Source organism: Roseofilum sp. Guam (assembly GCF_017746735.1).
In the GTDB taxonomy this organism is placed as follows: domain Bacteria; phylum Cyanobacteriota; class Cyanobacteriia; order Cyanobacteriales; family Desertifilaceae; genus Roseofilum; species Roseofilum reptotaenium.
Genome location: NZ_JAGHZN010000061.1, coordinates 57,672 through 99,072 on the forward strand (window position 1 = coordinate 57,672; position 41,401 = coordinate 99,072).

The window sequence follows — 41,401 nt, forward strand, 5'->3', positions numbered from 1 at the left end:
TATCAAATATTGTTCGAGTAAAAATTCTGGAATTTTAGTCAGAATTTCAGGATCTTGATGTTGAATAACCCGATCGGATTGACAGGAGATTTGGAGCTTATCCGGTGTATCTAAAGATTGGGGTACATATTCAAAGGAACAGGAAATTTGTCGTTGTTGACAACTATCCAAAACTGCCGCAATAATCATGCCATGACTACCGGGATAATCAGCAACAGAGTACCAATCTCCTTGATAGATCACTTCAAAACTGCGGCTATTGCGCTGGCGACAACGTTGGGGTTCGAGTTTCGCCCATTGAGATAGGTATTGACAAAGGGGGGATTGAGTCATTATCCCTTAAAGATTGACAGGACAAGGTTGGATCGGAGCAATACCTGTATTGTATCAATCTACAGAGAAGTTGAGCGTTCAATTTGTTCGATTAGATTCCAGAATTTGAGAATGCCGAGGCTAAACAGCACTAAGGAGGTAATACCGGAGGTAAAAAATTCTAGGCTATTACCTTCTAGGAGGCTGATTAAACTACTGCATCCTATCCAAGCGGCAATGCCCGTGAATACTGAGGCTGAGGTTCCTTCATCTCCTCTGGTGATTAACAAGAGGGCAATTCCCGATCCCAAAACACTGACTAATCCGGAAACGGTTCCAGTACAGGTAATGGCGATCGCCACTACACCATAGCGCAAAATTAAACCCCAGGTTCGCACACGAGGGGATCGCGATCGATAGTTTACTCTTATCATCCCATTGACTCCCGAAATCCTTCCCTCTCTTATCAGCCTAAACCTTGATCCTACGGCAATCTGTTACATTTATTTAATCTGAGTAACGATTGAATGTGTCGAATACACATGACTTTAAATCATCATCGGAACCAATCATGAAACACGCAAGCCTTTCAGAGACTCAATATTATACCTGGAAAACTTATCGCTGTGCCTATGAAGTCAGTTCTTCACCGCAATCCGATCCCCAAACTACTCCTCTGCTCCTTCTCCATCCGATTGGCGTGGGATTATCCCGTAGGTTTTGGGATCGCTTTATTACTCAGTGGCGAGATCGAGGCTATAGCCAACCGATTTATAATCCGGATTTGCTCGGATGCGGTGAAGGTGATATGCCGCGAGTTGCCTATACTCCCGAAGATTGGGCGGAGCAACTTAACTATTTTATCGAAACGGTGATTCAACAACCGGTAATTTTGGTGGTTCAGGGGGCCTTATTTCCTGTGGCAATTGCTTTAACACAACAGCAAAATAGTCACTCCTGGCTTAAAGCACTTGTCTTATCTACTCCACCGGCTTGGCCAGTCATAACACAAACGAGTCCTGATTGGCAAAATCGTCTCCTCTGGAATGGCTTTGATTCCCCCCTGGGTAGAGCGTTTTATCGTTATGCTCGTCGTCGTCAGTTTTTAGAATCCTTTTCCATACGTCAACTCTTTGGCGAACCTAAGCACGTGGATGATGAATGGTTAGATACCCTCCAAGTTGGCGCTCAAAACCCCGCTAGTCGCCATGCTGTGTTTTCTTTTTTGGCTGGATTTTGGCGCAGAGATTATCAAGAAGCCATTAGGAAAATTTCCCAACCCACTCTCGTAGCCGTGGGTGAAAAAGCCTCCAGCATTAGCAAAGAAGGAAAGCAAGAAAAAGCCGATCAATGGCTGACTAAATATCTCGCCCATCTGCCCAATGGAGAAGGAAAAAAAATCCCAGGACGCAATGTTTTACCCTACGAATCTACAGAGATTTTTGTTTCTTTGGTTGCCCAACAGTTGAGTCAATGGGAATTATAAGGTAACAGAGAATCGGGGAATACTGTTTAACTGGACATGCTATAGCAGTGAAAGAGTTGATTAGGACAGTGAAGTTATGGTTTGAGGCACTCTAGCAATAGGCTTGCTTTGCAATAGCTTGTATGGCTTAGGTTCTAAGGCTTCAAGCTATTCCCTATTCCCTATTCCCTAGCGCGAAGCGCTATAGAGTTTTCATCGCTTTAACTAACTCCTGGAATTACGATGTTATTTCAAACCATAAGCTTGCCCTCTCCCTATATGTCTTTCCCGTGGGAGAGGGAATTTTCCCCATTTTTAATTTTTAATGGATAAGGGAAAGCCTAACTTCTCCCGTTGCTCCAGATACAGATGGGCTATCTTGCGGGCTAAACTACGGATTCTGCCAATATAGCGCGTTCGTTCCGTTACAGCGATTACGCCCCTGGCATCGAGTAAATTAAAGCTATGGGAGCATTTAAGTACATAGTCTAAACCGGGAGTAACTAAGCCTTTGTCAATCAGTTGAGTGGCTTCTTGTTCATAGAGTTCAAATAACTTAAAGAGTAATTCTGGATTAGAGGCTTCAAAATTGTAGGTGCATTGCTCGATCTCCCCTTGCAGGTGAACATCGCCATAGGTGAGGCGATCGCTCCATTGAATTTCGGTGAGCGCTTCCACATTTTGCAGATACATAGCCAAACGCTCTAAACCATAGGTGATTTCAATGGCAACGGGATGACAATCAATGCCTCCACATTGCTGAAAATAGGTAAATTGGGTGACTTCCATGCCATCGAGCCAAACTTCCCAACCGACTCCCCAAGCGCCTAGGGTGGGAGATTCCCAATTATCTTCGACAAAGCGAATATCGTGATCTTCAGGCTGAATACCGAGAACCCGTAAGGAGTCCAGATAAAGATCCTGAATGTTATTGGGAGAAGGTTTCATCAGCACTTGATACTGATAATAGTGCTGGTAACGGTTAGGATTTTCTCCATAGCGTCCGTCGGTGGGACGACGACAGGGTTCGACATAAGCGACAGACCAAGGTTCTGGCCCGATCGCCCTCAGAAACGTATGGGGACTCATCGTACCTGCCCCTTTCTCCGTATCATAGGGCTGGACAACCAAACACCCGCGATCGGCCCAAAACTGATTTAAGGTAGCGATGACTGACTGAAAATTCACCCGGAAATTGTCCTCGATCGAATACAACAATTTCTATTTTCCCTTAAAAGTGTGAGGGGGCGTAACGAGTAATGAACAATGATATACTCCGGATGAAGTTGTCAATGGAGCATACTACCCATGTATGAAACCTACGGACCAGCCCCTTGGATTAAAACCGATCGCTACGGAATTACCAAAACTCTTCCCCCTGAGACTTCTGTAATTTGGTACAAAGCACTGCTACTGTGTGCCAATGGAGATGGAGAACTCTCACAACCCGAACGGGATTGGGTCATTGGTCATGCCACAACCTACCACCCTGAGATGAGTGAGAGCCAAATTGATGAACTGAGAAATTTCAACGGAACTGGCACAACGGATGATATCGAAAAACTCGTATTCAGCGATCCCCTAGCCAAAAAGGGACGTTATGTTCTCGTTTATGAGGCAATTCAGGCTTCGGCTGCAGATGGGGACTACAGTGACGGAGAAAAAGCGACGATTCGTAAAATGGCGGGCAAGCTCGGAATTGGTGAAGCCAAAGTAGCAGAACTTGAGAGTTTGTTTGAAGAAGAGAAGGCGTTAAAAGAGAAGCGGATTCGGATCTGGCATCCTGAAGGGATTCCGGGAGAAGACTAGGGATACACCGCTACAATTGCGTTGATCGATGACAAGGGTTGAATGTTAACCAGTTCAAAGCCTGCGCTCTCGAGTAAAGAGGCAAACTCGGATTGAGTCCGTTCTCCGGGGCCTCCACTTGCTCCTGGTGCGCCATGTACCAACAACATCTGCAAGTTTTTGATGCCAATATAGGGGTTGCGGACTTGGTCATCTTCAATTAGTTCAAAAATGTATAGCTTGTTGCCAGCGTGCATGGCCTGCCTGACATGGGTGAGAATCGTGAGTGCCTGTTCATCAGAATAGGAATGCAAAATGCGTTTTAGGATGCCATCCCCCGGAATATCGGGCAATGTAACCTGCATATCAACTCCGATCGCCTGCAAGCGCGGTCGAACAGATACGCGAGCGATCGTGTCTGGAACATCAAACAGTTGCCCCTGAATACCTTTGTACTTTTCTAAAATTCCGGTAATGAGCGCCCCATTTCCCCCGGCAATTTCAGCAATCTGTTGGGATTGAGAAAAGTCAAACCCTTGCAAAATATCCCGAATTTCGACCCGCGACATCGATTCCATCGCGCGATCGAAAGCGGCGGCTAAATCCTGATGTTCTCGGAGGTAATCGTAGAAGAGGCGATCGCGCCCAAGCTGATAAATACTTTTGCCCGTTTGTAATAGTTCTTTCCACAGAGTACGTCGTTGTTCATGTTTTCTGGACTGGGCTAACTGACAGAAGTGATGCCATGGTCTAAGGGAAAATTCTGAGTTCAGGACTAAATGTTGTGAAACGTCGGTCAGAGAAACCATAGACCGAGAAGGATTAGCATCCGGTTCGAGCGCGAATAAGTCAAAATGAGCGAGTCCCCGCAAACAACGATGGAGCGATCGCTGATGAGTGCCGCTTCGCTCGGCTAACTCTGATACAGATAAAGAATGGGTGGCAAGATGATCGAATACCCCAAGGCTAATACAGGCCTCCGTAAAGTGGGAGACAATGCGATAGTCTAAAAGGCAAAACATTTGTTGATAAGGAATCATAAATTATAGCGCTGCGCGCTAGGGAATAGGGAATAGGTTATGTTCTGTCTGACAATTGAGACAGGCATAGATCCTGTACAGCTAAATAATGTCCGATCGCATCTTCATAAGACGTGGCAAAAGATTCACCGAGGAGTCTACGGGTATTTTGTAGGACTTGAGGGTGAATGGGCATCAACGCCTGCTGAACCTCTTCAATGGTCTGTTCCAATGCAGTCGTTTCACAGGCGCGATCGACGATTCCCAGTGCGATCGCCTCTTCAACAGAAAATTGAGTACCAGTAAACAACAAGCGACGAGCAACGCCAATTCCGGTATATTTTGCCAATCGGAACACTCCCATTCCCGGTAAATACCCTTCTTTAACTTCTGGCATTTGAAAGAGCGATCGCGCCGTCGAGACTCGATAATCGCAAGCAAGAGCAAGTTGAAAGTAAAACCGGGTACAATAGCCATCGATCGCCGCAATGGATGCCCCCGCAAATCCTTCTAGTCGCCGGAGAACTTTTTCCCATTTGCTACAATCGTCAAATGCAGGTGGTATGGCGATCTGAGATTGCTGAGTATTCAATCCCCAAAATATGATGAGTTTGCAAGTCTCGTCATCTTCGAGATCGTTCATTAATACGATCAATTCTGACAAGCAGACTGCATTCAATTGACTTGGATCTGACCATTGCAAGTTGATATGGGCGATCGTTTCCAGTTTAGTGAGTTTTAATGTGGTGTATTGTATCATTCCTTAGAATTCCCCCAAGCAGCATTCAATGGTTGAACCGGGTCCCATCGTCATCATCAAGACAGATTCTCCCACTTGAGCAACTCCTTCCTGCAATAGTCGTTCGTGAGAGAAGAGAAAAGAAGCTGACGATAAATTACCATAATTTTCCAGGATATGGGTGGTATGGCGCACATCATGCTCGGTAATATTTAAAGCATATTTGATCGAATCGATCACCTTTCGCCCCCCGGAATGAATCACCCAATGCTGAATATCTCGACGTTTGCGATCAAAGCGATCGAGCAAGCGATCTACGGGGATTTTAACATTGCGTCCCAAAAGATAAGGAATTTGTCGATCCAAATATAAGGCATAGTGAGTTGCTTGCCAATCAAGCCGTATTGCATCGATCGCCTCAGTAATCAGGTGAGAACTGAAGCCGAGAATTTTGGGCCCAGTGGATAACTCCAGAAAAGCTCGGCCAGAAACGATCGCCGCACCTGCACCATCTCCAAATAACGAATTGACCACTGCTGCATTTAATGTATCATCGATTGCATACATAGCAGAACACACTTCAACACAAAGGAGGAGACCGATTGCCTCTGGATTGAGGGCACAAAAATTGACGACTGGTTGAAGACCATTTAATCCTGCGTTGCAACCCATGCCAACAATATCAATCCGTTGAACATTCCGACGCATCCCCATCTCTTTAATGTAAAGTGCGCTCAGGCTTGGACAGAGCAAACCTGTAGTTGATACGACACTAATATAGTCAATATCTTCAGGATTGAGTCCCGCTTTTTCTAAGGCTTTTTTGATAGCTGACTGTCCGATCTCGAGCGCAATCTGTTTGTGTTTCTCTAATAAATCACCTTGGCTTTCTTGCAGCCTCTGACCCTCTGGATTGGGTTTGGGTAAACAAAGGTGACGGGATTTAATATGAGAATTACTGAAAATTTTGCGAGTTTTTGGATTAGTGATGTTGAAAATTTTTAAGATCTCAGTCTGGGTGTATTTTTGTGGAGGAGTTGCAGTCCCGATCGCAATAAGTCGGGGAGATTTGGAAGGAATTACGGAAGATTGCATGAGTGATTTGGGCGCGACCATAATGCTTATTCTGTCTCTATTTTTCGCTGGTAGAGCAGTGCTTGAGCAACTGCTTCGACAGTTTTATCTCCCAAACTACCATGAACGGATTGTATTGCCAGTTTAGCGAGGTGCATTGCCAGGGGGTCTCGTTGAGCTACAGTTTCGGCAAGCTCAAGGGCATCCTCCCCTACGCGATCGCTAATTTGAGAAACCAGTCCCCACTGTAGCGCGGTGGCACTATCGACTTTTTGTCCAAAGAGAACGATCGCTTTTGCCCTCGCTTCGTTTACCAATTTGGTCAGCCGACGAACGCCTCCAGCAGCGGGAATTAAGCCTAAATCAACTTCAGGTAGAGAGAACCAACTCGAAGGGCTACAGATGCGAAAATCACAAGCCAGGGCCAATTCTAAACCCCCAGCAATGGCAGGCCCTTGAATCGCTGCGATCGTTGGCCAGGGAGCATTAGCCCAATCATCAAAAAGCTGCCGGCTCTGTAGATTTAATCCCTCAGCATAGGAGCGATCGCCTAAACTGGAAATATCGGCACCAGCACAAAAAACTTTCTCTCCGGCTCCCGTCACAATAGCCGCGCGAATGGTGCGATCGCTCGCCGCCTCAGCATACTGTTCTGCGAACTGGCAAATCATCCCATCATGATAAGCATTCGCTTTTTCTGGGCGATCGAGGACGAAGAGAGCGATGTTGTTTCCTTCTCCCACTCGTTTCATTTGCACCGTACCGGAAAGCGTTGTCATGAGTTTAAGCCTCTCGGGAAGATGCTTGCGCGATCGCCTCTGCCATATCTGGTAGAGCAACAGTCGAGTCTGCGGGATAAGCCGCACGAGACCACTGTACTAAGTATTGAGGGCCGATATTATCATCCACTGAACTGCCTCCGAAAAATCCCGTACCAATCACTGGTCCTCTAGTCAAATTTGTGGACACGCCACTAGAGCCTTCAACGCCTTGGGTATTGACTGCAATTCGGCAGACGGGTAACGCCGCCGCATAACGAGCAACGATCGCCGGATCTTGGCTGTGAATCACCGCCGAGTGACCTTTACCGATCGTCTCCAACATGGCAACAGCTCTCTCAATTGCCCCCTCTATGCCCTCCACTCGAATGTACCCCATCACGGGAAACATTTTCTCTTGGCTGAGGGGTTCGCGATCGCCCACTGCATCAATTTCGACGAGCAAACTTTTAGTATCCTTCGGGACAGAAAACCCAATTTGTTGAGCAATCCAAAGGGCACTTTTCCCAATCGCTTCAGGATTTAATCCGGTCTCCAAAAACAGATAGTTGCGTAGTTTTTGGGCGGACTTATCGGTTACAAAATACCCTCCCGATCGCCCTAAAGCCTCTTTGAGTTGGGAGTCAATAGTGCAATCGGCCAACACCACCGATTCACAAACACAGGGTAGCGCGTGGTCGAAACTGTTACTGGCAATAATTTGTGCAGCAGCCCTCTCAATATCAGCCGACTCATGTACAAAACAGGGCACATTCCCCGGTCCCATACCCATCGCAGGATTCCCTGAACGATAAGCCGCACGGACTCGTTTAGGGCCCCCTGTTGCCAGAATCGTGCTAATTTGGGGGGATTCCATTAAAGAATTGAGTGCTAGAAGGCTCGGTTGACGAATGGTCTGAATTGCACCAGAGGGTGCCCCTGCTCGTTCAGCAACTTCTGCCATCCAATCTACAACGTGAATCGAGCAATGTTGTGCCGCAGGATGGGGAGAAAAAATAATCGCATTGCGGGTCATCATACTGATAATGGCCTTGTAATAGACTGTCATCACGGGATTGGTACTGGGGATTAAGCCAGCTATGACTCCTGCGGGTTTTGGAAAACTAATGATTTTCTTGTCTTCATCGATCTTAGGCTCGATGAAATCAGCAATGCGATATCGGTTCAGCAATCCGACTGAACAATCTAGATTTTTTTTTACATTATCCTCAACGTTACCGTAGCCTGTTTCGCGAACCAACCATTGAGCATAAAATTCAGCCTTTTCCTTGCCGGCTTGAACCATTGCCTCAACAATTTGTTGGACTTGCTCTGTTGTATAACAACTAAAAATATGCGCTGCCCTTTCTGCCCTATCTAATAACCGATTAACTTCCCGTTGAACTCGATCTAATTCTGGCTGATAATTCGTACTGCTCACTCCCTTATCTCCGGTCTTACCTGAGTGTTCTCCCTCAATTTTTTTCTTTTGTACCTCAGTAGGGTAACACGATCTCCGGTTTAAGCTATTAACTTCAACAACTCTGGTCCTGCCTACCCAACAATGATTGGCTGCTGAATTATAGACCCTTAAAAATTGTTTGCACAATGCTAAATTAAGACATTGGTTTTAATTTAAGGGAGATGGCAGGGCAACCTTTTGCTTATGCGTATTTATGGTAATCGTGTAATTAAAACCCTTCCTGGTTCTCTGACTCGCCCAACGGTGGGACGGGTACGGGAGGCGGTATTTAATATTTGGCAAGGTTCGATCGCTCGCTGTCGCTGGCTAGATTTGTGTGCTGGCAGTGGTTCAATGGGAGCCGAAGCGCTCTGTCGAGGAGCGAGTTGGGTGGTGGGGATTGAGCAGTCTTCTCGTGCTTGTGGGGTGATTCGCCAAAATTGGCAACAGATGGCATCGCCAGACCGATTTCAGGTGCTTTGTGGGGATGTGCTGAAGCGGGTACAGCGCTTAGAGGCAGAGAGCTTCGATCGCATTTATTTCGATCCACCTTACCAAAGTTCATTGTATCAGCCTGTGTTGGAGGCGATCGCCGATCTGCATCTGCTCTGTGATATGGGAGAACTTGCCGTCGAACATTCCCCCCAATTGCCTCCTCCAGATAAGCTGGATGGCTTAGAAATTCTTCGCCAAAAGATTTATGGCAATAGTGCGGTGACCTTTTATCAAGTCCATTAATCCGGTTAAGGAGCTAAAAATGGGTAAATAGGACATAATGTGAATGAGGGGTAAAACCCCTCATTCTAGTTTTTGCGGAAAATAAAGTATTCTAGGTGACAGTTTGTCGGGACAGAGAGTTATGACACCAGCACAGCAGATGGCGACCTCAAAACTGAATCGACAGGGTAAATCTCAGCGTCATCTTCGCCTATCTGATAGAGTATCAACAACTCCGGTTGTCGAATCTGTGGTTTCTATTGGAGAATCTAATCGGCATCTGTACGTGAACCGCTCTCAGACTTCGTCCGAGAGGATTATCTATCCCTTTGATCGCTTAAGTGAACAACCAACGGCCGTGTCTAATCCTGCGGATATCACAGAATCTGGGTTACCGTCCTCTGCTGAGGAGGAAAAGGGAATTTATTTGGATTTAGAAACCTTGCAAGGGTTTGAAGTGGCTAACCACCAGTTTGAACACTGGGGTATCCAGTTTCGCAATGCGATCGCCCTTCAACCCTCGAATCCTGCCTATCCTCCGAAGTCAGGAAGCATGGTACTCATTGCTGGCCCCAAAAGTGGTTGGATGGAAGTTCTATTTACTCAGCCTATTCGGGCTGTAAGTTGTTATGTAACTAGCTCGCGACGGATTACGTTGACAGGATTTAATAGAGAGAATGAGGCGATCGCCTATACGGAGTTATCAGAAGCAAATTTGGCTACTTTGAACGGTTCAATTGCTCCTAATACCCTGTTGACGTTAATAACAGAGACACCTGATATTTACCGGATTAATTTTTCGGCATTTGATGGACAATTTAGTGTGGATGATTTTTATTTTTATTGGGATTAGCAATCCATCTTAAGATCGTAAGGTGTTGTTGCCTATTGTTTATGGATGTCTTCTAAACTTTTGAAGCAGTTTAGCGATCGCCTCTGGAGCGATCCACAATTGCGCGATCGGTTTATCCAAGCGTTCGATCAGCCACCTCCTTTACATCCCTGTATTCTCTGGTGTGAAGACCCTCCTTCAGAGCGTCCGTTTACCGTGGAACCGCCTCAACCCTGGCAACCGGATCGGGTGGATCGACTCAGTTTAGGAGCGCAACCGGGAAAACATCCGGCCCACGATCGCGGAGCCTATTATTGTCTAGACTTTTCTTCTGTGTTTGCAGCATCTCCTCTGTTGCAACTTTCCGATATTAAAACGGCGATCGATGTTTGTGCCGCTCCAGGAGGTAAAAGTTTATTCACCTGGCATAATCTGCAACCGGATTTACTGCTGTGCAATGAAGTTGTGGGTAAGCGCCTGGGAACTCTGATGGCTAACTTAAGGCGGTGTCAAGTTGCTAACCTTTCAGAGCAGCAGGTGAGGACAAGCATTATCGCCACCCAACTCGACCCCCAACTGCTTGCCCAAGACTTTTCCCAAGCCTTCCAACTCGTCCTCGTCGATGCCCCCTGTAGCGGTCAATCCCTACTTTTGAAACAGAAAAAAGTCCCCGGATGTTTCCATAAAGTCACCCTGAACCGCAACGCAAACCGGCAAAAACGCATCATCGGCAATGCCGCCCAATTGGTCGCTCCCCAAGGCTATCTTCTCTACATGACTTGCACCTATTCCCTCGAAGAAAACGAGCAAATTTGTCAGTGGTTACTGAAAAAATATCCCCACTTTCAACCCGTCCCCGTTCCCCATCTTCTCGATTACCAATCCCATCTCACCCACCTTCCTTGCTATCGACTCTGGCCTCACCAAGGGCTAGGCGCAGGTGCATTTACTGCCCTTTTTCAAAACCAGAATTCAGGGGAAATTACAGCGATTTCCAGAGAAGATTTAGCCGCGATTAATCGATTATAGTTGTGTCAATTCTTGCCCATCATAAATCAAGTTTTTGGTTCATAGGGGCCGAAGTCTAGTGGATTGTTTCACCTAAAATAGTGCTTTGTTTGTAGTAAGCACGAAGAGTGCTTAAAAGCCTAGCTGGAGATTGCTCAATCCCTCACTACAATCTAATGAATCAAATTAGATGAAACAGTCCACTAGAATGCGATCGCACCTCTCCACTTCAAATCCATTTAATAGTGTTGTTGGACTAAACTGAGATTGAGTTTAGCTAAATTAGATACGAGATGACCGGGAATCCGATTAGGGGGTGGTGGGATGGTTAAACCACACCACTGAGCTACGTCTACAGATAGGGTAACGCAATCAGGGCCTCTACCAATGCAGTAGATTAATTTTCGGTATTTGCTGAAAATTTGGTTAATCGTTTGCTCTAAGTCGGAGTCAGAAATTTCAAATTTGACTAAGTGTTTGATGTAGCGAGTTCTATTGGAGCGATCGATATACCCAGGACAGAGGGGGAATTTGGGGATTTTGGGTTTGAAGGCATACCATTCCGATCTACTGTTGTACTCAAACCAACACACAGAATGAGGAAAACCGGTTTCGCTAATGATGGTGAGATATCCCATAACCGCCTTATCGATCGCTAACCTGCAAGCACAATTTAGGTTGATTATAGCTTTACTCAAGGAGGAAAAGGGGCGATCGCCGATTTTTGCTAGAAATGGAATATTATTGAGTTTTGTCTGTTGTCTAAATTCTATCAGTTTGCCAACCAGGATTCTAAGGGTAGTGCTTTTACTACTTGCATCCGTTGGAAATCCCTGTCTCCTCAAACAAGGGTTAATCCGTTGCGTAAGGCGATCGCAGCAATCCATAAGTCATTTTCGCCAATTCCCAAGTTTTCGATCCTGATTTTTCTACGCTTATTTCTCTCTTTGGGGCCAAAATACTCTAAAATTTCTGCCTTAAACTCAGCATAAATATTGGCAGTCACGTCATCAATGCGATAAATGCGAATATCTTCGAGAAACAGGTTTATCTGCGCCAGATTTCTAGCTTTTTGTTCCGACTTATAGGCCATGTAGAGCAATTCACCCTGAACGATGACACAGGTGGCAACTTGTGATTCCCCCACCTCAATAATGCGGTTGATTACGGCCCTATCTCCCTGAATAATGCGGCTACAATGATTGGTGTCGAGTAGATACATGATTAAAATTCTAGAGGGCTGCGGGTTTTGTACACGCTCTCTAAGCACTCTTCCAAGTCATTACCGGCCCAGGTTCCTGCATGTCTTAATAAGGAATGGCCGGAAGCTGGACGAAATGAGGAGGGTTTTTCTGAAGATGGGGTTTGAGGTGGATGGGAAAGTACCGTCACGTACACGCTACATCCAGCGAGTTGGGCTGAATGGGCCATAATTTCTTCCCAAGTTCCTTCTATTTCTATGGGTTGTTGTGTCATCGCTAACCTGCAAGTACGATTAGCTTGATTATAGCTTTATTGGAGGAGGACTTCTGGAAGTTATAATATCTATGGTCTGCCAATATTGTAGGAGAGAAGGTTATGACCCAAATTTTTCAAGCACAAGATGTTGCAATCGGTCGAATTTCTGCGATCGTCGATCGCCTATTTCAAGAAAACGAGAAGTTCAGAGAGCGATTAGAAAAAGATGAAATAATGAGCATCTTTTCTAACCTATTAGCACAAGTGGATACCCAGGAGCTTTGTGCTGTGGATGAGTCGGAGTTGACAGAGCGAGTCGAGCGGGTAATGGTGACAGAGGCTGTTGCCGGAACGTTGAACGACCTAACGCCAGAACAGATGGCTATTTTTGATGCCGCCGTGGAAGGTCGATGGTAAGTCACCATGGGTTATCTACTAGATACGAATATTGTCACGGCAATTTTGAAGAATAATAGAAAAGTCCTGGAAAAGTTGAGAAATATCGGTATTTTAGGTGAAAACGTTTTCCTCTCCGGAATGACTTACTATGAAATCAAACGAGGATTGATTGCTAATGGGGCAACTCGTCAGCTTAAGGATTTTCAGGACTTATGTCACAAATATCAGGTAATTGTGGGCGATCTGGCGATTTTCGAGAGAGCAGCGCAAATTCATGCCAACTTAAAACGGAAAGGAGAGCCGATGGAAGATGCCGATATTTTAATTGCAGCAACGGCGATCGCCCATAATCTGATTCTGGTGTCCCATGATTCGGATATGCGGAGGGTTGAGGATTTGATGTTGGAAGATTGGCTTTAGCGTAGGCTGGAGGTGTAAGGATGTGGCAGTCTAATCTTGAGGTGTCGTTAGAGGCGATCGCCCATCTTACTTCTGGGAGTTATAATATCTCTACCAGTTCACCCCATTGAGAGAGCAACTTATACAATCCGAAGCCTTATATCAGAAATGCCTGAAATAAACCTCAGAAGATGAAGCTACAAATTAGGTTACCAGAACCAGAAATCGCGCAATTTTGTCAGCGCTGGCGAATTGTTGAATTATCAGTGTTTGGCTCTATTTTGCGCGATGATTTTAACTCTAATAGCGATATTGATTTTTTATTTACCTTCTCTCCCGATGCTCGTTGGGGATTATTTAAAGTGATGGAGATGCAGCAAGAACTAGAGAATTTGGTGTGCAGGCCGATTGATTTTGTCAGTAAAAGGGCGATAGAACACAGTGAGAATTGGCTGCGACGGGAAGAAATTTTAGGAAATGCAGAGATTATTTATGAAGCCCGATAGTCAAACTTTACTCGATATTGTGAAAGCGGCTCGCTTTATTATTCAGTTTCAAGAAGGGATCGACAAACCAGTATTTTTAAGGAATCCAGAGAAACAGTCAGCAATTATTTACCAAGTTATGATTATTGGAGAAGCTGTCAAAAGGCTTTCAGGGCAATTTCGGGCACAATATCCAGAAATCCCTTGGTCGGCGATCGCCGGAATGCGAGATAAGTTGATTCATGATTATGATGAAGTGGATTTAGATCTGGTTTGGATGACTGCTACTGAAGAGATTCCTGGTTTTTTGAGCTTAATTCAGGGGTTGAACGATAGAGACATTCAGGAGAATCGGGATACTTGAGAAAAAGACCGCATCCTGATGGGTTCGGAATGCGATCGCATCTCTCCAATTCAAATTCTGCTGCTAGACTCAAGTCGATTGGCGATCATCTCTTCATTCAATCCAATCAACCTCTACATCAAAGTTAACCGTATAACATCCATCGGGGCAACTACTTTCGGGGTTATAGCTGCCCTTTCCCCAATTATCACTTCCCACAAATGTTCTTTTGACTTCCCCTAATGGATCGTCTTCATCAAGCCATCCTGCATCTCTATCAACACCATTAACATAGATACTCAAATTCTCATCTTTTGATAAAGTGGTCTGGAACTGCCTATTAACAGAATAGGTGTTTCCAGCATCAGCATCAGAATGGCTCCAAGTTTGTGTCTGACCGTTCACTCGAAAGGTAAAGTCAACCTCTGCTGAACCTGCTGGATCGGCATCATTTTCAATATAAACCGATCGGAAGTTGACGGTGACTCTAGCCTGAGTGGGTTCCGCACGGGTATGAATGACATGGATGCTATAGATGTCTTGGTTATTATTCTTGAGAATAATGCGATCGATGACCTTTAGTAAATTTCCTGGAATTCCATTCTGACCTAAATTAATCGATACATCAAACTGGCCTCCGGCTAGTTCCCGATTAATCACTTTCAGAGAATTAGGATTATCTATGTTAGCCTCTCTAGCAGCATTAACATTCAGCTCTGCAATAATTTGTAAACGGTTAGGATCGAGATAATAGCCATAAAATTCAATAGAAGAAGTTTGGGGCTGGTTTCCCTTTAATTCGATTTCTCCCGGTACGGCATTGCAAATCACTGGTGTTGGTGCGGGAATAGTACGAGCAGACACTCCCAGAGATTGGGCTAACTCATTTCTTTTTTGGAGAATTTTTTTCTGAACTTCATATCCAGTATACTCATTAATAAATGTCGCATTACAGCGCATTTCTGCACCCGCAGCATTAATTGTATTTTCTGCAAAATCGGTCAGCTCGCCACTAATCGTTTCTTGAGTTGATGCTTGTAAATCTTGCACAACTTTACGCCAATTAGCCGATTCATTTTCGAGGCTGTTAATGGCGCGATCGAATTCCGCTAGGGTGTTGTTGATTGGATTGCTGACTCCCATACAAGAAGAAATCAGCACAGGGAGGATACAAATTGTACTTGCTCTTGAGATTAATCGCAACAACTTTAGTGTTCTCATGATTTTGGGAAGCGAACTAAATCTTGAATTTTAATGAGTTGCCTTTTTAACATCTAAACACAAATCCTTGATAAATTTGTTAATATCTTCTGGAGTTTTGAAGCGATCGCCCTCCGGACACCCAGAAAGGCGATCGCGTGTCTCCAATTCAATTTAACGGGCTTTTTGTAGGATTTGCTAAATCTGAGGATTGGAAGTGCAGTTCAACAAAAAATCACATAATGCAATATTTTATTCAGCATAAATAGCAAAATCAAAATCGCCTTGTTGGAATTCTACAACCCTTCCTCCAAATCCAATTTTACAAATAAGACGAGATCTAGAGCCAGATTTCATTTGCGTTAATTCCCCTACATGATAGCCATTTAAGTGATAAGCACCACATGCACCTTTACCATCATGAATAGCCAAAAATCTTAGTTTTCTATTACCAACTTGATTTTGAACTTGCCTTACTCCTGCTGTATCACGCCGCCAAAAAACTTGCTGGTCTTCATCAATTGCAACACGATAACGGGATGCTCGCTCTTCTGAGCCACGCCATGGATAATTGCAATATCCATCATGTAGCTTTCCGACAAAATATATCTCTGTGAAAATTGTAGGTAATCCGGATGGCGTACCCATGTGAGTACGCTGACCAAAACAGAGTTTTACGCCGTAGTAGTTGACGAGATTACCAGAAGGTAAATTGTTGACAGAAGCATCTCTTGCCTGTAATTTAGCTTGAGCAGGTTTCAGTAGCAAGAATGAACTTAGTAGCAAGGGTAAAGCAATCAATGATTTGTGCAAAAAATTTAGCTTTTTCATGAGTTGATAATGTGGCTTATTGTGTACAAAAAATTATTTGGGTTGTGGCGATCGCCTCCTCGACACCCAGAAATGCGATCGCATTTCTTCAGTTCTTTCACTGAGATCGGCTACTTGAAGTCCTAGGAGCTTTGGCGAACAGCAAACTGCTTCTTTTTAGAGAACTTTTGGTATTCAATGAAGCCGAAGGTCGTGAAGAGTTGCTTGAACCCGAAGATCTTTAACGAGAAACAAATTCCCAACGGTGATCGGTGCGAGTTCTATCATGATTATTGCCAGATAATTCACAGTTAGTTAGTTGAACATTTGCACCATTATTGACTCCAGGCGATCCAGCCACATCAATACATCTGCCTGATGTCTTGTTTCGGAGATAACCTCCTGGTAAAAGTTCCCAGCGTTGATCTGTCTGAGCGCCACCAGCATAACCAGAAAACTCACAGAGACCTAATGCAATATTAGCTCCGTTGTGAGTTCCTGGTGCGCCAACTACATCTAGGCAGTGCCCTGAATTTTTTTCAATTAAGTATCCTCGTGAGTTTAATACCCAAACATGATCGTCTTGTTGAGGATTATCGTATGAACAATCCCATATTTGGGCATTACTACCAGCATTACCACCAAGTCTTGCTGGACCAGCATCTCCTGGACGACCTGCGATATCCAAACATCTACCGGATAATTTATTGCGCAGAAATCCTTCAGTGGATTGAGAAGATCTACTAGAACGTTGAGAGCGCTCTACTCGTTCTGCTATGGGTTCAATAAAGCGACGATTAGCCCTAACAAAACAAGGAGAACCATCTCGCGCCTCAACCAGTAGCCAAGGTAATCCTCTTCCATCGTTACGAATAGAAGGAGAACCAATTGTTCTCCTAAGAACAGCGCCTGGCCGTTTAACCTCTAGAACAACAAACCTAGTTCCCGGACGAGATCGGCAGTTTAGACCCTCTGAATCTACAACCCGCCAGCGATCTGCTTCTCTTACATAGGTATAGTCACCATTTTTATCGGGTCTAGGCATTGAAGGAGCAGCGAGTACAATGCTAGAAGAAATAGCAATTGTAGAAAACAAACTTATGCCTAGTAATTGCTTCAACATCTTAAAGATCGCCTCTAGAAAAAATTAACGTCTGAAATTACCGTCCTTGTAAGACTTGCTGAATCTGCTGGTAGGCTTCAGTATTGCCTTGTTTTTGGAATAAACTGGCGGCAGTTTGCATATCGGAAACAGCACCGGATTTATCGCCCAATTGAGCGCGAGCTACACCTCGACCCACATAAGCTTCAGCATATTCCGAGTACATTTCAATCGCCCGATTAAAGTTGTCGATCGCTCCTTGAAAATCTTGTTCCTCTAGAGCAGATTCTCCGGCAGTGTAAGACGTTTCTGCCAGCATTTTCATCATATCTCCCATTAGCTGCTGAAGCTCTGGTTCCTCCTCCAATTGAGTGAAGTCCAGTTCCTTGGTTGAGGTTTGTGCTACTTGGTAATTTCCTGTCGCCAAAGAGCTATCAGCGCGAACGATTTCAGGAATAATTCCAGTTACAGAGAATAGAGCAACTGCTCCAGCGAGCATGGGCAGGATTTTGGGGAAACGAAGGAAATTGAACATTGTCAGTTAGGATAGTTGTACAAAAGATGAATGGTCGGCGGTAGATTGGGTTATGTATTCCAGCCCAATCTACGGAATACACTGAATTAATTGCGGATGGGGGACTCCGATCCGGGGTTGTTAACCAAATCGATAAATTGCTCTTGAATCTGCCAGTTACTGGGTCTAGAGGCTCGTGTCAGAGTAAAGATAATATTTTCGCTGTTGCATCGACCGCGATTGGGTACGCAAACCACCGTAATTTTCTTGCGATCGACCTCGATCTCATCGACCTTAAATGTTTGAGCTACATCTTTAACAACACTACGTTCCAGATTGTTTAAACGTGCTGAAACAGCGTTACAGCGAGCTTCAGTTGAGTAGTCCTTTAAATCGCTCCAAAGAATCAGAGGATAAGTTTGAGAATCCCGATTGATAATTGTCTCCCATTGACCGTTAGTTTGACGACAGTCAAATGTTTTTGCCACTTCAGAAACTTGGCCAATTGCCCGATATGCAAAAAAGTAATTTCCTTGTTGCAGTAGTGTAGTAGCCTCGTCTTGCAGCTTTGCTTTTTGCTCTTGCTGGTAATCAGTCAGAGATACTACCGAATCTTGACCTGTAGGGTTGAAACCTACTTGAGTTGAACCGGGTGGATCTAGTCTAGAATCGCTAAATCTATTAGCGTGATTCTCAGTGGTAACTGCTCTTTCATGCTGAATTTCTGCTTGTGGCTGGTCATTTTTCCAGGTTAGAGCTTCTCCCATATCTTCAAAAAGAACGGCTGTCGATCGAAGCTCACTTCCTATAAAAATACACCGTCCCCCATTTCTTTCTCCGCAAAATATTCCAGGATCGGTCAGCAATCGTTCCTGGATTTGTTCAATGTTTCTCAAAAGTCCTTCGATGATGCGGTTATCGGAAGCAATGTTACTTTCCGCGCTGTTTCCTTGTGCAGCATCAGGAAGCATGATTCCCAAAGTTGCCAGAAGTGTAGTTCCCACCAACACGCGAGAGAACCAGTTGGAGCGATTCAAATTAAATTTCATGATTTTGATTGGGTTAACGTCAGAAATCTTGGTAGATAAGGAATCTCAAGTTCGTTCCTTTCCCCGATTTATTTAGAGACACAATACCCCTCACACCCGGATGGATTAGATAAGAATTTGTTGTTGGAACTCAAGCAATATCATTCCATCCCAAGCGATCAAGTCGTTCTGAAGCGAGGACTTTAGAATGTCTTAACAATTTGAGCAAAAAAATAATATTTGCTTGTTTTTTTGGCATTTCCTAGATTAAAACAGGTTGTTCCCAGGTTGTCTATGGACAACTGAATGTTCTTTTATCGGCGAACTGGGCAGAAAAAGTAAACATCCGAATGTTCTTTTGGGCAAGTGATGGGCAAACCGGCTTAGAGAGGGACTAGAGATCGCTACCCGACCAAAAAGTTAAAACAATACATTACTTCTCTCTGTATTTTTCTCATAAACTGGGAAAAAATGACTAAGACTCTTGCCCTCTTCCACTCCGAGAGGGACTTATCCCTCCTTCCCCTGAAGAAAAAAGGGGTAGGAAATGGCGGTCAATACAAGTATAAAATAAGTTAATGATTGCTCCCCTATCGATTACAAGCGGCAAAGATACGGAATTATACTCAATCCTAGACAGTAAACATCCGGATGATTCATGGGCTAACGGTCTGTAAAAAATAAAAGAGATTGTGTAATATATGGTTGTTCCGCGAAAACTCAAAGCTCAGACTTCAACCACACAGAACAGTTGAATGTTGAGACCTGAGTGCATCAGTTCCCCTATCATCCATTGAGAGCCATGAATGAAAAGCAGTTCGATCGCATACTCGAAGGACTCAACTCTATAGAGCAGCAAGTATTGCACGAATTGCTAAATGGTCAGGAAATCGCTACAACTGTCGCCAGTAACAAATCGGATGTACAGAAAATTAGGCGGGATATCTGTAAACACTTTGGCGTAAACCAAGATGATGGGCGTAGAAGAGGGCGTTTTTTTCTGATTGCTCTATTCTTCAAATATAAACCGGAGTTGGTGAATCTTCCCTATCTGAAGAATTTCCAGAGGATGAGTGCAGAGAACTTTGGGCAACAATGCGATCGCCTCTCCTCCAAGGAAAAACCTGTCTTAGAGCAGTTCCTCCAGAACAAAACGGATGAACAAATTGCTGCTTCCCTGAACAAGAAACCCGGAACCATTCGCAAACAGATCCGTAGTATCTATAACAAATTCGGCATTCGCGATGATGGCACAACTCAACGATATTATCTGATCCCTATCTTTTTTAAATACAAACTGGAATTAGTCAATATTCCCCCCTTAACCCAGGCAGATGTAGGAGTGGATTCTGTAAGAGCAGTTTTACAAGGATCTCGAGGGGAAAACGAAAATCGTGGTGAACCCGCCCCTACCTGGAAAACCGAAAATATCGGTCAAATTGCCCCTACAGAACCCAAAACTAACAAACGAGATTGGGGAGAAGCACCAGATGTGTCCATATTCCATGGACGAAATGATGAATTGGAGACTCTGAAACAATGGATGATTCAAGATCGCTGTCGGGTGGTTGTCCTCTTGGGAATTGGTGGAATTGGCAAAACGGCGCTCTCGGTAAAACTCGCACAGGAAGTCGCAGGAGACTTTGAGGCGATTATTTGGCGCTCCTTGCGAGAAGCTCCACCCCTGAGCGAGATGCTCGACGAGATTAACCAGGTATTAAGCCATGAAGCCAAAAACCCAGGGGAAATACCCACCCATCGCCGCATTACCCAACTGATTAACTATCTAAAAGAACATCGCTGTTTGATCGTCTTCGATAATATGGAAGCCATTCTGCAACCGCAGACAACATCGGGACACTATCGCCCAGGGTATGAGGATTATGGTGACTTCCTGAATCGGTTGGCAGAAACCTACCATCAAGGGTGCTTGATACTTACCAGTCGGGAAAAACCAAAGACAATCAACGCCCTGCAAGGAACCCAATTGCCGCTGAGAGTGTGGAAAGTGCAGGGGTTAGATGAGGAGGCTGTTTCCCAGATTCTGAAGGACAAAGGTTTGGAAGCAAGCGCAGAACTCGATCGCGGCAGCGATGGATCGTATTATCGCCAACTTACCGAGTCCTGCAATGGGAATCCCCTGGTGTTGAAACTGATTGCCACTCGCATTCAAGAGCTGTATGGGGGAAATATGGCGGACTACTTAAACCGTCGCGAGGCGATCGCCATTGGAGATGTCTGCGAAGTCCTCGATCGCCAATGGCAGCGCCTATCCCTCGCAGAACAGCATATCCTCTATTGGTTAGCCATCAACCGGGAACCCGTCACCCCAGAAACCCTGCAAGAAGACATGATGGCGCAACCCCTACAGCCCAATCGCCAGCAGATCGTTGAGATTCTATACTCTTTAGTGGGGCGATCGCTCATTGAATCCATTTCCAGCAGTCTTACCCCCATCACCACCACCCTACAAAACGTGGTCATGGAATACCTCACCAACCGCTTCATCCAAGAAATCTGCACCGAACTTTCTACCGGCAATCTCAACCTTTTCAACAGCCACGCCCTAATCAAAGCCACCGCCAAAGACTACGTCCGCGAAAGTCAAATCCGCCTGATTCTGCAACCCATTGCTGACTCCCTCATGAACCTCATCGATCCCCAAAATCCCCGCCCTTGGGTCGAACACTTTTTACACAAATTGCGAAATTCCGCCCCATCCCCCAACCCCAAATTCCTCGGATACGCCGCTGGCAACCTGATCAACCTCCTCTGTCAACTGAAAATCAACCTCTCCCATACCAACTTTTCCCAACTCCCCATCCGCCAAGCCTACCTCAAAGGACGCAGCCTCAACCACACCGACTTTAGCCGATGTTACTTTATCGGTTCCGTATTTACCGATATCTTCGGCCCCGTCTTCTGTCTCGCTGTTAGCCCCAAGGAACGATTAGTCGCCATTGGAGATGGATATGGTGCAATTCGCCTCTGGGGATTCGATGACAGTCAGCCCTTTTTAACCCTTCAAGCTCATCAAGGTTGGGTGCGCTCCATTGCCTTTAGTCCCGATGGTAACCTTTTAGCCAGTGGGAGCGCTGACCAAACCGTAAAACTCTGGAATCTGGCCAATGGAAACTGTTTAGCCACCTTACAAGAGCATGAGGAAACCGTGCGCTCCGTCGTCTTTAGTCCCGACGGTCAAAATCTAGCCACGGGAGCAGCCGATCGCCTGGTGAAAATCTGGAGCCTCTCGAATCCAGAAGCTCCCCAATGTCTGCATACGTTAACCGGTCATACAGAAGGGGTGTATTGCGTCGCCTTTAGTCCCGATGGCGAACGGATTGCCAGTAGCAGTAATGACATGACTATCCGCCTATGGGATCTAGAAACCGGTGAAGTGCAAGTATTGCTCGGTCACGAGAATTGGGTGTGGTCAGTAGCCTTTAGTCCCCACGGTAATCTTTTAGCCAGTAGCAGTGACGATTGCACCGTCAAACTTTGGGACGCGGACACCGGGGACTGTCTGGAAACGCTACACCGACATCAGAATGGAGTGCATTCCGTAGCCTTCAGTCCTGATGGTAATCTTTTAGCCAGTGGCAGTGATGATAAGACCATCGTCGTGTGGGATGTGGGTACGGGGGAAATGTTGAATGTTTTATACGGTCATAACAATTGGATTTGGGACGTGGCCTTTAATCCCCACGATGGGGGGAAAACCCTAGCGAGTAGCAGCGTAAATAATTTTGTGAAATTATGGGATGTGAGGACAGGAAAGTGTCAAAAAACGTGGCAGGGATATACCAATTGGATGTGGGGAGTCGCCTTGAGTCCCGACGGGAAACAATTAGCGAGTGGCAGTCTCGATCGCCGGGTGCGCCTCTGGTCCGTGGAAACCGGAAAATGCCTGAAAACGTTGGAAGGTCACACTTCTACGGTACAGTCGGTTGATTTTAGTCCAGATGGTCGGGTTGTCGCCAGTTCGAGCGGCGATCGCACGGTAAAGTTATGGGAGGCAAGTACTGGGGAGATACTCCGGACGCTCACCGGTCATGAAGATGCCATTTGGTGCGTTCGCTTTAGTCCAGATGGCACCTTGGTCGCCACAGGAAGCGGCGACCAAACGGCTAAGGTTTGGAGTGTTAGTACGGGTGAGTGTTTGTATACGTTTACAGACCATACTCGTCCGACTCGCACAGTGGCGTTCAGTGGTAATGGGGAACTCCTGGCGACGGGAAGCGACGATATGAGCATTTGTCTCTGGAATCTGCAAACGGGGGAATGCGTGAGAATTTTAACGGGTCATCAGGATTGGGTGGGTTCGCTAGCTACGAGTTTGCAAGGCTCAATTTTAGCCAGTGGGAGTGATGATACTACGGTACGGCTCTGGAATATGGAAACGGGAGAGTGTTTGCACACTATACCGGCTCATTATCATTGGGTTCATGCGTTGACCATGAGCCACAACGGGGAGATTGTAGCCAGTGGAAGTAGCGATCGCACCATCAAAATCTGGAATACGAATACGGGGGACTGCTTGCATACCTTAACTGGACATAACGAAGGGGTGCGATCGATTTCCTTAAGTGCCGATGATCAAATCTTAGCCAGTGGGAGCGAAGATGAAACCATTAAACTCTGGGATGTTTACCAGGGAGCATTGATCAAAACCCTGCGGGTCGAACCTCCCTATGCAGAGATGAATATTTCTGAAATTGAAGGCTTAACTCAAGCAGCGAGCTCTACACTCAAAGCTAATGGCGCTATCGTAATATAGCGCTGCGCGCTGGGTAATCGGTAATCGGTAATAGAGGATCTCCATCTCCCCATCTCCCTCTATCGTCCCAGATCTTGGGAACGCTCATAGGACGCTAAAACGGCCTCCATTAAAGCCGATCGCAGGCCGCCTAACTCCAGTTGCCGGACTCCGGCGATCGTGGTTCCTCCAGGACTGGTCACCCGATCCTTAAGTTCTCCGGGATGTAAATTGGTTTCTTGGAGCATCCGTGCTGTCCCGAAAACCGTTTGTACAGCTAGTTTCGTCGCGATCGCCCTTGGCAGTCCGGCGGCTACTCCACCATCTGATAACGCCTCAATAGTCAAGGCCACAAAGGCGGGCCCGGAACCCGAAAGTCCAGTTACTGCATCCATCAGGGTTTCCGGCACTTCTACCACTTCCCCTACGGCTGATAATAGGATTTTGGTCTGCTCTAACTGAGCGGGGGTGATGTGGGAACCCGAGGCGATCGCACTCATCCCCGCACCTACGGTTGCCGGAGCATTAGGCATAACACGAATTATACCTCGATCGGGAAATGCCGCTTCCAGGCGACTGATGGGAACTCCAGCCAAAATAGAAACCAACAACGGCATTTTTACCCCGGACAACTCCGTAGCGATTTTGTCAAACACTTGGGGTTTAATGGCTAACAGCACCATCTCCGTTGCTTCTGTCACCGCCCGATTATTATCCGTCACCTGCACTCCATAACGCTCTACTAACTCCTGACGGCGATCGGATCTCGGTTCACTCACCAATACCTGACTTCCTAAATAAATCTTCTCCGCTAAAATACGGGATAAAATAGCCTCCGCCATTACCCCGCCCCCAATAATACCCAGTTGCACCATAATTCCTAATTTATCTATTGTCCATTATTTTTATCAACGGAGTGGGGAGTCGGCAGTCGGCAGTCGGCAGTCGGAAAAACCCGTTTTGTCTCTTGCCTTTTGCCTCTTGCCGCTTGCCTCTTGCCTCTTACTCCTAAGCCATTTGAGCTGGGTTATCCGTCCAATTCGGAGAAGGCGATGATGCGGTCGGACGAACGGGACGGACTTGAGACTGGGGGTTGTTTTGCATCCCACCAATTTGCGTTTTTACACTCACACAGCTTGGTGTGAATAAGAAAATGCTCTCACCAATTCGTTCTTGGTGACCATCGATCGCATAGGTTCCACCCGCCACAAAATCCACGGCACGTTGGGCCTGATCCGGGTCCATCATCGTTAAATTCAAGACCACTGATTTTCTTTCCCGCAAAGCTTGGATCGCTTGAGGCATTTCTTCAAATGAGCGGGGTTCCATAACCACCACTTCGGACATAGAATTGGCTGCTCCAGGCATCCCAATCACATTATTCATCGGTGCTGCTCCTGGTATTTGTGGATCGATGCCCATTTCTGGGCGTTCCCGCAACCGTCTTCTCGGTTGAGGTACTTCCTCGACTTCGGGTTGGGGATTGTCTTCTTTATAGATGTTCTGATACTCTTGAGCATCTAACTCATCATCATACCCGTAATCATATACAGGCTCATTCAGACCTACAAAGTCTCTGAGTTTGGAAAATAAATTCATGGTTAATAGAACCTCCTTAGCCTGGTACTGAGATCTTCAATTACCCACCCTGCAGTCTAGCAAGAAAGCTTCCATTTTCTTGCATCAATTGCAAATTGATGGATCTAGTCTGCTTCTTTCCACAGAATTGGGCGACTTTTCCACAGCCAGCGATCGCTCCAACGTTACCCCCTAGAGTCTTAGTCACTCTAAACTTCCTTGCATCCACAGTCTGAGCAAAGATCGAGTATTCGGAGGTTAGAGCGCTTTCCATGAAGGTGAGGGAATACTGACAATGGGTTGAATGGGGGCGACTTTTAAGGGGAAAACGGTTTTCCTAATGACCAATGACCGATTACCGCGCGGAGCGCTATATTGAGATTTTCTAGGGATTTCGTTGCCCAAAGAGGGTCGTTCCCAGACGGATTAGGGTTGCTCCTGCTTGGATCGCCAGAGGATAATCTGCTGACATGCCCATGGATAGGTGGTGCATTTGAAGATTCGACCAATCTTGCTGCTTAATTTTATCAGCTAATTCTGCGGTTTGTTGGAAAACTTCATAAGTCTGTTCTGAATTGAGTCCCAAGGGAGGAATACACATTAGTCCTTGAATATCCAAGCGATCGCACCGATCAAGAACTGGTAAGTCGTTGAGCAGTTCTGGGACACTCCAACCAAATTTTTGCGGATCGGGGACAATTTTCACTTGTAGACAAATTTTCGGTTTCGTCTCTAAGTTCTCAGCTAACTCGTTAAGCTGTTGGGCGAGTTTTAGGGAACCTACCGAATGAATCCAGGGAAAATTGGCGATCGCCTTTTTCGCCTTGTTACTTTGTAAATGGCCAATCAAGTGCCACGTAATATCTGTTAAATCCTTCAGTTCTTCCTGTTTCTGAAGACTTTCTGGGATGCGACTTTCACCAAAATCACGGATTCCTGCTCTGTACGCTTCCCGAATTCGTTCACTCCCAACCGTTTTGCTCACCGCAATTAGACGCACCCGATCCGGAAGAGTTGAGCGAATTTGATCGATCCGATTCGCCATGGAGTTCTGTAAATCAGTCATTGGAATGTTCGCTTATGAACCACCATTAACTCATCATAAAGGGAAAGTTTACCTTCCCGCCGCAGCGATCGCAGACGATTCTCTAACACGATCCGAGCTTCTCCTCGCGTTACCGACTCAAATTTGAGTCCCTCTGGACTGGCGATCACGATAAAAAATAATCGTTGGGCATACAGGGTGGTAAAGAGTTCTTTACGATCCTCTATTACACAAACCCTAAACAACAAACCAAATGTAGGATGACTCAGATAAATTTCGCCAGACATTCACATTAACACTGGGATAAAAAATTTGGGGATAACTGCTCAAACCGTTCGCCTTGAACAAAAGAATAGCAATTTTCAACTACTTTACCAGAAAATTGGGTTTAAAGCCCCGTCCTTTGAGGACGGCTTTTTGATAGAATAGTGGAAACAGGCAGGGCATTGTCTGTTGGGCTAGATAGTGTAAGACGGGCTATGCCTGCATCTGTTGCTTGAATCCAGAATCCCCTCGCCTTTAGGCACGGGAGTATGTCAATCTACCAAAAGATGGTCACTTATAGCGCTTTGCTTCCTTTATGAGGCAGGACTTACGCATTCGGGCTATATCTGTAGAGGGGATTCATGAATCCCCCCTATACCCACCCTAACTGCTACTCCCCACTCCCCATGCTTTAGCCCATTTGTCCCCAGACTAGACGAGCTACCCATAACCCTACCAAACTGATTAGGGCAACTCCATCCCATACATGCCATTGGAACTGATACCATTCTACTTTATGCTCATTGGGTTGGGTAAAGCCTCGCACTTCCATCGCGCTGGCAATTTGAGCTGCTCTGAGCAGCAGGTTTTCTAGCAATCGTTCTACCACCATTAACCAGACTTGCGAAGATCGCTTTAATCCCAATTTCTTCCAATTAATGGCGCGAGTATTAATAGAGCGGATTAAATTTTGCACTTCTTCCAGGACTAAGGCGATAAACCGCAGGGAAAGCGTCAGGGTTAGAGTGATTTCCGTTACCGGAACTCCCCAGCGTTTAAGGGGAGACATCCAGGTTTCCAGGGCAGCCGTCACCTCTTCTGGCGCGGTAGTGAGCAGAAAAAGACCCGTACTATAAATAACGGTAAAGATTAATGTTCCTAAGCGTAATCCCAGATCGAGAGATAAACGGGTGATGATTAACTGGCTAAATCCCAGATTAAGGGTAAGCAGAGTATAGCGATAGGAGGTCGGTTGTGCGAAAGAGTCCTCAATAGCAGGTAACCGGGGTTGATGGACAACGGTTAATCCATCAGGCGCAACAATGGTAATTAAGACGATCAGAGTCCCCAGCATCAGTAACCATCCCAGTTGTTGCTTCAGTACGCGCAGGGGAATCGAGGTCGTGAGGGTAATGGCAATCAGAAAACCCACCAGAATGAGACGAAAGGGGGTACTTGCAAGGACTGGGATCGCCAAAAAACTCAACAACCAGATCAGTTTAATCCTGGGATCGAGGCGATGGAGCCAAGTCGTGGGGTTTTCGAGATAGAGACCAATAGGGAGCGATCGCAGTAAATCCATGTTGGCATACAGTGATGAATAGCGAGTAGGATGCGTTGATAGCTTATCCTACTATGGTTTGATCGATTGCCTCAGTAAGTCTTCAGTAAGTCTTCAGTCGCCGATCGTCGCAGACTGCCAATTTTACCATTCGCGATCGCGATTCATAAATTACCTGATAATGGTTGAGAATTTCTCGACGACCAAGCCAATTGCGATCGCCTTCAACTGCTTTTCAGAGATTAACGGCCAACCGTACCTTGCCAACTCTGCGATATCTTTTTAGGGTAGCGATCGCCAAAGAAGCCTACAAATGGTGTACAATAAACCTAAAAAATATGAATCTAGAACTATATCAAGAAATGGCTTTAATCCAAGACATTCCAGAATATGAAATGTATCAAGGAGATATTGCCACCCCGATCGATTTTATTCCCCACTCTACCCTTCCTAACGATAGGGGAACACTATGACTATTACTCTTCTACAAGTCAAGAATTTATCTGGATTTCTCAAGTGCCCGGAAACCAAACCTGCGAGCGAATATATCAATGGAGAGATTATCCAAAAACCGATGCCAAAAGGGAAACATAGTCGATTACAACTGAGGTTGTGCAACGCAATTAATGAACAAGCAGAACCGGACAAAATTGCTTATGCTTTTCCTGAATTGCGGTGTTCGTTTAGAGATCGCTCTATTGTCCCGGATCTCGCGGTGTTTCGCTGGTCGAACATTCCGTTTGAGGAGGATGGAGAAGTTCCCAATGATTTTCTTTTACCTCCAGATTGGATTATTGAAATCCTCTCCCCAGAACAAAGTGCAAATCAAGTGATGGGGAAAATTCTGTATAGTTTGCGATCGGGGAGTGAACTGGGTTGGTTAGTCGATCCGCAAGACCGCTCCATCGTCGTCTTTGAGCCGAATAAACAACCCGAATGGCTCACAGGTAGCGATCGCCCCCAAACCCTAGCCGGACTTGAGTTAGACTTAACCATAGAGCAGATTTTCGGCTGGTTGAAACTCAATTAAAAAGGCGATCGCCGCCAACAAAGAAACCGGGTTTCTGGCTACCTTGAGAACATCAACCAAGATCCTGAGAGAAACCCGGTTTCTAATCTCCAGGCGATCGCCAAGGAAGATATTACCGATGAATACGGTACATATTATCAAGTTATCGGTGAACTAGAAGGAGTAAATTATTGTAAATTACTGGTGGTTACTATTGGGTTAAAACGAGCCATCGATAGTCACTTTTATTTTGTCACTCTAAAACCTTATCGAGAATAAAGCCATGAATCTAGAACTCTATCAAGAAATTGCCTTAATCCAAGACGTTCCCAAATATGAAATGTATCAAGGAGATATCGCCACCCTGATCGATTTTATTCCCCACCCCGACGGCGGAGAAACCGGTTGTATCCTGGAAGTTTTCAACGCAGTTGGTGAATCGATAAAAGTGGTCACAGTTCCTATCTCTGCGATAAAATCCTTAACCAGAAACGATATTTTAAACACTCGTTCACTACTCACAGCATCATGATTCAGTATAGCGATCGCCTCAACTCTACGATAGGCAAGGCGATCTCCCCCAACAAAGAAACCGGGTTTCTGGCTACCTCCATAAGATCGCCCAAAATTCCCATAGAAACCCGGTTTCTAACCGCACTTATCTCCTTCATTTATTAGCCATGGAAAAGTGCAATACCATGAACTGTTCCGGACGTAACCCCAAAGACTCATAGGTTTGTCCGGTATGGCGATCGCTAAACTCAACCTCAAAGGCCGCGCCGTCAGCTAAAATTTCTACTACCGTTCCCACTTGTCCCTGGAATAAATCATATTCAGGTAGGTCAACAGTCAGGGCAACCACATCTAATAATTCAATCATTTGAGGTTTCATAAGTTCTTTCCTCCATTAGGTGAGAGGGTAACAGGTGGTTAATTTTGGGATTTGCGAACCCTTTTCAACAATCCAACCGCTACGGAGTCTAGCCCATTGATTCTGCTGATAACCTGAACCAAGATCCTGATAGAAACCCGGTTTCTGGCTCCACATGATCGCTAAAGCGTCCAATCTTCCAAGATTAAATCGGGAACTTTGCCAAAATCTCGCTGATTTCGGGTAATGACAATACCCCCAACTGAAAGCGCGATCGCTGCAATTCGTAAATCTTGCGTCCCAATACGAATTTTTTGTTGCTTTAATCGATTGAAGCGATCGCAAGCATCTGGTGTAAATGCTAAGACATTAACGGTATAAAAAAAGTCAAAAGTCAGCTTTAGTCTAGCATAAGCAGCAACTAATCTTTCTGGGGAAGTTGCCTTACGAATAATATTGAGTCTTCCTCTAAGTTGTTCCTCCAGTGTGACAATAGTAACGGCAAGGTTTTGAGTTGGAATCCCATTGATTCTTTGGACTACGGGTAAATCTCCTTGCTGAAACAGAGAAACTATATCTGTATCGAGAATATACAAGCTCATTCTGATTTTTTCTGGGGATCTATCTGATAATAATGTTCTTCCATTTCTAAATCTAACTGGCGGCGATCTTCCTCAATAAATGCTAAAAATTCTTCAAGATCCGGATCGTCTTTAAGCATTCCCGCAAATTTCATCCAAGGATGTTCAGATTGGGGTAAAGGCACTTCAATTTCCAGGGAAACTATCTCGCTATCACCCAATCTTTGCCCGACAATTTTCTGCAATTCTTGCAAGGCTTCTTCTTTTGTATTGGTTTCAACCTGACATTCGGGCCATCCCAAAACACTAGCTTTAACTCGTCCTTCTGGTTGATACTCAACTCGAACATTATAGCTGGATTTTATAGAGGATTGTTGAGGTGGAAAGAGGGATTGAACATTCATAAGCGTTCAGAGTTTTTTAATTTTCTTACTTTAACATACACTCACAGGTTAACGGGTAACCGTACCTTGCCAAATCTAGGATATCTTTTCAGTGTAGCGATCGCCTCAACTCTAGGTTAGGCAACGCGATCGCCCCCAACAAAGAAACCAGGTTTTTCCCTACCTTCCTATTCCCTATTCCCTAGCGCGAAGCGCTAACATAAGTTATCCCACGGTGGAGATAAAAGAATTGAAACGAGTCTAAATAAACTTCAGGGGAGGAAGGATAGCACAGCAGCAGATGGCGACATGGCTCAAGAGTATCTCACTGGCGACCCTTATCGCCGTGGCAGGGGTAGTCCCTTCCCAGAGGATATTGGCTCACCCAGGGGTTATTGCTCAAGCAGATACGGCAGAGCAATTGCTTATAGAAGCCTTTTTTATGTTTAGGGAAGAAGGTGTAGAATCTCTCAGACAAGCTATTACTAAATTAGAACAAGCGGTGGTTCTATCTCGCTAAGCCAGTGAACAAGGTTCAGAAGCTCTAGCGCTAGTTTTTCTTGGCAGAATCTACTCACAGCTAGGAGAGCAGCAGCAAGCGCTGGAGGATTACAACCAAGCTTTGCCTCTCACTCGTGCGGTAGGAAATCGCTCGGGAGAAGCCCTTACCCTCACCAGTCTGGGCGCTGTCTACTCAGACCTAGGAGAGAAGCAGCAAGCGCTAGAGTATTACAACCAAGCTTTGCCCATCTCTCGTGAGGTGGGCAATCGCTCGGGAGAAGCCACTACCCTCAACAACCTGGGCGGACTCTACGACTCATTAGGAGAGAAGCAGCGAGCGCTGGAGTATTACAACCAAGCTTTGCCCCTCCTTCGTGCGGTGGGCGATCGCTCAGGAGAAGCGGGTATCCTATCGAATCTCGCTGTCTTAGAACGAGACCAGAACAACCTAGAAACCGCTCTCACTCATATCCAAGAATCCATCACCATCCTCGAAGATCTCCGCACCAAAATCGGCTCCCAAGACCTCCGCGCCTCCTTCTTTGCCACTGTCCAAGACCGTTACCAGTTTTACATCGACCTCCTCATGGAACTGCATGAACAAAACCCCAACAAAGGTTACAATGCTCAAGCGCTCCACATCAGCGAACGCTCCCGCGCCAGAGGACTCCTAGAACTGCTCACCGAAGCCAGCGCCAATATCCGTGAAGGCGTTGACCCCCAACTCTTAGCCCAAGAACAAACCTTACTGCAAAAACTGAATACGGTAGAACACGATCGCCACCAACTCACCAGTGGTCAATATACCCAAGAAGAACTCGATGCTCTCAAACAACAGTCCCAAGACCTCCTGCTGCAACTCGACCAACTCGAAGCCCAAATCCGCATCAACAGCCCCCGTTATGCCAGTCTCAACTATCCTCAACCCCTCACCCTAGATGAGATTCAACAGCAAGTCCTCGATGAAGACACTCTGCTCTTACAATACTCCCTCGGTTCAGAACGCAGCTTTCTCTGGGCCGTCACTCCAGATGGCATCACCAGTTATGTTCTCCCCTCCAGCGCCGACATTGCCACAGCCGCGCAAGCCTTCCGCCAGTCTCTCACCTCCGCTAACGGCAGTAACATCAGTGCCGGAGAAGCCTTAAGTCAGATCGTACTCGCTCCCGTCGCCCACCAACTGCAAGGAAAACGCCTACTCATCGTCGGCGATGGCGTTCTGCAATACATTCCCTTTGCCGCTCTTCCCCTCCCGAATGCTCCCGCTACACCCCTCCTCGTACAAAACGAAATCGTCACCCTTCCCTCCGCCTCCACCGTTGCCATCCAACGCCAACAACTCGCCAACCGTTCCCCCGCTCCCCAAACCCTAGCTGTCTTAGCCGACCCCATCTTCGACCCCAACGACACTCGCCTCACCGGAACCCCACCCCCACCGAATCCAGATACCCTGAATAAACTGGCATTAACTCGTGCCGTTGGCAGTTTAGGCTTAGGCGACATTGCCCCCACATTACCCCGTTTAGAATACACCCGCGTCGAAGGCGAGAAAATCCTGGCTCTCGTTCCCGACGCAAAAGAATTAGAAGCCTTTGACTTCCAAGCCTCCCGTGAAATCGCCACCCATCCCCAACTCTCCCAATATCAAATCGTTCACCTCGCCACCCACGGCATTCTCGATGCCACCAACCCGGAACTCTCCGGAGTCGTCCTCTCCCTCTTCGACAACAACCAAACCCCCCAAGACGGCTTCTTGCGCTTGCAAGATATCTTCAACCTCAATCTCCCCGCCGAATTAGTCGTCCTCAGCGCCTGTCAAACCGGCTTAGGCGAAAACGTCCGAGGTGAAGGCATCGTCGGCTTAACCAGAGGCTTCATGTACGCGGGAGCACGACGAGTCGTCGTCAGTCTCTGGAGCGTCAACGATGTCGCCACCTCCGAAGTGATGGTCAAGTTCTACCAAAAGATGTTAGAAGAACAACAAAACCCCGTCACCGCCTTACGAGAAGCCCAACTGGAAATGTGGAACTCCGAGCAATGGAACTCCCCCTACTACTGGGCCGCGTTTACTATCCAAGGAGACTGGAAATGAATAATGAATAATGAACAATGAACTTTGTAGTGGATCGTTTCATCTAAAATAGGGCTTTGTTTGGTGTAAGCACGAAGAGTGCTTAAAAGCCTAGCTGGAGAGGGATAAATCCCTCCATCATTTTAGCTGAAACAATCCAGTAGGGTGCATTTCCCCAAGCGGAAATGAAAAGCGACAGCGCAGGGCACTGATATTACAGAATCCCCCATTCCACCATTCCCCAACTATGGCACATCCAAATCGTCGTCAATTCTTACAATTCATTGCTGCCTCCCTAGGCACAGTAACCCTCAATTCCTTGCTCCACCAAGCCAACCGTTCAGCCAAAATTCTCGCCCAAACCACACCCCGAAAACTTGCTCTTCTCGTCGGCATTAATCAATATCCATTTCAACCCCTAGCTGGCTGTCTCAACGATCTTGAACTGCAACGTCATTTACTCATTCATCGCTTTGGATTTAATCCCAAAGATATCTTAGTGGTTGCGGATTCCCAAGCCACTCGTAATGGCATCTTAACCGCCTTTGAAGACCATTTAATTAAACAAGCCAAAACCGGCGATATCGTCGTCTATCACTACTCCGGTCATGGTTCGCGTATTTTTGACCCCCATCCCATTTTCAGATCCCCAGACAACGAAGAACTCAACGGAACATTTGTCCCCATAGATGGAGAATTACCCCCTGGATATCCGAATGCAGGAGGAGCAGTCAAAGACATTATGGGACATACCCTCTTTCTGTTAATGTCAGCGCTAAAAACCGAAAATGTAACCGTAATTTTAGATAGTTGTTTTGCTGGAGGTGCAACCCGCGATGTCCAGGTTCGCTCCCGTGATGGAGGGCAAAAAGTTTTAGTCTCTAACCTGGAAAAAGCCTATCAAGAACGATTTTTATTCCAGCTCAATCTCACCCCAGAAGCCTTTATTTCCGCCTATCGCACGGGAGTCGCTAAAGGAGTAGTATTAGCAGCATCTGCACATAATCAACTGGCAAGAGAAATGAATATCAATGGGGCAAGCTGTGGCTTATTTAGTTACTTACTCACTCACTATCTCTGGCAAGAAAATAGCAATATTGAACAAATCTTCCCCAAGATTTATGCGGAAATTCCGTTAATCTTCAAGCAAATTCCCCGTTATGAAGTCAAAGTCGGCAGTAACTATCACTTGCAGTCTCCTTACTTTATTGCAACCGCAAGTTCCCCTGCTCAAGCTGTCGTCACTGAAGTCAGAGGAAATATGGCTAAAGTCTGGTTAGGTGGCGTTGATTTACGGCAAGTGAATCCATCCATGGTATTGACTGGTATTGATGGAAAAGGAAAAGTAAGGGTAAGATCTCGTAATGGCTTAGTCGCTCAAACCAATATTGAGGAAGAGGTACAAGAAGGGGCACTCTTGGAGGTTCGATGAACAATAGACCTCTTGCATAAATGGGCAGCAAATGAACAGGAATGCATTAATCCTGTATTCTTATCCCTATTCCCTAGCGCACAACGCTATTTTAAACTCGGATGGCTCGGTTGGCTCCTGTTGCTTCCAACTCACGGGCTTTTTTGCCTCGCCAAAAGAGACGAATGGGTGTACCGGTAAATCCCAGTTGTTTGCGAATTTGCCCTTCTATATAGCGACGGTAGTTTTCTCCTAACCGTTTGGGATCGTTGACAAAAATACTAAAGCTTGGCGGTTGGCTACTGACTTGCGTGCCATAGTAAATTTTGCCCTGTTTCCCTTGCCGGTTGGTGGGGGGAGTGTGCCAACTGATGGCTTCTTGCAGGACTTCATTAACAACAGAAGTGGAAACACGGCGTTTATGTTCGCTGACGGCATTATCGACTAACTTCAGAATTTTGGGAACCCGTTGTCCCGTCAGAGCGCTGACGAAAATCATTTCTGACCAGTCAATGAAGTAGAGGCGATCGCGAACCTGTTGTTCGTAGTGCAAAATGGTATAGCTGTCTTTTTCCACCTGATCCCATTTGTTCACCACAATCACACAAGCGCGGCCATCTTCAGTAATGCGGTTCGCCAATTTTTGGTCTTGTTCGGTAACGCCATCGATCGCATCAATGACCAGCAATACCACATCAGAGCGGCGAATGGCTTTAAAAGCACGATTGATCCCGAAAAATTCAGGCCCGTATTCCACATTTTTCTTCTTGCGAATGCCTGCAGTATCAATCAAGCGGTAGGTTTTGCTCTCATGTTCGACTACGGTATCAATAGCATCCCTAGTGGTTCCGGAAATGGGGCTAACAATCGCCCGTTTTTCCCCTAAAAAGGCATTGAGTAAACTCGATTTACCCACATTGGGACGACCAACAATGGCGATTTTGGTTTCTGTGGATTCTTCCCAGTTTTCCATCACCGGTAAGTGAGGCAGTAAAGCATCCAGAAGATCCCCCGTTCCATTGCCGTGAATGGCGGAAATAGCATAGGGTTCGCCTAGCCCTAATTCCCAAAATTGGGCGGCTTGAATCAGTCCCTGATCTGGAGATTCACATTTATTCACCGCTAAAATAACGGGGATCGATTGTTGATGCAACCATTGGGCAATTTCCAGATCTCCAGGGGTAGGCCCAGTTTGACCATCGACGAGGAAAATGGCGGCGCTAGATTCAGCTAAAGCTAATAGAGCTTGTTCGCGAATTAGGGGCAAGAATTCGGTATCGTCATGGAAGAGTAGTCCCCCGGTATCGACGACTTGAAAATCGCGATCGCGCCAATAGCAGTAACGATAGGTGCGATCGCGGGTAATTCCCGGTTCATCAAACACAATCGATTCTTGTCTTTTGGCTAACCGATTGACCAGGGTAGATTTACCGACATTGGGACGGCCGATAATGGCAACGATAGGCAGTTTCATAGGTGCAGTATTTAGGAGTTAGAAATATGTTTAGAGATTTAAGCCAAGCATTCTATTATATATCAAATTTTGATTTTAGTCTTGCAGCGCGATCGCCTCTCTGGTTGGAGGACAGCAAAAGGCAGGAACCAGGACTTCTTCAGGAATTCCTTGCTCAACTAAATCTTCAGCAAAGTATTCTACATTATTCTGTTCGAGATGAACTAACCCATCAATGATACGTAGGTGAGCCAGAATACCGTGAATGCGGCGATCTCCATTCCAACCCACACTCATCAGCAGATAGTTGTCCGTTTCTTCGTCGCAAATAGCGATAGTTTCGTCAATATCCCTTGATTTCGACCATTCCAGATGTTCGGCTAAAACGGTACGAATAATATGACGATAGTTCTCTAGTCGATCCATTGCTCGATCTCCTCCAAATCTGGATTAAATACAATGAGACGAATCTTTTCATCTTCAATTAGATTCTGGATAATGGTCTTCTGAAAGAGTTGTTGATAGATGGTTGAGCTAATAGCCAGATAAGGCTGGCGGGTAGATCCACTTCTTTGTCAAATAGAACGATACAAAACATATTGTCCAATTGCTTTTTCCAGTTCTGAAATCTGCCCAATATTGCCAAAGACTTTAATTTCAACAGCAAGATTAATGGACTGGCGATCGCTTGCTCGTTTTTCAGCGCCGAGGTCGGGATAAACTCGGTGTTCAAGATCCCCTAGAATAAGCGGATCGTGAGTAATTGTCCTGCCCTCTTTGATTAGAGCATTTCTGACAATATCATGATAGCGATCGCGACGGGGCATAGTAACTAGCGTTTAATATTTACTATAAAGTAAATAGGCTCTTCAGTAATGGAACGTGTTATTTCTGTATTGGGACTCGGTTTTTTTGTCGCCTTTGCCTATGGCATCTCGGTTAACCGTCCGGCAGTGCGCTGGCGAGTGGTAGCCATGGGATTGGGTTTACAGTTTGTTTTAGCGGTGCTGATTCTAAAGGTTCCGTTCGGCTTGGCTCTGTTCCGCTTTTTAGGCGATCGCATCCAGACGTTTTTAGAATTTTCGGATGTGGGGTCTGAGTTTGTGTTTTCGTCCCAGTTGGTGAACAATGAGGTATATATTTTTGCCTTTCGGGTGTTGCCGACGGTAATTTTCTTTTCGGCCTTTATTAGCGTGCTTTACTACTATGGAATTTTACCGCGCATGGTACAGGCGATCGCTCGGTTCATGCAATATACCCTGAAAACTTCGGGATCGGAAACGTTGAGCGCAGCCGCCAATATTTTTGTCGGTTCGACAGAAGCGCCTTTGCTGATTAAACCCTATGTCTCGACGACTACGATGTCTGAACTTCATGCGATTATGACGAGTGGGTTTGCGACGGTGGCAGGAGGGGTTTTAGTCGCTTATATTTCCTTTGGCATTGCTCCGGAGCATCTGATTACTGCATCGGTGATGTCTGCTCCCGCAGCGTTGGCGATCTCGAAGCTGATGTATCCAGAAACTGAAAATTCTCCGACGATGGGAACGGTGTCTATTCAGGTGGAGAAAACCTCTGTTAATGCCATTGATGCTCTTTCTACTGGGGCTTCTGAGGGAATGAAGTTAGCCCTAAATATTGCGGCGATGCTGATCGCGTTTTTGGGTATCCTGGCGTTTATCAATGCTGTATTGGCTTGGATGGGCGGATTTATCGGTTTACCGACGTTATCCTTAGAAGGGATTTTTGGCGTAATCTTTGCGCCTGTGGCTTGGTTGATGGGGGTTCCTTGGGCAGATTGTTTAGTTGTAGGGCAGCTACTGGGGAAGAAGACGATCCTGACTGAGTTTATTGCTTATGTGGATTTGAGTCAGTTGATTGCCAATCAACAGGTTTCCGATCGCACTGTGGCGATCGCCACATATGCTCTCTGCGGCTTTTCTAATCTGGGGGCGATCGGCATTCAGTTGGGAGGCATTGGGGCGATCGCTCCCTCTCGACAATCCGATCTCGCTCAGTTGGGTTTGCGAGCTATGATTGGCGGATTTCTCGCCTGTTGTATGACTGCTTGTATTGCTGGAGTTTTACTCTAATCGTTATTTGTTCTTTAAAATGGGCGAAGGTCTAACCGGAGGCGGCTAGACCTAAACTAAGTATTCTTGAGAAACTCTAATTTTCAGGGTTTTGCGAGTTAAGAAAATGGACAAGTACAATTAACTTACTAAGGTTTTCATACTTCACAGTCACACCTTTCGGGCTTTCCCATAACCCTGTCTTTCCGGACTTCAGGTTTGGCTTAACCGCTGACTGTGCAGGGGGTTTGCCACTAGGGTGAAGGGCTATGTTCAACTGTGACTGGACTCTAGAGGACAGACACCAATTCTAGAACCCAAATTTAATGCTTTAATTGCTTGCTTTGGTGTCTATATTGTTTACAATAGCATAGTTTTTTCAGAGTTCCAGCATTGTTTACACAAATTTAGGACTCTTTACAGAGTGCAATATTCATCAACAAGAGATTAAGTATAATGGCTGATTTTTCCAGGATGTTTTAACCATGAACTCAACTCAAAGAATAGGAATTAACCCAGTTTCCCTACTGCTCATCGGTGGCGCACTTCTGCTCAATTTGACAGGATGCGGCTCATCTCAAGGGACTTCAGAAGAGACGGCACAAACCACTCAAGAAGAATGCGATCGCCCCAAACAGATGGATGGGCAATATTGCGATCGCAATCAAGATCTAGTTGCCGATCCCCCAGACAACCCTGATGAATGGATTAATCCAGACACCCTCATCTTTGCCTATTTGCCGATTCCCAATCCAGACCAATACGAATCCGTTTGGACTGAATTTATGGCCCATCTATCGGAAATCACTGGCAAACCCGTCCAATTCCTCGCTCTAGAGTCAAAAGCCGATCAAATTCAAGCCTTAAAAGACGGTCAACTCCATATTGCCGGGTTTAGCACTAGCACTGTCCCCATTGCCGTCAATCAAGCTGGCTTTACCCCCTTTGCCATGATGGCCGCTTCTGATGGCACATTTGGCTATGAAATGGAAATTATCACTCATATCTCCAGCCCTCTCGATAGTCTCGAAAACCTATCAGACCGCCAGTTAGCCTTTACGGATGCTAATTCCTATTCAGGATATATTTTACCCCGTGCCCTCCTAGAAGCCGGTTATAACCTCAAAGCTGATCGAGACTACAAAGCTGTATTTTCTGGATCTCAAGAAAAATCTATCGTCGGAGTACAAAACCAAACCTATGAAGCAGCCGCCATTGCCAATGATGTCCTGCAACTGATGTGCAATCGTCAGGAAGCCGACTGTAGTCAATTCCGCTCCCTTTACCAATCCCAAACCTTTCCCAATGCAGCTTATGGCTATGCCCACAATTTAGATCCAGAACTGGTGGAGGCGATCGACAATGCCTTTTTAACCTTTAACTGGTCAGGAACGGGCTTAGAGCGCGAATTTAGTGCTACAGGAGAAGAAAAATTTATCCCCATCGACTATCAAATCGATTGGAGTCAGATCCGTACTATCCAGGAGGCTCAAGGAGTCGATTACCAAGTGCCTTCCGATTAAATACTCTATGGTATAACCCAGATGGAATTATCCCTCTCCTAAAAAATACCAACTCTTTTAGGAGAGGGATAGCTTGAAAAAGAATGGAAGTATAGTGATTCCTGATACCTTTAAATTAACAGGTCGATTGCAAGCTGATAATTGGAGTCCACCACCCATAAAAACTAATCAACATGGTAAGCTAACCAATGGTTTATATACTTTAGATCTCCCAGGTGCAGAAGTTCATATAACGGGGACTTTAGCACTAGGTAAAAGCCAGTTCTTATATCGGGTTAACTATCAAACTTTAGTGCTAGACGCAGCTTTATACGCTGATGAAGCCAATCTATGGCAAGGACCCAAGGCAAAAATAGTATTAGATAGACCTATCGGAGTTCATGCTTCTACAGGTCAACTAACCAATGTTCTTAATCTATACCGAAATAAAAATTACTTTGTTCATGGAGCGCCAGGTACCCCACGATGATTAACATAGAAAAGTATTTTAAGTTTACAGAAAATAATGCAATGAACTGGACACATAAATTAGTCAAGGATGTATTAGAAAGTCTTGTCCATACAATTGAAGATTCCATTATTGATTGGGAACCCGGAGATGAAGAGTGGGCAAGACTATTAGTTGGGACAGAAGTTGTGGCAATTGTTTGTGCTAAAATTCCTCTGATTATTGCGCTAGAAAATTACACAGGACAAATCTCAACTTGCTTCTTAAAACAAGAAATAAAAATTCTTGTCATTAGAGATTTTGAAGAAGATCAATTTTGTATTGATAAAGTATTACTTGAAGAGGTGTTTGGCAGAAAAATGACTCCTAATATTTCATATAATGCTTTCTCTATCAACGATCTATGGTGGGCAACAGTTGCATAAGATCCACTCAAAAGAGAGGCGAAAAAAATTTTCGCCTCTAAAGATCTTGCTATACCTCTCGATCGCCTTAAACCACGCCAATATTAACTGGGACAAAGTCATTCACAGAGAAAGCTGTCAGTGGTGTATTGGCCACAATACCCAAAATTTGACCGGATGGATTGATCCGAATGACCGTATTGCCAGCCACATTTTGCACTAACAAATTCTGAGCTGTTAAACCACCGGTTAAACCAATACGATCCACCCCAATTTGAAAATCGACAATAAAATCAGCTTGTTCAATTTGATTAACCGCCGTACTGGTGCGCAGAACAAATATATCTGCACCGGAACCACCCGAAAGCACGTCTGCACCAAAATCCCCGCTCAGGGTATCATTTCCGTCGCCACCATTGACGGTATCATTACCTTGACCACCATAGAGGAGATCGTTGCCAAAATCACCAAAGAGTTGATCTGCCCCTTGGTTCCCATAAACTGTATCGTTATTCTGACCACCCCGGACAACATCATTACCTTGACCACCATAGAGCAGGTCATTGCCTTGATTACCATTAATGCCATCATTGCCTTGATTGCCATTAATGCCATCATTTCCCGATCCACCAGAGATTTGATCATTCCCTTGCAAACCAGAAACTTGATCATTTCCAGCACCCGCATTAATCACATCATTCCCTGCCGTACCAAAGATGTTGTTATTTCCTGAATCGCCAGGGGCAGGAGTTGGAGTGGGAGTTGGGGTGGGAGGTGTAGGGTTAGAAGGGGGAGCAACCGGATCGGTAGGAGTTGGGGTGGGAGTTGGGGTGGGAG

The 41,401-nt window shown here is 45.7% G+C and carries 47 protein-coding genes and 2 pseudogenes (1 of these 49 running past the window's edge); 21 read left to right on the forward strand and 28 right to left on the reverse strand.

Features of this window, described 5'->3' with window-relative positions; translation table 11 throughout:
* Positions 1–333: the 5' portion of a hypothetical protein gene (locus J7529_RS20865; RefSeq protein ID WP_271939713.1), read on the reverse strand. The gene continues 39 nt to the left of window position 1, outside the view; only the first 333 of its 372 coding nucleotides appear in the window; the start codon lies at positions 331–333; its stop codon lies off the left edge, out of view.
* A 59-nt stretch (positions 334–392) separates the two neighbouring features.
* Positions 393–746, reverse strand: coding sequence for a hypothetical protein (locus J7529_RS20870; RefSeq protein WP_318730557.1), 354 nt, complete (start codon positions 744–746; stop codon positions 393–395).
* A 137-nt stretch (positions 747–883) separates the two neighbouring features.
* Here J7529_RS20870 and J7529_RS20875 point away from each other — a divergent pair, with 137 nt between their 5' ends.
* Positions 884–1,798 carry an alpha/beta fold hydrolase gene (locus J7529_RS20875; protein ID WP_318730558.1) on the forward strand — a complete coding sequence of 305 codons (915 nt, stop codon included), beginning with the start codon at positions 884–886 and terminating at the stop codon, positions 1,796–1,798.
* Between the two features lie 294 nt (positions 1,799–2,092).
* Here J7529_RS20875 and glyQ read toward each other — a convergent pair whose 3' ends face one another.
* On the reverse strand, positions 2,093–2,965 hold the full coding sequence (glyQ, locus tag J7529_RS20880; RefSeq protein ID WP_413038950.1) for a glycine--tRNA ligase subunit alpha: 873 nt from the start codon (positions 2,963–2,965) through the stop codon (positions 2,093–2,095).
* Between the two features lie 120 nt (positions 2,966–3,085).
* Between glyQ and J7529_RS20885 the strand changes: the two genes are divergently transcribed.
* The gene (locus J7529_RS20885; protein ID WP_271939717.1) at positions 3,086–3,586 is read left to right on the forward strand and encodes a TerB family tellurite resistance protein; all 501 of its coding nucleotides are present in this window, start codon (positions 3,086–3,088) and stop codon (positions 3,584–3,586) included.
* Here J7529_RS20885 and J7529_RS20890 read toward each other — a convergent pair.
* Genes J7529_RS20890 through J7529_RS20910 form a run of 5 tightly spaced genes read right to left on the reverse strand, consistent with a single transcriptional unit; the run spans position 3,583 to position 8,596 of the window.
* Positions 3,583–4,605 carry a methyltransferase gene (locus J7529_RS20890; protein ID WP_318730559.1) on the reverse strand — a complete coding sequence of 341 codons (1,023 nt, stop codon included), beginning with the start codon at positions 4,603–4,605 and terminating at the stop codon, positions 3,583–3,585. The two genes, J7529_RS20885 and J7529_RS20890, sit on opposite strands and share 4 nt — an antisense overlap.
* Before the next feature lie 37 nt (positions 4,606–4,642).
* Entirely contained in the window at positions 4,643–5,344 is a 702-nt protein-coding gene (locus J7529_RS20895) for an enoyl-CoA hydratase/isomerase family protein (protein ID WP_318730560.1), read from the reverse strand.
* A gap of 3 nt (positions 5,345–5,347) precedes the next feature.
* Positions 5,348–6,418 carry a 3,5-dihydroxyphenylacetyl-CoA synthase DpgA gene (gene dpgA, locus J7529_RS20900; protein WP_318730561.1) on the reverse strand — a complete coding sequence of 357 codons (1,071 nt, stop codon included), beginning with the start codon at positions 6,416–6,418 and terminating at the stop codon, positions 5,348–5,350.
* 26 nt (positions 6,419–6,444) lie between these two features.
* Positions 6,445–7,176 carry an enoyl-CoA hydratase/isomerase family protein gene (locus J7529_RS20905; protein ID WP_318730562.1) on the reverse strand — a complete coding sequence of 244 codons (732 nt, stop codon included), beginning with the start codon at positions 7,174–7,176 and terminating at the stop codon, positions 6,445–6,447.
* Between the two features lie 4 nt (positions 7,177–7,180).
* Positions 7,181–8,596, reverse strand: a complete 1,416-nt coding sequence (locus J7529_RS20910) for an aldehyde dehydrogenase family protein (protein WP_318730563.1) — start codon at positions 8,594–8,596, stop codon at positions 7,181–7,183.
* A gap of 225 nt (positions 8,597–8,821) precedes the next feature.
* Between J7529_RS20910 and rsmD the strand changes: the two genes are divergently transcribed.
* The 3 genes from rsmD (at position 8,822) to J7529_RS20925 (ending at position 11,195) form a co-directional block, all read left to right on the forward strand.
* Positions 8,822–9,355: a 16S rRNA (guanine(966)-N(2))-methyltransferase RsmD gene (gene rsmD, locus J7529_RS20915; protein WP_318730564.1), complete on the forward strand. Its 534-nt coding sequence runs from the start codon at positions 8,822–8,824 to the stop codon at positions 9,353–9,355.
* Positions 9,356–9,476: 121 nt separating this feature from the next.
* Positions 9,477–10,187: a hypothetical protein gene (locus tag J7529_RS20920; protein ID WP_318730565.1), complete on the forward strand. Its 711-nt coding sequence runs from the start codon at positions 9,477–9,479 to the stop codon at positions 10,185–10,187.
* 45 nt (positions 10,188–10,232) lie between these two features.
* Positions 10,233–11,195: an RsmB/NOP family class I SAM-dependent RNA methyltransferase gene (locus tag J7529_RS20925; RefSeq protein WP_318730566.1), complete on the forward strand. Its 963-nt coding sequence runs from the start codon at positions 10,233–10,235 to the stop codon at positions 11,193–11,195.
* Between the two features lie 218 nt (positions 11,196–11,413).
* On the opposite strand, the gene J7529_RS20930 is transcribed toward J7529_RS20925, so the two are convergent.
* The 3 genes from J7529_RS20930 to J7529_RS20940 are packed head-to-tail and all read right to left on the reverse strand — an operon-like array spanning position 11,414 to position 12,650.
* Positions 11,414–12,061: a hypothetical protein gene (locus J7529_RS20930; protein ID WP_318730567.1), complete on the reverse strand. Its 648-nt coding sequence runs from the start codon at positions 12,059–12,061 to the stop codon at positions 11,414–11,416.
* Positions 12,016–12,396, reverse strand: a complete 381-nt coding sequence (locus J7529_RS20935) for a type II toxin-antitoxin system VapC family toxin (protein ID WP_318730568.1) — start codon at positions 12,394–12,396, stop codon at positions 12,016–12,018. Before J7529_RS20935 ends, J7529_RS20930 begins: the two co-directional genes overlap by 46 nt.
* A 2-nt stretch (positions 12,397–12,398) precedes the next feature.
* On the reverse strand, positions 12,399–12,650 hold the full coding sequence (locus J7529_RS20940; protein ID WP_318730569.1) for a hypothetical protein: 252 nt from the start codon (positions 12,648–12,650) through the stop codon (positions 12,399–12,401).
* A gap of 102 nt (positions 12,651–12,752) precedes the next feature.
* On the opposite strand from J7529_RS20940, the gene J7529_RS20945 reads away from it, so the two are divergent.
* The 4 genes from J7529_RS20945 (at position 12,753) to J7529_RS20960 (ending at position 14,279) form a co-directional block, all read left to right on the forward strand.
* The gene (locus J7529_RS20945) at positions 12,753–13,049 is read left to right on the forward strand and encodes a hypothetical protein (RefSeq protein ID WP_318730570.1); all 297 of its coding nucleotides are present in this window, start codon (positions 12,753–12,755) and stop codon (positions 13,047–13,049) included.
* A gap of 6 nt (positions 13,050–13,055) precedes the next feature.
* On the forward strand, positions 13,056–13,451 hold the full coding sequence (locus tag J7529_RS20950; protein WP_318730571.1) for a type II toxin-antitoxin system VapC family toxin: 396 nt from the start codon (positions 13,056–13,058) through the stop codon (positions 13,449–13,451).
* Between the two features lie 170 nt (positions 13,452–13,621).
* Complete coding sequence (locus J7529_RS20955; protein ID WP_318730572.1) at positions 13,622–13,936, forward strand: nucleotidyltransferase family protein; 315 nt, start codon at positions 13,622–13,624, stop codon at positions 13,934–13,936.
* Positions 13,923–14,279 (forward strand): DUF86 domain-containing protein, encoded by a 357-nt coding sequence (locus J7529_RS20960; protein WP_318730573.1) that lies wholly within the window; start codon positions 13,923–13,925, stop codon positions 14,277–14,279. Before J7529_RS20955 ends, J7529_RS20960 begins: the two co-directional genes overlap by 14 nt.
* Before the next feature lie 93 nt (positions 14,280–14,372).
* Here J7529_RS20960 and J7529_RS20965 read toward each other — a convergent pair whose 3' ends face one another.
* The 5 genes from J7529_RS20965 to J7529_RS20985 form a co-directional block, all read right to left on the reverse strand.
* On the reverse strand, positions 14,373–15,479 hold the full coding sequence (locus J7529_RS20965; RefSeq protein WP_318730574.1) for a hypothetical protein: 1,107 nt from the start codon (positions 15,477–15,479) through the stop codon (positions 14,373–14,375).
* Positions 15,480–15,710: 231 nt separating this feature from the next.
* Complete coding sequence (locus J7529_RS20970; protein WP_318730575.1) at positions 15,711–16,289, reverse strand: hypothetical protein; 579 nt, start codon at positions 16,287–16,289, stop codon at positions 15,711–15,713.
* 220 nt (positions 16,290–16,509) lie between these two features.
* Entirely contained in the window at positions 16,510–17,391 is an 882-nt protein-coding gene (locus tag J7529_RS20975) for an RICIN domain-containing protein (protein WP_318730576.1), read from the reverse strand.
* Between the two features lie 37 nt (positions 17,392–17,428).
* Entirely contained in the window at positions 17,429–17,905 is a 477-nt protein-coding gene (locus J7529_RS20980) for a tetratricopeptide repeat protein (protein WP_318730577.1), read from the reverse strand.
* Positions 17,906–17,991: 86 nt separating this feature from the next.
* The gene (locus J7529_RS20985) at positions 17,992–18,933 is read right to left on the reverse strand and encodes a COP23 domain-containing protein (RefSeq protein ID WP_318730578.1); all 942 of its coding nucleotides are present in this window, start codon (positions 18,931–18,933) and stop codon (positions 17,992–17,994) included.
* 781 nt (positions 18,934–19,714) lie between these two features.
* Here J7529_RS20985 and J7529_RS20990 point away from each other — a divergent pair.
* Positions 19,715–23,689, forward strand: a complete 3,975-nt coding sequence (locus J7529_RS20990) for an NB-ARC domain-containing protein (protein WP_318730579.1) — start codon at positions 19,715–19,717, stop codon at positions 23,687–23,689.
* 59 nt (positions 23,690–23,748) lie between these two features.
* Here J7529_RS20990 and proC read toward each other — a convergent pair whose 3' ends face one another.
* The 5 genes from proC to J7529_RS21015 all read right to left on the reverse strand — a co-directional run bounded on the left by proC (position 23,749) and on the right by J7529_RS21015 (position 27,858).
* Positions 23,749–24,546: a pyrroline-5-carboxylate reductase gene (gene proC / locus J7529_RS20995; protein WP_413038951.1), complete on the reverse strand. Its 798-nt coding sequence runs from the start codon at positions 24,544–24,546 to the stop codon at positions 23,749–23,751.
* 130 nt (positions 24,547–24,676) lie between these two features.
* Positions 24,677–25,267 carry a cell division protein SepF gene (locus tag J7529_RS21000; RefSeq protein ID WP_318698058.1) on the reverse strand — a complete coding sequence of 197 codons (591 nt, stop codon included), beginning with the start codon at positions 25,265–25,267 and terminating at the stop codon, positions 24,677–24,679.
* A gap of 364 nt (positions 25,268–25,631) precedes the next feature.
* Entirely contained in the window at positions 25,632–26,312 is a 681-nt protein-coding gene (locus tag J7529_RS21005; RefSeq protein ID WP_318730581.1) for a YggS family pyridoxal phosphate-dependent enzyme, read from the reverse strand.
* Complete coding sequence (gene pipX, locus J7529_RS21010; RefSeq protein WP_271938714.1) at positions 26,309–26,578, reverse strand: transcriptional coactivator PipX; 270 nt, start codon at positions 26,576–26,578, stop codon at positions 26,309–26,311. The genes J7529_RS21005 and pipX overlap by 4 nt, the downstream gene beginning before the upstream one ends.
* Positions 26,579–26,967: 389 nt before the next feature.
* Positions 26,968–27,858, reverse strand: coding sequence for an energy-coupling factor transporter transmembrane component T family protein (locus J7529_RS21015; protein ID WP_318730582.1), 891 nt, complete (start codon positions 27,856–27,858; stop codon positions 26,968–26,970).
* A 164-nt stretch (positions 27,859–28,022) separates the two neighbouring features.
* Between J7529_RS21015 and J7529_RS21020 the strand changes: the two genes are divergently transcribed.
* The 4 genes from J7529_RS21020 (at position 28,023) to J7529_RS21035 (ending at position 29,524) form a co-directional block, all read left to right on the forward strand.
* On the forward strand, positions 28,023–28,310 hold the full coding sequence (locus J7529_RS21020; RefSeq protein WP_271938711.1) for a hypothetical protein: 288 nt from the start codon (positions 28,023–28,025) through the stop codon (positions 28,308–28,310).
* The gene (locus tag J7529_RS21025; protein WP_318730583.1) at positions 28,307–28,867 is read left to right on the forward strand and encodes a Uma2 family endonuclease; all 561 of its coding nucleotides are present in this window, start codon (positions 28,307–28,309) and stop codon (positions 28,865–28,867) included. The genes J7529_RS21020 and J7529_RS21025 overlap by 4 nt, the downstream gene beginning before the upstream one ends.
* Before the next feature lie 262 nt (positions 28,868–29,129).
* On the forward strand, positions 29,130–29,378 hold the full coding sequence (locus J7529_RS21030; RefSeq protein WP_318730584.1) for a hypothetical protein: 249 nt from the start codon (positions 29,130–29,132) through the stop codon (positions 29,376–29,378).
* A complete protein-coding gene (locus J7529_RS21035) occupies positions 29,375–29,524 on the forward strand; it encodes a hypothetical protein (RefSeq protein WP_318730585.1) in 150 nt (49 codons plus the stop codon). The genes J7529_RS21030 and J7529_RS21035 overlap by 4 nt, the downstream gene beginning before the upstream one ends.
* Here J7529_RS21035 and J7529_RS21040 read toward each other — a convergent pair.
* The 3 genes from J7529_RS21040 to J7529_RS21050 all read right to left on the reverse strand — a co-directional run bounded on the left by J7529_RS21040 (position 29,514) and on the right by J7529_RS21050 (position 30,702).
* Positions 29,514–29,738, reverse strand: coding sequence for a DUF4926 domain-containing protein (locus tag J7529_RS21040; RefSeq protein WP_318730586.1), 225 nt, complete (start codon positions 29,736–29,738; stop codon positions 29,514–29,516). The two genes, J7529_RS21035 and J7529_RS21040, sit on opposite strands and share 11 nt — an antisense overlap.
* Before the next feature lie 161 nt (positions 29,739–29,899).
* Positions 29,900–30,319: a type II toxin-antitoxin system VapC family toxin gene (locus tag J7529_RS21045; protein WP_318730587.1), complete on the reverse strand. Its 420-nt coding sequence runs from the start codon at positions 30,317–30,319 to the stop codon at positions 29,900–29,902.
* On the reverse strand, positions 30,316–30,702 hold the full coding sequence (locus J7529_RS21050) for a hypothetical protein (RefSeq protein ID WP_318730588.1): 387 nt from the start codon (positions 30,700–30,702) through the stop codon (positions 30,316–30,318). Before J7529_RS21050 ends, J7529_RS21045 begins: the two co-directional genes overlap by 4 nt.
* A gap of 280 nt (positions 30,703–30,982) precedes the next feature.
* Between J7529_RS21050 and J7529_RS21055 the strand changes: the two genes are divergently transcribed.
* The 3 genes and pseudogenes from J7529_RS21055 (at position 30,983) to J7529_RS21070 (ending at position 34,685) form a co-directional block, all read left to right on the forward strand.
* Entirely contained in the window at positions 30,983–31,201 is a 219-nt protein-coding gene (locus J7529_RS21055) for a hypothetical protein (RefSeq protein WP_318730589.1), read from the forward strand.
* Positions 31,202–31,207: 6 nt separating this feature from the next.
* Positions 31,208–33,274: pseudogene (locus tag J7529_RS21065) on the forward strand (CHAT domain-containing protein); the annotation flags it as partial.
* Between the two features lie 226 nt (positions 33,275–33,500).
* A complete protein-coding gene (locus J7529_RS21070; RefSeq protein WP_318730590.1) occupies positions 33,501–34,685 on the forward strand; it encodes a caspase family protein in 1,185 nt (394 codons plus the stop codon).
* A gap of 91 nt (positions 34,686–34,776) precedes the next feature.
* On the opposite strand, the gene der is transcribed toward J7529_RS21070, so the two are convergent.
* The 3 genes and pseudogenes from der to J7529_RS21085 all read right to left on the reverse strand — a co-directional run bounded on the left by der (position 34,777) and on the right by J7529_RS21085 (position 36,944).
* Complete coding sequence (der, locus tag J7529_RS21075) at positions 34,777–36,138, reverse strand: ribosome biogenesis GTPase Der (protein WP_271938700.1); 1,362 nt, start codon at positions 36,136–36,138, stop codon at positions 34,777–34,779.
* Between the two features lie 75 nt (positions 36,139–36,213).
* Positions 36,214–36,543, reverse strand: coding sequence for an element excision factor XisI family protein (locus J7529_RS21080; protein WP_318730591.1), 330 nt, complete (start codon positions 36,541–36,543; stop codon positions 36,214–36,216).
* Positions 36,531–36,944: pseudogene (locus J7529_RS21085) on the reverse strand (element excision factor XisH family protein). The gene J7529_RS21080 and the pseudogene J7529_RS21085 overlap by 13 nt, the downstream one beginning before the upstream one ends.
* A gap of 48 nt (positions 36,945–36,992) precedes the next feature.
* Here J7529_RS21085 and J7529_RS21090 point away from each other — a divergent pair.
* The 4 genes from J7529_RS21090 (at position 36,993) to J7529_RS21105 (ending at position 40,585) form a co-directional block, all read left to right on the forward strand.
* On the forward strand, positions 36,993–38,210 hold the full coding sequence (locus tag J7529_RS21090) for a NupC/NupG family nucleoside CNT transporter (RefSeq protein WP_318730592.1): 1,218 nt from the start codon (positions 36,993–36,995) through the stop codon (positions 38,208–38,210).
* Positions 38,211–38,674: 464 nt separating this feature from the next.
* Positions 38,675–39,712, forward strand: coding sequence for a phosphate/phosphite/phosphonate ABC transporter substrate-binding protein (gene phnD / locus J7529_RS21095; protein WP_318730593.1), 1,038 nt, complete (start codon positions 38,675–38,677; stop codon positions 39,710–39,712).
* Between the two features lie 73 nt (positions 39,713–39,785).
* Positions 39,786–40,181: a hypothetical protein gene (locus tag J7529_RS21100; RefSeq protein WP_318730594.1), complete on the forward strand. Its 396-nt coding sequence runs from the start codon at positions 39,786–39,788 to the stop codon at positions 40,179–40,181.
* A complete protein-coding gene (locus J7529_RS21105; RefSeq protein ID WP_318730595.1) occupies positions 40,178–40,585 on the forward strand; it encodes a hypothetical protein in 408 nt (135 codons plus the stop codon). The genes J7529_RS21100 and J7529_RS21105 overlap by 4 nt, the downstream gene beginning before the upstream one ends.
* 67 nt (positions 40,586–40,652) lie before the next feature.
* Here J7529_RS21105 and J7529_RS21110 read toward each other — a convergent pair.
* Positions 40,653–41,401: calcium-binding protein (locus J7529_RS21110; RefSeq protein WP_318730596.1), on the reverse strand; the 749-nt coding region annotated here is incomplete at its 5' end.

What these genes read in the sequence shown, in the direction of transcription:
- J7529_RS20870 (WP_318730557.1), bottom strand. Translation starts at nt 746, where the DNA reads ATGATAAGAGTAAACTATCGATCGCGATCCCCTCGTGTGCGAACCTGG.
- J7529_RS20875 (WP_318730558.1), top strand. Translation starts at nt 884, where the DNA reads ATGAAACACGCAAGCCTTTCAGAGACTCAATATTATACCTGGAAAACT.
- J7529_RS20885 (WP_271939717.1), top strand. Translation starts at nt 3,086, where the DNA reads ATGTATGAAACCTACGGACCAGCCCCTTGGATTAAAACCGATCGCTAC.
- J7529_RS20890 (WP_318730559.1), bottom strand. Translation starts at nt 4,605, where the DNA reads ATGATTCCTTATCAACAAATGTTTTGCCTTTTAGACTATCGCATTGTC.
- J7529_RS20895 (WP_318730560.1), bottom strand. Translation starts at nt 5,344, where the DNA reads ATGATACAATACACCACATTAAAACTCACTAAACTGGAAACGATCGCC.
- dpgA (WP_318730561.1), bottom strand. Translation starts at nt 6,418, where the DNA reads ATGCAATCTTCCGTAATTCCTTCCAAATCTCCCCGACTTATTGCGATC.
- J7529_RS20905 (WP_318730562.1), bottom strand. Translation starts at nt 7,176, where the DNA reads ATGACAACGCTTTCCGGTACGGTGCAAATGAAACGAGTGGGAGAAGGA.
- rsmD (WP_318730564.1), top strand. Translation starts at nt 8,822, where the DNA reads ATGCGTATTTATGGTAATCGTGTAATTAAAACCCTTCCTGGTTCTCTG.
- J7529_RS20920 (WP_318730565.1), top strand. Translation starts at nt 9,477, where the DNA reads ATGACACCAGCACAGCAGATGGCGACCTCAAAACTGAATCGACAGGGT.
- J7529_RS20925 (WP_318730566.1), top strand. Translation starts at nt 10,233, where the DNA reads ATGTCTTCTAAACTTTTGAAGCAGTTTAGCGATCGCCTCTGGAGCGAT.
- J7529_RS20930 (WP_318730567.1), bottom strand. Translation starts at nt 12,061, where the DNA reads ATGGATTGCTGCGATCGCCTTACGCAACGGATTAACCCTTGTTTGAGG.
- J7529_RS20935 (WP_318730568.1), bottom strand. Translation starts at nt 12,396, where the DNA reads ATGTATCTACTCGACACCAATCATTGTAGCCGCATTATTCAGGGAGAT.
- J7529_RS20940 (WP_318730569.1), bottom strand. Translation starts at nt 12,650, where the DNA reads ATGACACAACAACCCATAGAAATAGAAGGAACTTGGGAAGAAATTATG.
- J7529_RS20945 (WP_318730570.1), top strand. Translation starts at nt 12,753, where the DNA reads ATGACCCAAATTTTTCAAGCACAAGATGTTGCAATCGGTCGAATTTCT.
- J7529_RS20950 (WP_318730571.1), top strand. Translation starts at nt 13,056, where the DNA reads ATGGGTTATCTACTAGATACGAATATTGTCACGGCAATTTTGAAGAAT.
- J7529_RS20955 (WP_318730572.1), top strand. Translation starts at nt 13,622, where the DNA reads ATGAAGCTACAAATTAGGTTACCAGAACCAGAAATCGCGCAATTTTGT.
- J7529_RS20960 (WP_318730573.1), top strand. Translation starts at nt 13,923, where the DNA reads ATGAAGCCCGATAGTCAAACTTTACTCGATATTGTGAAAGCGGCTCGC.
- J7529_RS20965 (WP_318730574.1), bottom strand. Translation starts at nt 15,479, where the DNA reads ATGAGAACACTAAAGTTGTTGCGATTAATCTCAAGAGCAAGTACAATT.
- J7529_RS20970 (WP_318730575.1), bottom strand. Translation starts at nt 16,289, where the DNA reads ATGAAAAAGCTAAATTTTTTGCACAAATCATTGATTGCTTTACCCTTG.
- J7529_RS20975 (WP_318730576.1), bottom strand. Translation starts at nt 17,391, where the DNA reads ATGTTGAAGCAATTACTAGGCATAAGTTTGTTTTCTACAATTGCTATT.
- J7529_RS20980 (WP_318730577.1), bottom strand. Translation starts at nt 17,905, where the DNA reads ATGTTCAATTTCCTTCGTTTCCCCAAAATCCTGCCCATGCTCGCTGGA.
- J7529_RS20985 (WP_318730578.1), bottom strand. Translation starts at nt 18,933, where the DNA reads ATGAAATTTAATTTGAATCGCTCCAACTGGTTCTCTCGCGTGTTGGTG.
- J7529_RS20990 (WP_318730579.1), top strand. Translation starts at nt 19,715, where the DNA reads ATGAATGAAAAGCAGTTCGATCGCATACTCGAAGGACTCAACTCTATA.
- J7529_RS21000 (WP_318698058.1), bottom strand. Translation starts at nt 25,267, where the DNA reads ATGAATTTATTTTCCAAACTCAGAGACTTTGTAGGTCTGAATGAGCCT.
- J7529_RS21005 (WP_318730581.1), bottom strand. Translation starts at nt 26,312, where the DNA reads ATGACTGATTTACAGAACTCCATGGCGAATCGGATCGATCAAATTCGC.
- pipX (WP_271938714.1), bottom strand. Translation starts at nt 26,578, where the DNA reads ATGTCTGGCGAAATTTATCTGAGTCATCCTACATTTGGTTTGTTGTTT.
- J7529_RS21015 (WP_318730582.1), bottom strand. Translation starts at nt 27,858, where the DNA reads ATGGATTTACTGCGATCGCTCCCTATTGGTCTCTATCTCGAAAACCCC.
- J7529_RS21025 (WP_318730583.1), top strand. Translation starts at nt 28,307, where the DNA reads ATGACTATTACTCTTCTACAAGTCAAGAATTTATCTGGATTTCTCAAG.
- J7529_RS21030 (WP_318730584.1), top strand. Translation starts at nt 29,130, where the DNA reads ATGAATCTAGAACTCTATCAAGAAATTGCCTTAATCCAAGACGTTCCC.
- J7529_RS21035 (WP_318730585.1), top strand. Translation starts at nt 29,375, where the DNA reads ATGATTCAGTATAGCGATCGCCTCAACTCTACGATAGGCAAGGCGATC.
- J7529_RS21040 (WP_318730586.1), bottom strand. Translation starts at nt 29,738, where the DNA reads ATGAAACCTCAAATGATTGAATTATTAGATGTGGTTGCCCTGACTGTT.
- J7529_RS21045 (WP_318730587.1), bottom strand. Translation starts at nt 30,319, where the DNA reads ATGAGCTTGTATATTCTCGATACAGATATAGTTTCTCTGTTTCAGCAA.
- J7529_RS21050 (WP_318730588.1), bottom strand. Translation starts at nt 30,702, where the DNA reads ATGAATGTTCAATCCCTCTTTCCACCTCAACAATCCTCTATAAAATCC.
- J7529_RS21055 (WP_318730589.1), top strand. Translation starts at nt 30,983, where the DNA reads ATGGCGACATGGCTCAAGAGTATCTCACTGGCGACCCTTATCGCCGTG.
- J7529_RS21070 (WP_318730590.1), top strand. Translation starts at nt 33,501, where the DNA reads ATGGCACATCCAAATCGTCGTCAATTCTTACAATTCATTGCTGCCTCC.
- der (WP_271938700.1), bottom strand. Translation starts at nt 36,138, where the DNA reads ATGAAACTGCCTATCGTTGCCATTATCGGCCGTCCCAATGTCGGTAAA.
- J7529_RS21080 (WP_318730591.1), bottom strand. Translation starts at nt 36,543, where the DNA reads ATGGATCGACTAGAGAACTATCGTCATATTATTCGTACCGTTTTAGCC.
- J7529_RS21090 (WP_318730592.1), top strand. Translation starts at nt 36,993, where the DNA reads ATGGAACGTGTTATTTCTGTATTGGGACTCGGTTTTTTTGTCGCCTTT.
- phnD (WP_318730593.1), top strand. Translation starts at nt 38,675, where the DNA reads ATGAACTCAACTCAAAGAATAGGAATTAACCCAGTTTCCCTACTGCTC.
- J7529_RS21105 (WP_318730595.1), top strand. Translation starts at nt 40,178, where the DNA reads ATGATTAACATAGAAAAGTATTTTAAGTTTACAGAAAATAATGCAATG.